The organism is Streptomyces sp. ISL-11 (assembly GCF_018614525.1).
GTDB lineage: Bacteria > Actinomycetota > Actinomycetes > Streptomycetales > Streptomycetaceae > Streptomyces.
On the sequence record NZ_JAGGOL010000119.1, the window covers coordinates 1 to 46663 of the forward strand.

The 46663-nt window shown below is 72.4% G+C and carries 44 protein-coding genes and 1 pseudogene; 26 read left to right on the top strand and 19 right to left on the bottom strand.

Annotated elements, in window-relative coordinates; all coding sequences use genetic code 11:
- Window positions 1-165: 165 nt before the first annotated feature.
- A complete protein-coding gene (locus tag J7E86_RS22705; protein ID WP_215083608.1) occupies window positions 166-309 on the top strand; it encodes a hypothetical protein in 144 nt (47 codons plus the stop codon).
- Between the two features lie 85 nt (window positions 310-394).
- Here J7E86_RS22705 and J7E86_RS22710 read toward each other — a convergent pair whose 3' ends face one another.
- On the bottom strand, window positions 395-1348 hold the full coding sequence (locus J7E86_RS22710; RefSeq protein WP_215083610.1) for a phosphotransferase: 954 nt from the start codon (window positions 1346-1348) through the stop codon (window positions 395-397).
- Window positions 1349-1572: 224 nt separating this feature from the next.
- Here J7E86_RS22710 and J7E86_RS22715 point away from each other — a divergent pair, with 224 nt between their 5' ends.
- The 4 genes from J7E86_RS22715 (at window position 1573) to J7E86_RS31275 (ending at window position 3747) form a co-directional block, all read left to right on the top strand.
- On the top strand, window positions 1573-1725 hold the full coding sequence (locus J7E86_RS22715) for a hypothetical protein (RefSeq protein WP_215083612.1): 153 nt from the start codon (window positions 1573-1575) through the stop codon (window positions 1723-1725).
- 948 nt (window positions 1726-2673) lie between these two features.
- Window positions 2674-3063: a nuclear transport factor 2 family protein gene (locus J7E86_RS22720; RefSeq protein ID WP_215083614.1), complete on the top strand. Its 390-nt coding sequence runs from the start codon at window positions 2674-2676 to the stop codon at window positions 3061-3063.
- A 3-nt stretch (window positions 3064-3066) separates the two neighbouring features.
- On the top strand, window positions 3067-3282 hold the full coding sequence (locus tag J7E86_RS31270) for a transposase (RefSeq protein ID WP_308312683.1): 216 nt from the start codon (window positions 3067-3069) through the stop codon (window positions 3280-3282).
- A 249-nt stretch (window positions 3283-3531) separates the two neighbouring features.
- A complete protein-coding gene (locus tag J7E86_RS31275) occupies window positions 3532-3747 on the top strand; it encodes a hypothetical protein (RefSeq protein ID WP_251019528.1) in 216 nt (71 codons plus the stop codon).
- A gap of 9 nt (window positions 3748-3756) precedes the next feature.
- On the opposite strand, the gene J7E86_RS22730 is transcribed toward J7E86_RS31275, so the two are convergent.
- Entirely contained in the window at window positions 3757-4221 is a 465-nt protein-coding gene (locus J7E86_RS22730; RefSeq protein WP_308312684.1) for a GNAT family N-acetyltransferase, read from the bottom strand.
- Window positions 4222-4477: 256 nt separating this feature from the next.
- Here J7E86_RS22730 and J7E86_RS22735 point away from each other — a divergent pair, with 256 nt between their 5' ends.
- The 8 genes and pseudogenes from J7E86_RS22735 to J7E86_RS22770 all read left to right on the top strand — a co-directional run bounded on the left by J7E86_RS22735 (window position 4478) and on the right by J7E86_RS22770 (window position 11635).
- Window positions 4478-4645: a hypothetical protein gene (locus J7E86_RS22735; RefSeq protein ID WP_215083616.1), complete on the top strand. Its 168-nt coding sequence runs from the start codon at window positions 4478-4480 to the stop codon at window positions 4643-4645.
- Between the two features lie 4 nt (window positions 4646-4649).
- Window positions 4650-5448: pseudogene (locus J7E86_RS22740) on the top strand (hypothetical protein).
- Between the two features lie 140 nt (window positions 5449-5588).
- The gene (locus J7E86_RS22745; protein ID WP_308312686.1) at window positions 5589-5744 is read left to right on the top strand and encodes a DUF6131 family protein; all 156 of its coding nucleotides are present in this window, start codon (window positions 5589-5591) and stop codon (window positions 5742-5744) included.
- Between the two features lie 163 nt (window positions 5745-5907).
- Window positions 5908-6462, top strand: a complete 555-nt coding sequence (locus J7E86_RS22750) for a hypothetical protein (RefSeq protein WP_215083618.1) — start codon at window positions 5908-5910, stop codon at window positions 6460-6462.
- A gap of 73 nt (window positions 6463-6535) precedes the next feature.
- Window positions 6536-7063: a hypothetical protein gene (locus J7E86_RS22755; RefSeq protein ID WP_251019530.1), complete on the top strand. Its 528-nt coding sequence runs from the start codon at window positions 6536-6538 to the stop codon at window positions 7061-7063.
- Window positions 7064-7322: 259 nt separating this feature from the next.
- Window positions 7323-10082, top strand: a complete 2760-nt coding sequence (locus J7E86_RS22760) for a discoidin domain-containing protein (RefSeq protein WP_215083620.1) — start codon at window positions 7323-7325, stop codon at window positions 10080-10082.
- Between the two features lie 169 nt (window positions 10083-10251).
- Window positions 10252-10971: a hypothetical protein gene (locus tag J7E86_RS22765; protein WP_251019531.1), complete on the top strand. Its 720-nt coding sequence runs from the start codon at window positions 10252-10254 to the stop codon at window positions 10969-10971.
- Complete coding sequence (locus J7E86_RS22770; RefSeq protein WP_308312685.1) at window positions 10961-11635, top strand: Fic family protein; 675 nt, start codon at window positions 10961-10963, stop codon at window positions 11633-11635. The genes J7E86_RS22765 and J7E86_RS22770 overlap by 11 nt, the downstream gene beginning before the upstream one ends.
- A gap of 119 nt (window positions 11636-11754) precedes the next feature.
- Here the strand turns inward: J7E86_RS22770 and J7E86_RS22775 are convergent, their stop codons facing one another.
- Window positions 11755-12372 (bottom strand): TetR-like C-terminal domain-containing protein, encoded by a 618-nt coding sequence (locus J7E86_RS22775; protein ID WP_215083624.1) that lies wholly within the window; start codon window positions 12370-12372, stop codon window positions 11755-11757.
- A 67-nt stretch (window positions 12373-12439) separates the two neighbouring features.
- On the opposite strand from J7E86_RS22775, the gene J7E86_RS22780 reads away from it, so the two are divergent.
- Window positions 12440-13774, top strand: coding sequence for an alpha/beta fold hydrolase (locus J7E86_RS22780; protein ID WP_215083626.1), 1335 nt, complete (start codon window positions 12440-12442; stop codon window positions 13772-13774).
- Between the two features lie 40 nt (window positions 13775-13814).
- On the opposite strand, the gene J7E86_RS22785 is transcribed toward J7E86_RS22780, so the two are convergent.
- Entirely contained in the window at window positions 13815-14399 is a 585-nt protein-coding gene (locus tag J7E86_RS22785) for a DUF2867 domain-containing protein (protein ID WP_215083628.1), read from the bottom strand.
- Window positions 14400-14441: 42 nt separating this feature from the next.
- Between J7E86_RS22785 and J7E86_RS22790 the strand changes: the two genes are divergently transcribed.
- Complete coding sequence (locus tag J7E86_RS22790) at window positions 14442-14744, top strand: hypothetical protein (RefSeq protein WP_374223847.1); 303 nt, start codon at window positions 14442-14444, stop codon at window positions 14742-14744.
- 48 nt (window positions 14745-14792) lie between these two features.
- Here J7E86_RS22790 and J7E86_RS22795 read toward each other — a convergent pair whose 3' ends face one another.
- The 4 genes from J7E86_RS22795 to J7E86_RS22815 form a co-directional block, all read right to left on the bottom strand.
- Complete coding sequence (locus J7E86_RS22795) at window positions 14793-15554, bottom strand: DapH/DapD/GlmU-related protein (protein ID WP_215083630.1); 762 nt, start codon at window positions 15552-15554, stop codon at window positions 14793-14795.
- A gap of 87 nt (window positions 15555-15641) precedes the next feature.
- Window positions 15642-23276, bottom strand: a complete 7635-nt coding sequence (locus tag J7E86_RS22800; RefSeq protein ID WP_251019537.1) for a MupA/Atu3671 family FMN-dependent luciferase-like monooxygenase — start codon at window positions 23274-23276, stop codon at window positions 15642-15644.
- Window positions 23277-23323: 47 nt separating this feature from the next.
- Window positions 23324-26728, bottom strand: coding sequence for a type I polyketide synthase (locus tag J7E86_RS22810; RefSeq protein WP_215083632.1), 3405 nt, complete (start codon window positions 26726-26728; stop codon window positions 23324-23326).
- Entirely contained in the window at window positions 26725-27999 is a 1275-nt protein-coding gene (locus J7E86_RS22815) for an MFS transporter (protein ID WP_215083634.1), read from the bottom strand. Before J7E86_RS22815 ends, J7E86_RS22810 begins: the two co-directional genes overlap by 4 nt.
- Before the next feature lie 301 nt (window positions 28000-28300).
- Between J7E86_RS22815 and J7E86_RS22820 the strand changes: the two genes are divergently transcribed.
- The 3 genes from J7E86_RS22820 to J7E86_RS22830 all read left to right on the top strand — a co-directional run bounded on the left by J7E86_RS22820 (window position 28301) and on the right by J7E86_RS22830 (window position 30135).
- On the top strand, window positions 28301-28522 hold the full coding sequence (locus J7E86_RS22820) for a response regulator transcription factor (protein WP_215083636.1): 222 nt from the start codon (window positions 28301-28303) through the stop codon (window positions 28520-28522).
- Window positions 28523-28582: 60 nt separating this feature from the next.
- Entirely contained in the window at window positions 28583-29110 is a 528-nt protein-coding gene (locus tag J7E86_RS22825; protein WP_215083638.1) for a gamma carbonic anhydrase family protein, read from the top strand.
- A gap of 77 nt (window positions 29111-29187) precedes the next feature.
- Complete coding sequence (locus J7E86_RS22830; protein WP_215083640.1) at window positions 29188-30135, top strand: sulfotransferase family 2 domain-containing protein; 948 nt, start codon at window positions 29188-29190, stop codon at window positions 30133-30135.
- Between the two features lie 111 nt (window positions 30136-30246).
- On the opposite strand, the gene J7E86_RS22835 is transcribed toward J7E86_RS22830, so the two are convergent.
- The 3 genes from J7E86_RS22835 to J7E86_RS22845 form a co-directional block, all read right to left on the bottom strand.
- Complete coding sequence (locus tag J7E86_RS22835) at window positions 30247-30654, bottom strand: hypothetical protein (protein WP_215083642.1); 408 nt, start codon at window positions 30652-30654, stop codon at window positions 30247-30249.
- 226 nt (window positions 30655-30880) lie between these two features.
- Window positions 30881-31540 (bottom strand): DedA family protein, encoded by a 660-nt coding sequence (locus J7E86_RS22840; RefSeq protein WP_215083644.1) that lies wholly within the window; start codon window positions 31538-31540, stop codon window positions 30881-30883.
- A 151-nt stretch (window positions 31541-31691) separates the two neighbouring features.
- Complete coding sequence (locus J7E86_RS22845; RefSeq protein WP_215083645.1) at window positions 31692-32144, bottom strand: DUF4442 domain-containing protein; 453 nt, start codon at window positions 32142-32144, stop codon at window positions 31692-31694.
- Between the two features lie 83 nt (window positions 32145-32227).
- On the opposite strand from J7E86_RS22845, the gene J7E86_RS22850 reads away from it, so the two are divergent.
- Window positions 32228-33265: a hypothetical protein gene (locus tag J7E86_RS22850; RefSeq protein WP_215083646.1), complete on the top strand. Its 1038-nt coding sequence runs from the start codon at window positions 32228-32230 to the stop codon at window positions 33263-33265.
- Window positions 33266-33296: 31 nt separating this feature from the next.
- Here the strand turns inward: J7E86_RS22850 and J7E86_RS22855 are convergent, their stop codons facing one another.
- Both J7E86_RS22855 and J7E86_RS22860 read right to left on the bottom strand, forming a co-directional pair.
- Window positions 33297-34142, bottom strand: a complete 846-nt coding sequence (locus J7E86_RS22855) for a spermidine synthase (RefSeq protein ID WP_215083647.1) — start codon at window positions 34140-34142, stop codon at window positions 33297-33299.
- Window positions 34143-34426: 284 nt separating this feature from the next.
- Window positions 34427-34642 carry a hypothetical protein gene (locus J7E86_RS22860; protein ID WP_215083648.1) on the bottom strand — a complete coding sequence of 72 codons (216 nt, stop codon included), beginning with the start codon at window positions 34640-34642 and terminating at the stop codon, window positions 34427-34429.
- Between the two features lie 230 nt (window positions 34643-34872).
- Between J7E86_RS22860 and J7E86_RS22865 the strand changes: the two genes are divergently transcribed.
- The 5 genes from J7E86_RS22865 (at window position 34873) to J7E86_RS22885 (ending at window position 37962) form a co-directional block, all read left to right on the top strand.
- Complete coding sequence (locus J7E86_RS22865; RefSeq protein WP_215083649.1) at window positions 34873-35583, top strand: TVP38/TMEM64 family protein; 711 nt, start codon at window positions 34873-34875, stop codon at window positions 35581-35583.
- A gap of 286 nt (window positions 35584-35869) precedes the next feature.
- On the top strand, window positions 35870-36106 hold the full coding sequence (locus J7E86_RS22870; protein ID WP_215083650.1) for a hypothetical protein: 237 nt from the start codon (window positions 35870-35872) through the stop codon (window positions 36104-36106).
- A 10-nt stretch (window positions 36107-36116) separates the two neighbouring features.
- Window positions 36117-36464, top strand: a complete 348-nt coding sequence (locus J7E86_RS22875) for a DUF1036 domain-containing protein (protein WP_215083652.1) — start codon at window positions 36117-36119, stop codon at window positions 36462-36464.
- Between the two features lie 122 nt (window positions 36465-36586).
- The gene (locus J7E86_RS22880; protein ID WP_215083654.1) at window positions 36587-36907 is read left to right on the top strand and encodes a nuclear transport factor 2 family protein; all 321 of its coding nucleotides are present in this window, start codon (window positions 36587-36589) and stop codon (window positions 36905-36907) included.
- Between the two features lie 179 nt (window positions 36908-37086).
- Window positions 37087-37962 carry an undecaprenyl-diphosphate phosphatase gene (locus tag J7E86_RS22885; protein WP_215083656.1) on the top strand — a complete coding sequence of 292 codons (876 nt, stop codon included), beginning with the start codon at window positions 37087-37089 and terminating at the stop codon, window positions 37960-37962.
- A gap of 36 nt (window positions 37963-37998) precedes the next feature.
- Here J7E86_RS22885 and J7E86_RS22890 read toward each other — a convergent pair whose 3' ends face one another.
- Together J7E86_RS22890 and J7E86_RS22895 are read right to left on the bottom strand one after the other, a co-directional pair.
- A complete protein-coding gene (locus J7E86_RS22890; RefSeq protein WP_215083658.1) occupies window positions 37999-38670 on the bottom strand; it encodes a DUF4232 domain-containing protein in 672 nt (223 codons plus the stop codon).
- Window positions 38671-38706: 36 nt separating this feature from the next.
- A complete protein-coding gene (locus tag J7E86_RS22895) occupies window positions 38707-39534 on the bottom strand; it encodes a glycoside hydrolase family 16 protein (protein WP_215083660.1) in 828 nt (275 codons plus the stop codon).
- 121 nt (window positions 39535-39655) lie between these two features.
- Here J7E86_RS22895 and J7E86_RS22900 point away from each other — a divergent pair, with 121 nt between their 5' ends.
- Both J7E86_RS22900 and J7E86_RS22905 read left to right on the top strand, forming a co-directional pair.
- Window positions 39656-40225, top strand: a complete 570-nt coding sequence (locus tag J7E86_RS22900) for a DUF4352 domain-containing protein (RefSeq protein ID WP_215083662.1) — start codon at window positions 39656-39658, stop codon at window positions 40223-40225.
- 91 nt (window positions 40226-40316) lie between these two features.
- Complete coding sequence (locus tag J7E86_RS22905) at window positions 40317-41357, top strand: enoyl-CoA hydratase/isomerase family protein (protein WP_215083670.1); 1041 nt, start codon at window positions 40317-40319, stop codon at window positions 41355-41357.
- Window positions 41358-41589: 232 nt separating this feature from the next.
- On the opposite strand, the gene J7E86_RS22910 is transcribed toward J7E86_RS22905, so the two are convergent.
- The 4 genes from J7E86_RS22910 to J7E86_RS22925 form a co-directional block, all read right to left on the bottom strand.
- Window positions 41590-42153, bottom strand: a complete 564-nt coding sequence (locus J7E86_RS22910) for a GNAT family N-acetyltransferase (protein ID WP_215083672.1) — start codon at window positions 42151-42153, stop codon at window positions 41590-41592.
- A gap of 8 nt (window positions 42154-42161) precedes the next feature.
- A complete protein-coding gene (gene meaB, locus J7E86_RS22915; RefSeq protein WP_215083674.1) occupies window positions 42162-43160 on the bottom strand; it encodes a methylmalonyl Co-A mutase-associated GTPase MeaB in 999 nt (332 codons plus the stop codon).
- A 4-nt stretch (window positions 43161-43164) separates the two neighbouring features.
- Window positions 43165-45363: a methylmalonyl-CoA mutase gene (scpA, locus tag J7E86_RS22920; protein WP_215083675.1), complete on the bottom strand. Its 2199-nt coding sequence runs from the start codon at window positions 45361-45363 to the stop codon at window positions 43165-43167.
- The coding region (locus tag J7E86_RS22925) for a methylmalonyl-CoA mutase family protein (RefSeq protein ID WP_215083677.1) at window positions 45363-46663 on the bottom strand (1301 nt) is incomplete at its 5' end. The genes scpA and J7E86_RS22925, both read right to left, overlap by 1 nt.

Below are 46663 nucleotides of genomic sequence, written 5' to 3' on the forward strand. Positions count from 1 at the left end.
CGGCTGGCCGGGCTGGCGGCCGCCTGTGATCAGTGCTGGTCCTCGCCTCCGGCACAACGTCGTCCGTAGCCGCGGTGGGACCGTGATGCGGAGGCTAATCAACGAGTGAGTACTGCACGAGGTAGTGACGGTCCGTCCGCCCGCGCAGCACGGAACACCGCCATGATGGACGCCCTGGTAGACCTGCCGCCCATGGTCATCGCCGACCTGCTCGGCATCCACCCCAAGACAGCCGAACGCTGGGCCACCCTCGCCGGCGGAAAATGGTCCGAATATTTGGCAGCGCGACGGGGCACCCCGCAGGGCTAGGCAATGTGCCCGGCGGATTGCCGCGTCTCAGCCGATCTGAGGCACAGGACGCCTTGACAACCTCCGCGTCCCGGCCCGCCTTGACTCAGCCCGGCGCGTCCATCAGTGCGGTGACATAGGCATCCAGCCGCTCCTCCACAGCTCGCATCGTCAGCTCTGTCCTCCCTGCCCCTCGCCATGTCCGCGCCACCACCTGCACTTCTTCTGAGGATGCCAGCCCGTCCCGGACCAGCCAGTACAGCCGCTCGCTCGCGTCCGCAGCCAGCACCCCGCCGGCCTCCTCATACGCCTCGGGGAACCGTAGACCCCACGCCGGGCCGTGTAGCAGCGCGAGATTGACGGAGCAGTGCGCCACATCGAGATCCGCCGGGCCCCAGGAGGTCGCCGCCCAGTCGACGACCCCCGTGATCCGGGCATCTGCTGGCCTTGAAGGCGGCACGTCGAACAGTACGTTGCCCGGCTGGAAGTCCCGGTGCAGGAACCGCCCTTCATAGGGCGGCGGGGGCCTACGGATGACGTCGATGGCGGCGGCCCAAGCCGCCGCGTCGGCGCCCTTCGGCACCACGACCGTGTCGGCGGTCGTCAACGTCACATATTCCCGGGGCCGCTCGGCGGGTCGCAACGCGTGGATCGCCACGAGCTGACGGGCCAACAGGGGGACGCGCCTCTCCAATCCATCGTCATCGAGGACCGTCCGTCCCGCCAGATGTGTCATGAGGAGCGACGGATACTCGCAATGCGCGGCGGTCGGATCAACCGCGACCAGTCCAGGAGCTGGCACGCCGGTCCCCGGGAGCAAGGACAGGGCACAAGCCTCCCGGTCCAACCAGTCCTCGGCGTGTTCCACGTTGACGAAGGTCCGCAGCACCAAGTCACGGGTGCCCCCGCTTCGCGTGCCGATAGTCAGCTTCCGCATCTCGGCAGAGAGGCCGCCGTGCAGCGCCTCGGTTCTGACAATTCGTTCACCGACCTTCAGGTGCCGGCTCACCCAAGCCAGGGTCAACGGTCGGACAGTCGCCGCCTCATCGTGGTTGGTCACCGTGCCACCTCATCATCCGGCCAGCTATCCGCACGAACTTTTTCTGCGGCACCCCGGCGGCAGGCGGCTCCCCTCCCTCATCGCCAGCGAGACGAGGCACCCGTTGCGACAAGAGCCTTACACCTTGTCACCGCTGACGTGATCAGGCCGGGTGCGGAGCTGCTCGCCCTGCGGGCGAATACTGCAACTCTCGAATACCGACACTCCACCAGTGGGTGCGCGTCATGATCGAGGCGGTGGTCGGCGCGGTGACCGGGGCGCCCGGCTCACCCGGCGGCGTGCTGCTCGGACGGTACGACGCCGCCGGGCGCCTGGAGTACGTCGGCCGCAGCACCTCCCTGGGCCGGAGGCGGCTCGCGGCCTGGGGCGGCGGCTGACCGCGCCCTGCGAGGCACACCCGTGGGAGGGCTGGACGTTCTCGGCCGGGTGGGGCAGCCGCGAGACGCTCAATGTCGTGCTGGTGCAGCCGCAGGTGGTGGTGGAGGTCTCGGGAGACGTCGCCCGGGACGGCGCCGGGCGGCGGCGGCACCCGGTACGGGTGCACCGGTCAACAACGTGCGGAACAACGGATCCCACCTGCTCACCCCTCCCCCAGTTCACCTCGGCACCTGAGGTTCTGGTCAGCCCCGTCCCGAACCCACCGCCACTTGGTGCCCCTTCGCGTTCCCGGCGCGCGGCGGGCGGATCAGCCGGATTGAGCTACCGGTGACCGCCGAGAGGCGGCACCGGGAGCGGCAGGTGGCCGCCACTGATCTCCGCCAGGCCGTCGACATACTCGTACACCTCTGGTGCACTCGAGCCCCCGAGCGAGTCCAGCAAGAGCCGGATGAACTGGCCCTCGTACACCGCCCTGCGCTCGCCGCCCGCCAGGTGGACGGCGCTGTGGTCGGCTGGCCGTCGTCGTGGGGAGCGGGCGTCAGCATCCCCTCAGCATGCCCGCCGATCGCCGGAGGCAACAGGGGAGCCTGAACCGTGGTGCCTCTGCGCGGCTACTTCCTCCGCATCCGCGTCGGCTTCTGTGAAGCAGGTCGCGAGTGTCCTGATGGCCGGGGTCCCCAAGCCCCTGCCGGGCACCCGCTTAGCGCCGCTCCCCGTAGCAGCTAGTGCCGTGGCAACGTTTGCCCCGTCGACGACGGCGTGTAGGCGCCGGTCTCGACAGGGCGGTTTCGCCAGATGATGTAGCGCCGGATCACGCTGCCGTGCGGCTGGCGTGGTCGGTGCTGTCGAGGGTGAAGTAGCGCTGACTCGCGGCTCGCGCTCTGCGGCACCAGCATGGAAAGGGAGAAGGCGGACCCGACCCGCTTCGGGAGGACGGGAGAGTGTCGATGGTCACCGATAACCGGAAACTGATCGAGGGAGCGTACGACGCCTTCGGGGCCGGCGACATCCCCGCGGTGCTTCAGGCCTTCGCCGAGGAGATCACCTGGCACGTTCCGGGACGTAGCCCGCTCTCCGGCGACTACCGAGGGCACCAGGAACTCGTCGGATTCTTCGGGCGGGTCATGGAGCTGTCCGGGGGCTCGTTTCGCATCCAGATCGACGACATGCTCACGGACGAATCGCGGGTCGTGGTCCTGTGCACGGTCAGCGCGGACCGCAACGGTCGGGCCTGGTCCTCGCCGGAAGTGCACGTCTGGGAGATCGCCGACGGCAAGGCCGTCGTGTTCCGCGAGTTCCAGGGGGATCAGCAGGCAGAGGACGAGTTCTGGTCGTGACCAGTGGTAGACCAGTGGGCTCGGCGGCAGCTGATCGACGGCATACGGTGGCGGACCCGGACCGGTGCGCCGTGGCGGGACGTACCCGAGCGGTACGGGCCCTGGGACCGGGTCTACGAGCTGTTCCGGCGCTGGCAGCGGAATGGAACCTGGAATCGAAATCCTGGAGCAGTTGCAGGCCGAGGCCGACGCGAAGGGTCTGATCACCTGGGGCGTTAGCGTCGACTCCACGATTGCCCGGGCTCATCAGCACGCCGCTGGCGCGCGTAGAAGAGGGACCTGCAGAGAGAGCCTCCGGGTGGAGTCTTCACCGAGCCCGATGACCACGGCCTCGGCCGGTCGCGCGGCGGGCCGGCCACCAAGCTGCACCTGGCGGTCGGGCAGGGGCAGAAGCCGCTGTCGCTGGTTGTCACCGCAGGGCAGCGTGGTGACTCACTGCAGTTCGAAACCGTCCTCGAGGCCATCCGTGTGCCCCGCCTTGGCCCGGGCCGGCCGCGCAAGAAGCTCGGCTCCCGCGGTGGCCGCCCGTCGAAGTTCGACAAGGCGGACTACCGCGAGCGCCACGCCGTTGAGGGCGGGATCGACCGACTCAAACGACACCGGGCCGTGGCGACGCGGTACGACGAACTCGCCGTCCGCTATGAGGCGACCGTGCTGGTCGCTGCCATCAACGAGTGGTGGTGACCAGCCGGGCTACGGCAGGCTGCAGGACGCTCGCTCGATCAGCGACTTGAACATGTGCACATCCGTGTGCCCGCCAGGGATGCCTGGGGTCCGGCCGGTCTCGACGTAGCCGTGGCGCTGATAGAAGCCAGGCGCTTGGAAGGAAAAGGAGGAGACGACCACCCGGTCACAGCCGCGTCGCTGGGCTTCCTCCTCGGCAGCACGCAAAATTCTGCTGCCCCAGCCGTCCTTCCGGCTGTCCTCGCGCACCCAAAGCAACTCGATGCCGCAAAGACCGCCCCAGGTCCATGCGGCCAACCCGCCGACCAGTTCACCTGCTTGGTCGGCGACCTTGACCGAGAACATGTCGCGATCGGATGCACCTGTCGCGGCCGTGTTGAAGGCGACCAGTTCCTCGGTCAGTCGTTCATTGAGCTCGGCGTCACGTTCACCAGTGGTCAAGGTCGGGCCAGAGATGTGGTCGTCGGTCGTCACGGCGCGGAGTATGCCAGGCAAGCCGGCCCCACAGCACTCGATTACTGCGACCTTGGTCCACTTCACAACAGGCCCTAGTACTGCAGCGGTCTTTGCTGTGACGGTTGTGTAGGTGTGTCGTTGGTGGGGTTGTGGGTGGGGGACTTGTTGACGTGTGGTCGTGGGCTGGTGAGCTGAAGGCTTTGCACGAGCGGATTGTGCACCGTTTCAGCAGGTCGGAGCCGCGGAGTCGTCTCTGGCCTAAATGCAGGGGCTGATGACGCAGGTCGAGAGCGGTGTCGCCGTCGGTGGCCTGGCGAAGAGCGTCGAGGCGACCCTCGTCGAGCCCAATCACTTCACCAAGGCGTGCAAGCAAGGCCGGCGCCCAGTCCAGGTCCAGCACATCCGGTGCCGGCGGATCCCAGTGAGGATCACCGTCCGGTGACGCGCTGGCTGACTGGCGGCAGGCGGCAGGCGGCGGGATACTCCGCCGAGATGCGGGCGAGCTGCTGGGTCACCGTCGCCTGTCCGCCCTGACCGTGGTCGTGGTCTCGCAGCTGCTGGCGGTGGGCGCGCTGGGCGCGATCGTGGTCACCACCGGTGACTGGCCCGAGGCCGGCCCCCAGCTCCGGTACGCGGTGGCGGCCGGCGTGGTGGGCCCGGCGGCGATGCTCGCCTTCTGCAAGATGCTCGCCTTCTACTCGTCCTCGGCAAGTGTCCCGGGATCCCGCAGCTCGCGGGCATCGCGGTGGCCGTCGCCGGCGTCGTCCTCGCCGGCGGCCCGATCCTGGGCGGCGCACCCGTACAACGCCAGACCCTGATGCTCACGCTCGTCGCCGCCTTCGGCTTCGGCTCCGTGATGGCCCTGATCGCCGAGGCCTCGCACAACCTGACCGGGCTGTTCCTGGTCCTGTTCGTCCAGCGCGTGTGCAACGTCGCGGTGGGCGGCGGCGCGCTCTACGCCTCCGCCCGGCGCGGCGGTCCCGTCCTCCCCGAGGGCGGCTGGGCCGGCATCCGCTCGGTGCTTCCCGCGCCCGCCTTCGTCGGACTGGCCGACGTGGCCGCCAACGGCACGCACAGCATCGCCGCCCGCACCGGCCCGGTGACCGTCGCGGCCGTACTCGCCTCGCTCCACTCGTCGTCACCGCGCTCGCCGCCCGCGGCGATCTCAGCGAACGCCTGCGCACGATCCAGGCGGCGGGCGCGGGCCTGGCCCTCGTCGGCACCGTCCTGCCGGCGACGGGCTGACGCCCGGGGACCGCCGGCGGGCGCGAGGGCTCGGGGGCACTGAGCCGTCACCGGGCTTCACCGGCTGACGCTTGCCGGTGGGGCTGGTGAGGAGGACGATGGGGAAGGGGCGAAAATACGTGCGTGATCGGAGGAAGACCGTGATCGTCCTCGGAGTAGTACTGCTGATCTTGGGCTTCGTGACCGGAATCTCCCTGCTGTGGACCATCGGCATCGTCCTGATCGTCGTCGGGGCGGTCCTGTTCCTGCTGGGCAGTGTCGGCCACGCGATCGGCGGGCGGCGGCATTACTGGTAGCAGCAGCTCCCCCTGTGCCGCGTCCACCGGGCGCCGGTCCGTGAGCCTCCGCGCCCACTTCGGGCGAGCGGTGGGAACGCGGGCGCAGCGCGGCGGCCTCCGGCCGGCGCGGTAGCGGGAGCCGCCCTGCTCGGGGCTCACCCGGCTACGAGCGGAGGACGCCATGTCCCTCATCACCATCATCATCATCGCCGCTCTGCTGGTGCTGCTCGTGTGCACGGTGACGGCGTGGACGCTCACCGCGCGCCGCCGGAAGCTGCGGGAGCGCTTCGGGCCGGAGTACGAGCGGACCGTGGAGGCCGAGGACAGCCGCCGGGCGGGCGAGCGCGAGCTGCGCGAGCGCCAGGAACGCCACGACGCGCTGGACATCAAACCGCTGCCGGCACCCGTCCGCGACCGCTATGCCGAGGACTGGTCCCGGGTGCAGGAGCGGTTCGTCGACCGGCCCGACGACGCGGTCCATGAGGCGGACCGGCTCGTGACCACGCTCATGGGCGAGCGCGGGTACCCGACCGAGGGCTACGAGCAGCAGCTGAAGGACCTGTCGGTCGAGCACGGGCGCACCCTTGAGCACTACCGGGCCGCCCACGAGGTCAACGACCGCAGCAGCCACCATCAGGCGACCACGGAGGAGTTGCGGGGCGCGATGGTGCACTACCGCGCGCTGTTCGAGGAACTGCTCCACGACGGCGACCGGCCGAGCGGGAGCCGGGCGTAAGAGTTCGGCCGGCGGCCGCGGGCGGTGAGCCGGCCCCGCCGGTGCGCGGGCGCACCACATGCGGGCGCACCACATGACGGACGGAAGTGACGAGGAAATGCGCAACCACGGCACACCCCAGGACGACGAGAGCGTTCTCTCCACGGAGGACCTGGCCGGTGCCCGGCAGGGCACCGGGGACACCGCAGACGAGGGAGCGGGGCCGGCCGGCGCACCGCCGCAGTTCCCCGGAGAGGCCACCGCCCTCGACCGGGAGGGCCCGGAGGACCGGGAGGAAGGCGGCGAGGCATCCGCCGGTGAGGGCCGGGAACCGGAGCCGGCCGAGGAGAAGGAGAACGAGCCCCTGCTCGGGGAGGAACAGGAGGAATTCCGCGCCAGGTGGCAGAAGATCCAGAGCGACTTCGTCGACGACCCCCGGGACGCCGTCAACGCGGCCGACCAGCTCGTCGCCGAGACCATGCAGGCGCTGGCCACGACCTTCTCCGAGCACAAACGAGGGCTCGAAGATCAGTGGCAGCAAGGCGAGGAGGTGGCGACCGAGGATCTGCGCGTCGCCCTCCAGCGTTACCGCTCCTTCTTCAACCGCTTGCTCAGTACCTGAACCACCCGAAACCCCTTGCTGGACACCTGAGCGGCCATCCGCCGCCGCGCGGGTCATAGGGACGTCATGGGGGACCCATCGGCCACCTGCTCCTGTCCTGACGCCCCGCAACGGCGCCAGCCCATGGGTCGCGGTGCGGCTCGGCGGCCCGTACCGTCGTCACTTCGAGAGTCTTACGGACAACCGCGACTGTTGACGTTATCCATTCACCAATTTAAAGTCGCGGGACTCTTGGAGGAGCTCAAGACGACGGAGAACAATGACGTACTCTCCCGGTGCGCGGCCGCGTCCCGCCCGCCTGCCCGCACTGCTGCTCGCAGGCGTGCTCGTTGCCTCGGTACCACCCGCGGCCGCCGCCCAAGCACCACAACCCCCCACCGCCGACCGTCCCCCCGTCTCCGCCTCCCCGACCGGAAGTTGCCGGACGGGCGAGGGCTGGACACTCGACACCACCCGCTTCAGCACCGAAGACACCCACCACGCCTACGTCGGCAATGGCTACCTGGGGCAACGCGTGCCGCCCAACGGCGCCGGCTACACCGGCAGCGACGCCAAGACCGGCTGGCCGCTCTTCACCCCGAGCTACGACGGCTCGTTCGTCTCCGGGCTCTACGCGCACAACAAGCAGACCGCCGCGGACCGGCAGGCCGTAGCGGCCGTGCCCACCTGGACCACGCTCACCGTCGGCACGGGCGGCGAACACAGCGATACGTTCAACTCTTTGACGAAAGCGGGCCGCATATCCGGCTATCGCCAGGCTCTCTTCCTGCACTGCGGCATCGTCCGGACATCCCTGACCTGGACCGCCGACGACGGACGGAAGACCGACCTGGTCTACGAGGTACTGGCCGACCGCAACGATCCGCACGTGGGCGCGGTACGGCTGAGCATGACGCCGCGCTGGAGCGGTGAGGCCACCGTCACCGACCAGCTCGACGGAAGCGGCGCCCGGCGCATCCGGCAGACCGGCGGTGGCGACCGCACCGGTGGGACCGTCCGGGACGGCGGGACCATGGACGTGGCCTTCCGCACCGACGGCACGGACACGGACGGTGCTGTCGCCTCCACCCTGCGGGCCGGGCACGGCGTGCGGACGTCCGAAACGCGGCGCGCGGACGCCGCCAAGGACTTGAGCGCGCGGCAGACCCTCGCCTTCCCCGTCCGCAAGGGTCACGCGTACGAAATCACCAAGTACGTGGGTGTCGATACCGCGCTGACCTCGCGGTCGCCCCGCCAGGACGCCACCGCCGCTTCCCAGCGCGCCGCCCGGCGCGGATGGGAGGGGCTGCTGCGCGCCCACGCCGCCGCCTGGGCCCGGCTGTGGCGCGCCGACATCGAGGTGCCGGGGCAGCGCGAACTGCAGGCATGGGCGCGCTCCGCGCAGTACGGGTTGCTGTCCAGCACCCGGAAGGACACTGCCAACAGCATCGCCCCGGCCGGGCTGACCAGCGACAACTACGCGGGCCTCGTGTTCTGGGACGCCGAGACGTGGATGTACCCGGCCCTGCTGTCCACCGCACCCGAACTCGCCAAGACGGTCGTCGAGTACCGCTACCGGACCCTCCCGGGAGCCCGCGAGAACGCCCGCAAGCTCGGCTACCAGGGGCTCTTCTACCCTTGGAACAGCGGCAGCAAGGGCGACCTCGCCCAGGAGTGCCACAGTGTGGACCCGCCCCACTGCCGCACCCAGATCCACCTTCAGTCGGACATCTCTCTCGCCACCTGGCAGTACTACCTCGCGACCGGCGACACCGACTGGCTGCGCGAGCGCGGCTGGCCGGTGCTGAAGGGCATAGCCGAGTTCTGGGCCGGGAGGGTCGACCGCAACGCGGACGGCAGCTACTCCATCAAGGACACCGCCGGCCCCGACGAGTACAGCAACGGCGTCGACGACGCGGTCTTCACCAACGCCGGCGCCGTCACCGCACTGCGCCACGCCACCCGTGCCGCGGGGCTGCTCGGCGAGCGCGCCCCGAAGGAGTGGACGGCGATCGCCGACCGGATCAGGATCCCGTACGACGCGCAGCGCAAGGTCTTCCAGCAGTACGACGGTTACCAGGGCAGCAAGATCAAACAGGCCGACACGGTGCTGCTGATGTACCCCTTGGAGTGGCCCATGCCGGAGGGCGCCGCGGCCGGCACCCTCGACTACTACGCCCAGCGGACCGACCCCGACGGCCCCGCCATGACGGACTCGGTCCACGCCATCGCCGCCGCCGGGACAGGCGAGCCGGGCTGCTCGACGTACACCTATCTGCAACGCTCCATCAGGCCCTTCGTCCGCGGTCCCTTCGCCCAGTTCTCGGAGGCACGCGGCGCCAAGGCGGGTGCCGAGGACCCGCTGGCCGGCTCCCCCGCCCTTGACTTCCTCACCGGCAAGGGCGGCTTCCTGCAGATCTTCGCCAACGGTCTGGCCGGCATGCGGATGCGTGAGGACCGGCTCCACCTCGACCCGATGCTGCCCCCGCAGCTCAGCCGCGGCCTCACCCTGCGAGGGCTACGGTGGCAGGGCCGCACGTACGACATCGAGCTCGGCGCTCACGACACCACGGTGCGGCTCACCGACGGGGCGCCCATGATCCTCGACACCCCTCAGGGCGAACAGGTCGTCACCAAGGGCGCCCCGGCCGTTCTCAAGACGCGCCGCCCCGACCTCACCCCCACCGGCAACCTCGCCCGCTGCACCACCGCCACCGCTTCCTCCGAGGAACCCGGCATGTACGCGGACGCCGCTGTCGACGGCAACCCGGCCACGGCCTGGGTCCCGGACGGGGCGAACGGCGAACTGACCACCGACCTCGGCAAGACCGTACGCGTCACCAAGGCCACCCCGGCCTGGAGCGGCCCGGCACCGGCCTCGTACGACGTCCAGCTCTCGCTCGACGGCCGGCAGTGGCACGACGCCGCTGCCGGTGCGGGCAGCGCAGGGCCGGTGTCCGCGCGGTACGTGCGGGTGGTGATACACGGCGATGCCACCGCCAAGTCCCGCGCGGGCATCGCCGAGCTGACGGTCTCGTAGGGCCGACAGGGACAGAATCTGCCAAGCTTCCCGCCCGCCGTCGGCGGCGGGCGGGAAAGCGGGGGCCGGGGGCGCCGCGATGCGTTATGCCAAGGGCGGGCGCGTCGCGGCGTCACGGGTCCTGCGCCGCGTGAACACACATTTGGGATAATTGGTTTTGTAGGGATAATTGGCTGGTCAGCTGTCCAACGCGTCGTTCCAGGGGCACACCACGTCCATCAATTTTGAGCTCATAGCCAGTTCGCTGCCGTGGTCCGCTGCCGACCCGGGCCGCAACGCATTCGCATGGGACGACGAGGAGGAGGCGCGACTCACCGCGCTGATCGCCTCGATGACTCCCGCTGTCGACGCGGATCAGGAGGAGAAGTTCCGCTTCACCCACGAGGTCACCGCGCTCTTGGCCTCCCGCTACGGCCGATGGGCTTGCGGCTGGGACTGGGTGATCTACCACAACGGCCCCATAGCCGGCTGGTCCGGCACGTATTCGGTGCAGGATCCGGAGACGACCGCTGCGCGGGTCGTGGCCTGCCTGCTGGAGTGGCGTGACTGGCTGGAGGAACTGGCCGAGCGCTTCGAGCGGCTCGGCCCACCGCCCGGCGCGGACGCCGAGGACCGCAGCTGGCACCTGGAGCGGGCGGCGACCCGCCTGGTGACGGTGGTCGTGGACCGCACCAGCGCCGAGTCGGGCTGGCACCAGCTCTGCCGCTTGGTGCTGACGTGGTTCCTGTCCTCCGCCGGCCTGGGACCACAGGAGGCGCGGCACGCCGTGGATGCGGCGATCGGCGGGCGCTTCAGGAGCTGGTCGGCGCCTGCCCGGACCGTGGTCGACGCCGTGGGAGAGGACCTGGCGGTCCGTACGACCGGCCGGCGCGCCTACCGTGACTGGTGATGCGCTGGCGGTCTGGTGCCATGTCAGGCAACAGGTCGACTGGGTATCGGCGGTCACCGCGACCCCGGCCCCCGTCCAGCCCGCCGTCGACGGACTCACCGCGTGGTTCGACGGCCCGATCCGGCGCCGGGACCCGGAACGGGCCGACCGGCTGCTCGCCGCCACAGCGGTGACTCGCGCCGCCGCCGCCCGAAAAGAACGGCTCACCCCGGCCATGCTCGACGACTGGCAGCGGGTGGTCCTCGACGTGCCCCGCGCGCACGTCCGGCAAGGCGATGCCTTCGCCAAGGGCGGTCGGGAGCGCTACGGGCTGACGCCACGCACCTGGTACGACTTCGCTGCCTGCCTGCGTCAGAGCGACGACCCGGCGGTTCCCCTCGCTTCCCGGGCAGCCAGGGCCTACCTGGACATCGCTTTCTTCCACCCTTACCCGGACGGCAACGCCCGCCTGGCACTGCTGGCCCTCGCCCACGTCCTGGAGCTGGAGGACGTGCGGCTGGACCAGGTAGGTCCGCTGCAGATCGCTCGCTACGCGGACGACCCTGTCGGCGCCGCGGACCTCGCCGTCCTGGTCGCCGTCCTGATCCGCGCCGCGCACCGCCGGGCAGCCGCAAGCCCCGCATTGACCGAGCCGCCGGTGTCAGCTCCCGGCAGCCAGGGCTGACCGACCAGGACTCGACCGGCGGCCATCGCCGGCCGGCGGACGGTTGCGTACGCGGAGACCCCGCTCGCGATGGCCCGCCACGTCCGGACGGAACCGAGGCGTGGCGGGCCGGACCACCATTACGGAGCGGGCTCCGCGTGTCGAAGGCTCTGGAACACCTCGGGAGTCGTCCAGCCGCGCAGCGTCGCGTGGATCGTCGATCGGAAGGTGGCCTCGGCCGTGGCGGCGTCGAGGGCTCCGGCCAGTTCGAGAGTCACGAGCCCGTGCAGGGTCACCCAGATCGAGAGGGCGATGAACGTCGCTTCGCCGGCGAGGACGGACTCCGCCAAGGCGCGATCGATCGCCGCGAGGAGTGGCCGGATGGGGTCAGTGGTGCCGACCGCGCCCGACGGGTCGAAGGATTGCACACCACCGAACAACACCGTGTAGAGGTGGCGGTGTTCGCGTCCCCATCGACGGTACGCGGCGGCCAGTGCGTAGAGGTCGGCAAGGGGGTCCGCGGAGGTCGGCACGGCCGACACCTCCTGGAACAGGCCGGCGACGGCTCTGTTGCGCACCTCGCCGATCAGCCCGTCCTTGCCGCCGCACAAGGAGTACACCGCCGTCGTCGACGTCCCGGCGGCAGCGGCCAGGGCCCGGACGGTGAGCGACTCCCGCGGACGGGTGGCGAGCATCTCCGTCGCGCACGCCACGAGTCGCTCTTTGACGGTCTCGTCGTTCGTTCTCGGCCTACCCACGGCGACCAGCTTACCTTCTCTGATAACGTCGTTTTGAAACAGCGTTCTGAAACGGCTGGAGACCCTCATGCCCCCGTCCCTGATACGTCCTGTCCGCCTGGCCGGTCGCCTGCTGCTGGCCCTGGCCGCCATCGCGGGGCTGGTCGTCCTCTTCCTGGCGCTCATCGTCCTCACGGACGGGGCGGGCTCGGGGCTCCCCGCGTGGTCGGCGACCCTCGGGATCGCGACCGCCGCCGCACTGTGGTGGGGGCGGCGCCGCACCTGGCCGGCGCGGCTCGTGCCGTTCCTGCCGGTGGTCGTCGCGGCGGCGTTGACGGCGTCGGTGTGCGTCCCGACCGCGCCCACGGCACGGCGCTATCCGCCCGACCTGCCTTTCGTGGCCACGCAGCACTGGAGCCTGGCCACCGGCAGCCGGGTCGCGGTGTACCACTACCCGCCCGCGAACGCCGGCACCCGACACCCCGTTCCGTTCGTGTACCTCAACGGCGGACCGGTTCGCGGCATCTCGGTGCTCGACCACCGGTTCCTGCAGCTCCTGGCACGACAGGGCTACGACGTCTACGCCTATGAGCAGGCCGGCGGGGGACGGAGCGACCTGCTTCCCATGGGCCAGTACACGATTTCCAGGTCGGTCCGCGACCTCGGCGCCTTCGTCGATCGCCTGGGCAAGGGCAGGGTCGACATCCTCGGATTCTCCGCGGGCGGGGGCGTGCTCACGCGAGCCCTGGCCGACCCGCGCGTCGCGGCGCGCCTGCACCGGGCGATCATCGCCGAGCCCGGCCCGATGGACGGCCCCACCGCGCACATCACCGGACACAAGGGCCGGGAGTCCGCGCGCGGCCTCGCGCCGGCCATGACCGGCCCGCGGTCGACGCGCATCCCCCGGTACGCCACCGCATTCGGCCTCATGCGACTCGGGCTCCTCACCCCCGACACCGGGCTGATCGGACAGGCCGAAGGCGACAACGCGTTCACCGCCGCCGATCTCGGCAGCGACACCGCATCCAGTTACTGCGCGCGCGACGCGCACCGCATCCCCGTCGAGGACACGGCACAGAACTTCTCCTTCAGCGCCGCCGCCAGCCTCCACATCCAGCAGACGATCAAGGACTCACCCTCCATCGCCCCGCAGCTGAGGAACTCCCGGACCCCCGCGATGCTGATGATCGCCGAGTGCTCCTCCCAGGTCCGGCAGTGGGCGACCGCCGCCCTTGCCGACGATCCCGCGATCCGGCGCACGCAGTACATGCCCGGCGTCGGACACCACATGTGGAACGGCCTCGACGACAACAACAACCGAGCCGCCGCCGTCGTCACCGCATTCCTTCAGGACAAGCCGGCACCCCTGCCGAACCACCCGACCCGCGGCGAGATCCCCGCCTTCCTGCGCGACCACGAGTGACGACGACACCCCGCCCGGCCCAGCTGCTCGACCGCCACCCTCATGCGCCGTTCTTCGCGGCACTCGCCTGCCACTCGCGTCCGATCGCCCGGAGCATCGCCGGATACACGCCCAGGTACCGGAAGGGCTTGATGCCTGCCATGTAGACGGCACCGAGCAGCCCGTTCGGCTTCACCAGGACGGTCATCCGGCCGTGGTAACCGCCGGCCCCGTCCTGGACCCAGCCGATGTGCAGCACCCCCCGCACGGTCCGGTTGCCCATCTCCGCCGCCCACTCGTCGTGCGTCTGGTAGACGGAGGTGAACACGCCGAAGTCGGGGCCGCGGAGGCCCTCGCGGAGGTCCGCCGACAACCGGTCGCGCAGCGTCGGCACACGGGCGGCGGCGACGCCGGAGTCGGGCTCGTCCCAGCCGAGCAGCGCCCCGAGCCTCCAGCGAACCGCGAAGAGCACGCGCGCCACGGGGGAGAAGGCGGCCGGCCCGTTCGCCATCTGGCGCACCAGTCGCGCCAGGTCGTCGGGACCGCCGGGGGTCGGGAGCGCCCACACGTCCTCGACCCGGAAGTCGCCGGCGATCTCGTGGATCCGCCAGGAGCGGGACGTGTGCGCGGTGATGGGGAGTCTCATGCGCGGGCCCCTGTCTATACGATGCCGTATAGATCAAGGCTAATGGAGCGGCTCTTCGCGATCGCTTCCTCCAGCACCGGACCGGTCACGGGCACCACGGCCGACCTCGCGATCCGCGACTGGGCCCGGCGCGACGAGACCGTCGCGCAGCGGCTCCGGCGCGTCGACAACCGGCGCATGGAGTACCTGCGCTCGCTGTTCGGCGCCTTCTGCCCCGACGACGTCGAGGTCCGCTGCATGCTCGCCTTCTCCCTGCGCATCGGCGACCACTTCGTCGCCGCCGACCACGGCGCACGCAGCCGTGCGGAGGTCATGGAGCTGACCAGGAGATGGCTCCTGAGGTAGCCGCCTGCCGTAGGCGGGAAGGCCCGGTGCTCGCCGCGGGCGTCGTCGTCAGGCGCCCGGCTCTCCCGGCAGGTCGGCGACGGCGAGCAGCTGCTCGTGGGTGACGCCGTCGGGGACCGGCCTCGGCGTCGGCGTCCGCAGCGGCGGCACCCAGCCGGTCGCGGCCTCCCAGCGCCGCACGACCTTGGCCGGCGCGCCGGCGACCACCGCGTGGTCGAGCACCTCGCCGCGTACGACCGCGCCGGCCGCGACGACGACGTTCCGCCCGAGCCGCGCGCCCGGCAGGATCACCGCGCCGGTGCCCAGCCAGCTCCCGGAGCCGATGGTCACGGGAGCGCTGCGCGGCCACTGCCGGCCTATGGGCTGGTCGGGGTCGTCGTAGGAGTGGTTGTCGCTGGTGACGTAGACGTACGGGCCGCAGAAGACGTCGTTGCCGAAGGTCACCGGCGCGGAGGCGACCACATGGCTGCCCCGGCCGAGCACCACGCCGTTGCCCAGGCGCAGCACCGGGTCCGGCCCGAGGTCGAGGTCCGGCATCATCCCGGCGGTGAGGGTGACCTGTTCGCCGATGATGCAGTGCTCGCCGAGCTCGATCCACCGCTCGCCGAAGACCGTGCCCAGCGGGAAGGCGAGCCGGGTGCCGGCACCGATCCGGCCGAAGCGGTACGGGCCGGGGCGGTCGGCGGTCACCGCGCCGGCCCGCTGGATGTACCGCCAGCCGCGGTGGACCGCGCGCGACGCGGCACGACGCCCCCAGGCCGCGAGCGCGGCGGGGGCGTCGGATGAGAACGTGTTCCGGTTCTTCGGCACCCGTTCACGGTACTCAGCGGGATCCGCGCGGGCCGGGGCGAGGACCTGTGATCTTCGCCCCACCCCGGCCGCCCGGACGCCCGTCCCTCAGTCGCGCAGGGCCCGCCGGACCTCCGCCTCCAGCAGCTCGGCGTACTCGCGGACCCAGCCCTCGACGGTGCCGTGGTCCCACAGGTCGGCCGCGTACTCGACGTACCCGGCGAGCGTGTCGCCGGCCGGTACGAGCCCGAAGCTGAGCTCCGTCCGGCTGGCCGCGGGCGCGAGGTCCTCGACGGACGCGGTCACGCCGGGCAGCTCGATCTCCGCCTCCAGGGAGTTCTGATAGGCGAAGCCGAGCGGCAGCGGCGCCGGCATGTCGACGCCCAGCCGCTCGCGCAGGACCGGCGCGAGGTCGCGCGGCGGTACGGCGTGCTCGACGCCGAGGACCGAGGCGCGTGCGACCTGGTCGACGAGGTCGCCGAACGACCCGGCCGCGCCGGCCCGGACACGCAGCACGAACGCCATGGTGGTGCAGGCGACGAGCTGCTCGAACTCCCGCCGCTCACGGTTGGCGTAGGGCACGCTCAGCACGACTTCGGGCTGGCCGGCCTTCCGGGAGAGCAGCAGGCCCAGGGCCGCGGCGGTGACCGCGTACGGTGTCGTGCCGCGCCGCCTGGCCAGCGCCTCCACGGCGTCGCGCACCGGCGCGGGCACCGTGAACATGACGGCTCCCCCGCGTCCGCTCAGGACCTGCGGGCGCGGCCGGTCCAGCGGCAGGGTGTGCCGCAGGGCCGCGCCCTCCAGTTCGCGCACCCAGTGCTCCACCGCGGTGGCGGTGGCCGTCCCCCGCGTCCGCTCCCGCTGCCACCGGGCGAACGCGGTCGGCCGCGGCGGTGCCGGGAGGAGGTCGGGCTCGCCGATGGCGGCGGCGCGGTAGAGCGCGGCGAGCTCCTTGAGCAGCACGCTGACGGCCCACCCGTCGCACATGGAGTGGTGCAGGACGACCAGCAGCACCCAGGCGTCCTCCCCGGTGCGCAGCAGGCGCAGGACCGGCGCGACGCCGGTGGTGAGGTCGAAGGGGGTGTTGGCGGCTTCCGCGCAGATCCGTTCCGCCTCACCGCCGGGCGCCTCCTCGACCGGCAGGTCCACCGGGCGGGCCCGGAGCACTTCCTGCTGCCAGGCACCGTCCTGCTCGGCGTAGCGCGTGCGCAGCGAGTCGTGGCGGGCGACGAGCCCGGTCAGCGCGGTGCGCAGGGCGGGCACGTCCAGGGCGCCGGTGAGCGTGATCCGCAGGGCGACGTTGAGCACTTGGGGCAGGGGGTGCCCGTGGTGGGCGGCGATGAAGCGGGTCTGCTGGGACGTGGCGGGCGCCCGGTCCTCCACGTCGTCCGCGTCCGCGTCGTGCGCGTCCGCGTCGTTCTCGAGGGCGGCGGCCAGACGCGCCGTCATCGCCCGCAGCGTCGGCTCCTGGTAGAAGCTCGTCATCGGGTAGTCCGTGCCGAAGGCGTCCCGGACCCGGTTGATCAGCCGCATCGCGGTGATCGAGTGCCCGCCGAGGTCGAAGAAGGAGGCGTCGGGCCCGATGGCGTCCGCGCCGACGGCCAGCTGGTCGGCCCACAGCTCCCGCAGCAGCCGGTCGGCGGCCGATTCGACGGCGGTGGGCCCGGCGGCGGCCGGCTCGGCCACCCGCTTCGGGGCTCCGCCCGGGTCGGCGGTGACGAGGTCGCAGTCCGGCAGGGCGGAGCGGTCCAGCTTGCCGTTGCCCGTGAGCGGCAGCGCGGTGAGCACCCGCCACGCGCGCGGTACGAGGTAGGACGGCAGCCGGGCGGCCAGCTCGTCCGCCATGAGGTCCGCGAACGCCTGCCGGTCGGCGGCCCGCTCGCCGACCGGGTCGGCGGGTACGACGAAGGCCGCGAGGTACGCGTCGCCCCGGCGGTCGCGGAGTGCCGTCACCACGGCCGCGCGGACACCGTCGAGGGCGTTGAGCGCGCGGGTGACCTCGGCCGGCTCGACGCGGAAGCCGCGGATCTTCACCTGGTCGTCGGCCCGGCCGCGGAACTCCAGCTTCCCGTCCTCGGTCCAGCGCACCAGGTCGCCCGTGCGGTACATCCGCCCGTCCCCGCCGGGGTCCGGTACGAAGCGCTCCTCGGTCGCCCGCGGCCGGCCGAGGTAGCCGCGGGCCACGCCCGGCCCGCCCACGTACAACTCCCCCACCGTGCCGACCGGGACGGCCGCGCCCGCGGTGTCCAGCACGCGGAGGCGGACGTTGTCGACGGGCCGGCCGATGGCGATCTCCCCGGCGGGGCCGGGGGTGACGGTCTCGACGGTGCACAGCACGGTCGTCTCGGTGGGCCCGTATACGTTCACCGTCTCGTACGGCGCCTCGGGGCGCGGCCGGGTGCGCAGGACGTCACCGCCCATGAGCAGGTGGCGCAGGGGCGGCTGGTCGGCCGGCGGGAGTTCCAGCAGTGCCTCGCCGAGAGCCGTGGGCAGGATCGAGAAGGTGACCTCCTCCTTCGCGTACCAGTGGGCCAGGGCCTTGGGGTCGGTGCGCACGGTGTCGTCGGCGACGGTGACGGACGCGCCGGCGGTGAGCGCGGGCCAGATCTCCAGGACCGAGGCGTCGAAGGACTGGCCGCACACGACGGCGCTGCGGTCGGCGGGGGTGAAGGCGAACCGCCGGTGGTGCCAGCGGCACCGGTCGACGACACCGCGGTGCGTGACGGCGACGCCCTTGGGTCCGCCGGTGCTGCCGGAGGTGTGGATCACGTAGCAGAGGGACTCGCCGTCCGTGGCGGCCGGGGCCGCGGCGGCGCTGCCGGCCGGGGTGTCGCCGGGAGCCACGACGGCCAGGCCGGCCGGCAGGGTCAGGACGGCCGCGGCGGAGCGGGTGCTCACCAGCGTCCGGGCGCCGCACTCGGCGATCACCGCCTCGGCGCGCGGCCGGCCGAGGGAGGGGTCCAGCGGCAGGTAGGCGCGGCCGGACTTCAGGGCGGCGAGCATGGCCACGACGAGATCGGCCGAGCGGGGCAGCCACAGGGCGACCGGTTCGTCGGCGGCGGCCGGGCCGCCCCGCTCCGTGAGGACGGCCGCCAACCGCTCGGCGCGGGCGTCCAGTTCGCCGTAGGTCAGGGTCGTGTCGCCGCAGATCACCGCGGTGCGGCCGGGGGCTCGCGCCGCCTGCCGGGCGACGAGTTCGTGCACGGTGGTGGCCTCCGCCGGGACCACCGGTCCGCGCTGCCAGGCGGCGGGGACGGGATCGCCCTGCGCCACCGGCGCGGCGAGCCGGGACAGCGGGGTCGTGGGCGCGTCGGCGGCCGCTTCGAGGAGGTCGCGGAAGGCCGTGAAGAACCCGTCGACGGTCTTGGGGTCGAACAGGTCGGTGTTGTACTCCACATGGCAGCGGATGCCCTGCGGCTGGTCGGTGAAGTAGACGGTGAGATCGGTGAGGGCCTTGTCGGGACCGGCGTCCAGCGGGGTGGCCTCGACGCCGGGCAGATCGAAGCGGAACGGTTCGTCCCGCTGGAACTCCGCGAGCACCTGGAAGACCGGCGTCCGGTCGGTCGCCCGGCGCGGCGCGAGCGCGCGCACCACCGTTTCGAACGGCACGTCGGCGTGGTCGTACGCGTCCAGGGCGACGGTGCGCACGCGCTCCAGGAGGGTGCCGAACCCCGGGTCGCCGGAGAGGTCGACACGCAGGGCGAGGGTGTTGACGAAGAACCCGAGCACGTTCTCGGCCGTCCGCGGCCGGTTCGACATCGGTGTGCCGATGACGATGTCCTCCTGCCCGGTGACCTTGTGCAGCATGGCCGCGTAGCCGGCGAGCAGGGTCATGAACAGCGTCGAGCGGTGGGTGCGGCCGAGCTCGCGCAGCCGCGCGGACAGCCCGGCGTCGAGCGTGTGGAAGACCGCCCGGCCGTTCGACGTCATCACGGCCGGCCGGGGGCGGTCGGTGGGCAGCTCCAGAGGCGGCGGTGGGTCACCGAGCGCGTCCAGCCAGAAGTCCAGGTCCTCGGCGGCCCGGGGGCTCTCCGGGCCGGCGGCCTGCTCGCGTGCGTAGTCCGCGTAGGTGGTCGTCGGCGCGGGGAGGCCGGCCGGGGTTCCGTCGCGCTCGGCGCGGTAGAGGGCGGACAGGTCGCGGGCCAGGATCGTCGCGGAGGCGGCGTCGACGACGATGTGGTGCAGGGAGAGGACGAGCACGTGCCGCTCCGCCGCGAGCCGCACCAGCCGGGTGACGAACAGCGGCCCGTTCTCCAGGTCGAAGCGGCGGGCGCTCTCGGCGTCCATGACCCGCCGCACGGCGTCCTCGTCCGCCCCGGCGTCCACCAGCTCGAAGTCGGCGTCCGCCGCTGCCCGTACGACCTGACGGGGCTCCCCGTCGACCTCCCGGAAGACGGTGCGCAGCCCCTCGTGCCGTGCCACGAGCGCGCGGAGCGCCGCGCGCAGGGCGGGTACGTCGAGCGGGCCGTCGAGGCGGACCGCCTTGGTCTCGTTGTAGGCGGTGCGGCCCGGGAGCATGCGTTCCAGGAACCAGATGCGCTGCTGGCCGGGCGAGAGCGTGGCGGCCGGGCGGGGCCGGTCGCGGTGGGCGCGGCGCAGCGCGTCGACGTGGGTCAGGCCGGCGCGCAGGGCGTCGGGGGCCACCCCGAAGTCGACGAGGGAGACGATCTCGTCGGCGCCCGCCGCGCTCACCGCGTCGACCACGGGGGCGACGCTGTCGACCGATCCGATGAGCGCGCGCTGGTCGCAGTAGCGGTCGTAGGCGCGGCGGAACACCGCGTCCAGGTCGTCCTCGCTGAGACCGGTGAGGTCGACCTTGTGGCCGAGGCTGTTGGCGACGCCGCCGAAGAGGGAGAGGGACGCTCGCATATAGCGGGAGAGCGGCTCGTACGCCTCGGCGCGCGCGGTGGCGTGGTCGGCGGCGAGGTAGGTGTGCAGCAGGACGGCGACCCGGCCGGTGTCGGGGTCCAGGCCGTGCGCGGCGCGGGTGTGGCGGTAGAGCGCGATGTTGTCGCGGAGCTGTTCGACGCTCTGCGTCATCAGGTTGGTGACGATGCCCAGGCCGTGCCGGGCGGCGAGTTCGTACGAGGCGGGGTTGCCGACGACCGCCGTGTACAGCGGCGGCGCGTCCTGCACGGGCCGTGGGAAGAGCCGTACGTCGACCTCGCCGTCGCCGGTCGCCCGCCGCAGGGCGTCACCGCGCCACAGCCTGCGGACGTCCTCCAGCTGCTCGTACATCAGCTCCCGGTGGCGGCCGAACCGCTCGGGGAAGAACGCGAAGTCGTGGGCGTGCCAGCCGCCGGCTACGCCGATGCCGATCCTCCCTCCGGAGAGGTTGTCGACCATGGACCACTCCTCCGCGACGCGGATCGGGTCATGGAGCGGCAGGACGACGGAGCCCGCGTTGAGCCGGATCCGCTCGGTCTCCCGCGACAGCGCGGCGGCGAGCACGGCGGGGTTGGGGAAGAGACCACCGAAGGAGTGGAAGTGCCGCTCGGGCATCCACAACGCGTGAAACCCGTGCCGGTCCGCGAAGCGGGCGGTCTCCATGAGGAGTTCGTACTTGCCGTGACGGTCGGTGTCGTCGTGGGGGTAGTCACCGAAGAAGTAGATGCTGAAGTCGGGTGAGCGGGGGGTGGCTGTCGCCGCGGTTAGGAGGGTGGTACGAGTCGCCGAGACCGGCAACGGCGCTGCCACGGGGGGCGCGGGCGCGACGGGCTGCGCTGCCGTCGCCGTGGTCCGGGCCGTACGGGCCGCCAGCTCGGGCTCGGGTGCTGTCACCGGGCGAGCGGGCTCGTCGGCCCCCGGCGCCATGGTCGGGGGCCACTGCCCGGAAGCGGTGACCGCCGGGGGCGGTGTCACCGAAGCCGGGCGCGCCGCCGTCGCATTGAGGGCCATGGCCGGGACGACGGCGGGCGCGGCACTCGCCGTGGGCGGGGGCGTGGGCGCGACACACGCCCGAGGCTGGAACGTGGAGCCCGCCCCAGACACTGCCGCGGGCGCGGGCGTGGCGCACGCCCCAGGTTGGGACATAGAACCCGCCACAGGCGCAGCCGCGGTGCCCGCCGCAGGCGCAGGCGTGGCACCCGCCCAGGGTTGGGACGCAGAACCCGCCGCAGCCGCAGTCGTCCCGCCCGCCGCAGGCGCAGGCGCAAGCGCGGTCTCCACCGGCCGCGCAGCCGACCGCAGCACCGGGCCGCCACCCGGGAAGAAGCCCGCCCCGCGCAGCTCCCGCAGCGAGTCCTTGACGGCTTCCGCGACGAACTCCAGGTCGCCGTCGGTGTGCGCGGTGGAGAGGAAGAAGTTCCGCCACTCCCACACATGGACGCCGCGCAGCATCAGGTGGTGGTAGAGCAGTTCCATGTCCGCGCGGTGGTCGAAGCGGAACTGGGAGCCGAAGTGGCTCATCCGCAGCGGGTACTCCTCCGCCTCGAAGAACGCGTTGAGCGTGGCCGCCAGTTCGTCGGTACGGGCGTTGAGCCGCTGCTGGAGCGTGGGGCTGTGCTCCTTGAGGTGGGTCAGGACGGCGCGCGCCGCGACCATCGACACCGGGTGCTGGATGTACGTACCACCGAAGAAGGTCGTGTCGGCGGGCGGGTAGCTGTCGTCGCCGTAGTTCCAGTGGCCGCCGTCGACGCCGTCCATGATGTCGGCGCGGCCGGCGATGGCGCCGATCGGGAAGCCGCCGCCGAGGAGCTTGCCGTAGGTGGCCAGGTCGGGGGTGACGCCGTAGAGCTCCTGAGCGCCGCGCGGGGCGGGCCGGAAGCCGGTCAGCATCTCGTCGAACATCAGCACGATGCCGTGGCGGCGCGTCAGTTCGCGCAGTTCGCGTACGAATTCCACCGGCTGGAGGGAGGGGTGCCGGCTCTGCACGGGCTCGATGACGACCACGGCGATCTCGTCCGCGAGCCGTTCGACGGCCTCCAGGCTCTCGCGGCTGCCGTAGTCGAGGACCACCAGGTCGGCGACGGCGCTGTGCGGGATGCCGCTGGAGACGGGAACGGTGGGCCGGCCGGCCGCGGGCCCCGGGGAGCGGCCGAGGACGGTGTCGGCGTGGCCGTGGTACGCGCCGTTGAAGATGACCACCTTGTCGCGGCCGGTGGCGGCGCGGGCGAGGCGGATCGCACCGGAGTTGGCCTCGGTGCCGGAGTTGGCGAAGGCCACCCGCTCCATGCCGGTCATCCCGGCGAGCAGTTCGGCCGCTTCGCCGGTCTCGACCGCGCGGGGGCCGAGCCGGATGCCCCCGGAGAGGTGTTCGCGGACCGCCTCGCTCACGAACGACGGTTCGTGGCCGAAGAGCAGCACGCCGAAGCCCATGGTGATGTCGACATAGCGGTTGCCGTCGATGTCCTCCAGCCACGCGCCGCTCGCCCGGCGGCCGGCGATGGGGTAGAGCATCTCCTTGGTGGCGCTGCGGAAGCCGACGACGGCGCGGCTGTCGGCCAGCACCCGGCGGTGGCGCTGGGCGATCTCCTTGGAGGCCGGGGTCCTGGCCGTGTAGCGGCGTACGAGGTCGTCGAGGTGGGCCTGCTGCGAGCGCGGCGAGGCGTCGCGGACCATGCCGGAGGAGCGGGCGACGCTCACCCGGGGGCCGTGCACGCGCTGCTGGGCGGCGGGGGCGGGAGCCTCCTCCTCCCGGCCGGGGGTCCCGGAGGTCTCCCGCGCCTCCGGGGCCTGCGAACCATCAGGCGCGGCCTCCGGCGTGCCGAGCTGGCGTGCGATGCGCTGCGAGAGTTCGACCATGGCTGCGAGGTCCTGGTCGAGTGCCGCGGACGCGGCGGCGATCCCGGTCACTGGGCCACCTTGCCGTTGCTGGTGTTGCCGGTGTTGTTGCTGTGAGTGAGGGTGCCGTTGAGTCCGGCCGTCGCGGCCGCCGTCTGGAGGGCGAGCAGCTGGGAGAGCTGGGACATCATCTGGAGTTGTATCTGCGATATCTGCTGGAGTTTGTGGGCGAGGTCCTCCAGTTCGCGGCGGGTGGCGTACTCGGGCGCGGCCACAGGCTCGGGCGCGGCCAGGGGCTGGGGCGCGGCCAGGGGCTGGGGCGGGGACACAGGCACAGGCACCAACAGCGGCTGCGGCTGCGGCTGCGAGGCGACCGGCTCGTACACCGCCGGCCTCTCCCCCACCAGTCCGACGGCGACCGGCTCGCCCACCGCCTCGGCCACCGGCTCGGCGGCCACCGGCTCGTACACCGCCTCGGCCGGAGCCGGCGGGGGAACGGATCCCATCCGCCCGACGATGAGCTCCGCGAGCTGGCGCGGCGTGCCCGTCTCCTCGAAGAGTTCCCGCATCGCGACCTTGACCCGGTGCTCCTGCTCCAGTTCGCGCAGCACGCTGATCATCTGCAGCGAGTCGGCGCCGAGGTCGAAGAAGGAGGTGTCCCCGCCGATCGCCCCCGGGTCATGGCCGAGGTGCTGGGCGGTCAGTTCGACGATGGTGCGGACGACCCGCTCGACTGCTGCCTCGTGCGTTGCCACTGCGGCTCCCTTGCTCGCTGGTGTCGTGGTGCTGACGGCCGTGGGTTCCGGCCCCGTCCAGTGGTCCGTGTGCTGGAAGCGGTAGCCGGGCAGCGGGATCCTCCTGCCGCCGCTGCCCGCCACCAGCGCCCGCCAGTCGATGTCCGCCCCCGCGCAGTACAGCTCCGCCACGGCCGACCACAGGGGTTCGAGCCCGGCGCCCCGGCGCAGCGTGGGGACCGCCCGCAGCCCGGGCAGGGCCCGCCGGGCCAGGCCGCTGAGCGTGGTGTGCGGGCCCGCCTCGACGAGCACGGCGAGGCCCTCCAGTCCGGCGAGGCCGCGCAGCGCCTCGTCGAAGCGCACCGGTTCGCGGGTCTGGCGTACGCAGTAGCCGGCGTCCGGAACCCAGCCGGGGGCGCGGACGCGGCCGTCGAGGCCGCTGACGAAGGGCACGGTCACCGGGCGGAACGCGATGCCGTCGAGCAGCGCCCGCAGCGGTTCCAGGACGGGGTCCATCGAGGCGGTGTGGAACGCGCGGTCCACCGGCAGGCGTTCGCCCCGCAGGCCCCGTTCGGCGAGCAGCGCCGGCAGGCGGTCCATGGCGTCGACGGGCCCGGCGAGCACCTGGGAGCCGGCGCCGTTGGTGACGGCGAGCTCCAGGCCGGGTGTCCCGGCGGCCAGGGCGCGCGCGCCGTCGCGGTCGAGCGGGACGGCGGTCATCGCGCCCGGGGCGCAGAGCCGCCGCATCAGCCGGCCGCGCTCGGCGGTGAGGCGCAGGCCGTCCTCCAGCGTCAGTGCCCCGGCGGCGTACAGGGCCGCGTACTCGCCGACGCTGTGCCCGGTGACGGCGGCCGGTGCGACACCGGCGTCGGACCAGAGCCGGACGAGGGCGCACTGGAGGGCGAAGAGGGCGGGCTGGGCGGTGTCGGTGGGCCAGACGGCGTCGTCCCGGGTGCGGGCGCCGGTGCCCAGCAGGCCGGCCAGGAGCGAGCCGCCGTACAGGGTCCGGTAGTGGGTCTCGCAGGTGTCCAGGACCTCCCGGGCGGCGGGGAAGCGCTCGTACAGCGGTGCGGCCATGCCGGGGTACGGGGCCGCCTGCCCGGTGAACATCAGGCCGACGCCGACGGCGCCCTCGCGCGGTGCGGTGCCGGTCGTCACCGTCGTGGGGCGGGTGCCCGTGAGCCAGGCGTCGAGGGCGTCGGCGAGCGCGGTGGGGGTGGCACCGCGCACGGCGAGCCGGTGCCGGCCGTGGGTACGGCCGAGCGCGGCGGTGGTGACGAGGTCGGCGAGGTCGGTGCCGGGGTGCCGGCGCAGGTGGTCGCGGAAGGCGGCGGCGTTGGCGGTGAGGGCTTCCTCGGCGGTGCCGGAGAGCACGAGCGCGCCCGGCGGGGCGGCCCGCCCCCGGCGGGGTGCCGGTGCGGGCGGCTGTTCCAGGACGAGGTGGACGTTGGTGCCGCCGACGCCCAGGGAGGTCAGTCCCGCGCGGCGGGGGTGGCCGTCGTCGGGCCAAGGTCGTGCGGTGCGCGGGATGTAGAAGGGGCTGTCGTCGAGGGCGAGCAGGGGGTTGGGGCGGGTGAAGTTCGCCAGCGGCGGTACGACGCCGTGCTGGAGGACCAGCAGTGTCTTGATGAGGCCGGCCAGCCCGGAGGCGACGTCGAGGTGGCCGATGTTGGCCTTCGTCGATCCGATGGCGCAGTAGCCGACCCGGTCGGTGTCCTCGCGGAACGCGGCCGTGGCGCCGTCGAATTCGATGGGGTCGCCCTTGAGCGTGCCGGTGCCGTGGGTCTCCAGATAGCCGATGGTCTCCGCGCCGACGCCCGCCCGGTCCAGCGCCTGCCGGATCGCGGCCCGCTGCCCCCGGGCGCTGGGCGCGGCGTACGCCTGTTTGCCGGCGCCGTCGTTGGTGACGCCCCAGCCGCGGATGACGCCGTGCACGGTGTCGCCGTCGGCGAGGGCGCGCCCCAGCGGTTTGAGCACGACCGCCGCGACGCCCGTACCGCCGACGGTGCCGTCGGCGGCCGCGTCGAACGCCCGCAGGTGGCCGCTCCTGGAGAGGATCGAGCCCTTCACGTGGCGGTAGCCCAGGACGCGCGGTACGTGCACGGCCGTGGCGCCGGCGAGGGCGATGTCGCAGTCGCCGAGGAGCAGGGACTGCGCGGCCGTCTGTACGGCGACGAGGGAACTGGAGCAGCCGGTCTGGACGCTGACGGCCGGTCCGGTCAGGCCCAGCCGGTAGGAGACGCGGGTGGCGGTGAAGTCGGTGTAGTTGCCGACCATGATCTGCATCCGGGAGAGCCAGTCGTCGGCGGGCGCTCCGGTGAGGACGTTGTTGAGGAGGTAGTGCTGCATGGAGTACAGGTGGTAGCCGGTGGTGGCGTAGACGCCCACCCGGGTGCCGTCGCGCTCCCCGGGATAGCCGGCGTCCTCCAGGGCGTGCTGGGCGCACTCCAGGAACATCCGGTGCTGGGGGTCGGTGAGCTGTGCCTCGCGGGCGCTCATCCCGAAGTGCCGGGCGTCGAACCCGGCGATGTCGTCCAGCACGCCGGCCGCTCCGACGAAGTCGGGCGCGCCGTAGGCCTCCTCCGGGATGCCGGCGGCGGCCAGCTCCTCGTCGGTGAAGCGGGTGACGCGGTCCTCGCCGGCGTGGATCACGTGCCAGAAGTCCTCGGGGGTGTCGGCCCCGGGGAAGCGGAAGGCCATGCCGATGACGGCGACGGCCGGGTCGTGGGTCGGGCTCACGCGCTGTGTCCTTCCGCCGTGGGGAGGTCCCTGCCCGGCGCGGGCGCCCCGTCGGCCCGTTCGCCGCCCCGCCGTGCCGTCGCGGTGCCGCGCCGGAACAGCAGGACGAGGAGGGCCAGGCACAGGGCGATGGCGATGCCGTGGAAGACGGCCACCACCGGCAGGGGGGCGAAGTGGTCGAGCAGGGCCGCGCTGACGATCATGCCCAGGCCGAAGCCGGCGTTCTCGGCGGACGCGGACAACCCGAAGAGGCGGCCGCGCCGCTCGTCGGGGACGGCCTGGAGCCGCGTGACGTACACGATCTCCGTGAAGCCGTCGGCCATCCCGGCGATCAGCGCGACGACGACGGCCGCGGCGGTGGGCAGACCGGCGAAGACGAGGATGAACGCCGCGGACATCACGCAGGAACCGAGCGCGAACGCCCGCTCCCCCGGACTCCGTCCGCCCTTGGCCATGAAGCGGCCGCACACCTGCTGCGCGACGATGTTGCCGAACGCCCAGGTCGTCCAGAACTGGCTGATGAACGTGGCCGGGTGGGCGGGGTCCAGGCCGTCGGAGTAGATGGGCAGGGCGACGTTGTGGGAGGAGGACCCCAGCCCGTCGGCGGCCCGTACGGCGATCATCAGCGCCAGCAGGGGCGCCGTCCGCAGCAGCGCCCGGGTGCCCCACCGGGCGGTGCCGTCGGCCGCCTCCTCCCGCTCCTCCTCCCCCGCCACCGCCCGGGTGCGGACGGGCAGCAGGAAGAGGACCGTCGCCGAGACCACGAAGGACGCGGCGTCGAGGGCGAAGGCCGTGGTGTAGCCGAGCTGTGCCACGACCACTCCGGAGGAGGCGAATCCGGCGATCATCGCCAGGGACCGGCCCGTCACCAGCAGGCCGTTGGCCCGGGCCCGGTGCTCGGGCCCGACGATCTCCGGGACGCTGCTGCGCAGCGCCACCGTGGACAGGGTCGAGCAGGCGCCGGTCACCACGGCCAGCGCGAAGAGCAGCGCGACCCGCCCGCCGGCGGGCACGAGCAGCAGCACCAGCAGTGCCGCGGCCTGGGTGAGGTCGGCGCCCACCATGAGCCGCTTGCGGTCGTAACGCGTGACGAGGCGGCCGCTGACGAACCCCGAGGCGACGCTGGTGATCAGGCGTACGGCCATGAAGAGCCCGGCGGTGAGGGCGCTTCCCGTCACGTGGTAGATGAAGACGTTGAGCGCCACCATGTTGAGGTAGCTGCCGTACGCCGAGATCCCGTTGCCCATGACGAGCAGGCGGAAGTGCCCCACGCGCGTTCCCCTCCAGTCGGCCTCCGGATGCCGCCGCGGTCGGCGGAGGTCGCTCCCACACTCGTCCGGTTCGAAGCCCTCCTGGAGCCACGCGAGTTGGGGACTTGACAACCGGCCGGGCGTTCACCTCCGGGGAGTTGGGCGGGGAAAAGTGGGGGGCACCACTTTTTGCTTGCATTTCACCGCGTTCGTGGTTAGATCCCCTTGTGTGTCACGCGGCGTAGTGCTTCGCGCACGGCTCCACCGGGCCGTCGCCGGAGCGCCGCGTGCCGGCTGACCCGCCATACCACGTGGAGAGAACATGCCCGGCCACAGCGTCCAGAGCGAGCCACCGAGCCTGTCGCCCCGTGAGCGTGAGGTCCTGGCCCACATCGGCGCCGGCCTGACGTACCACCAGATCGCCACGCGCCTGGGCATCAGCGTGCACACCGTGGGCACCTACACCCGCCGCATCCGCGCCAAACGCCCGGCCCCCACGCTCGCCGACCTGGTCCGCCTCAGCCTGACCCTGGACGGCGTCTGAGCCCGCCATCGCCTACGGTGCCGGGAGAAGCGGGGGCGGGAGAACAGTGAGGAGACAGCGGTGACGGGACGGGCGTTGATTTCGGGTGTCGGCGGCAAGGAGCCGGACATCGATCCCTCGGCGTTCACCGCGCCGACGTCGGTCGTGATCGGCGAGGTCACGATGGCCGCGGGCGCCAGTGTCTGGTACCACGCCGTGCTGCGGGCCGACTGCGGGCCGATCAGCCTCGGCGCGGACAGCAACATCCAGGACAACTGCACGGTGCACGTGGACCCGGGATTCCCCGTGACCGTCGGCGAGCGGGTGACCGTCGGCCACAACGCCGTGCTGCACGGCTGCACGGTCGGGGACGACGTACTGATCGGCATGGGCGCGACCGTCCTCAACGGCGCCACGATCGGAGCCGGATCACTGATCGCCGCCCAGGCCCTGGTCCCCCAGGGCATGCGGGTGCCGCCGGGCTCCTTGGTCGCCGGAGTGCCCGCGAAGATCCGCCGGGAACTGACCGCCGAGGAGCGTGAGCACATCAGGCACAACGCCACGATGTACCTGGACCTGGCGAAGGCCCACCGCGAGGTGGGGGCCTGACAACGCGATCTCGCGTGATGGGAGAGCAGCGAGGTGGGACCGAGGTGCATGATGCCGGGGGTGTACGGAGTGGCGGTATGAGTACGGCCGGGACCGGCGAGCCGCCAGGGCAGGAGCACCTTTCCGCGCTGCCCACGACACGCGGGATCATGCTGCCGCGCTGGAAGGTCCTGTACGTGGTCACCCCGAAAGCGGCGTGCACCAGCCTGTTGTCGATGTTCGCCGAGCTGCAGCGGGAACCCCGCGAGGCGTTCCGGGCCTCCCTCGCGCCCGAAGTGACCAGGGCGCTGGCGATCCACGACTTCAGCTGCTGGCAGCACACCCGTACGCTCCGGCAGCTGACCGAACCTGAGTGGCGGCAGATCAGGGACGACCCGGGATGGTTCGTCTTCTGCGTCACCCGGCATCCGCTTGCGCGTCTGTGGTCAGCCTGGCAGTCCAAACTCCTGCTGCGCGAGCCGTACTACGCCCGGCGCTACGCCGCCCGTCCCTGGTTCCCGCGCATACCCCACCGGCTCGACGAAGTCGTGGAGGATTTCGAGTCCTTCGTCGACGCCCTGCAGCACGAGACCGGCCTGCTCGACGGCAACTCGCACTGGCGGCCCCAGACCACCCTCTTGCGGCCCGACGCCTTTCCGTACCGCCATATCGGCAAGGTCGAGGAACTTCAGAACACCGTGGACCTGCTGGGAGACCACCTCAAGCGACAGGGCTGGACGGAACCCTTGACGCCTCCGCGCGAGAACGCCACCCCCATTCCCCTGCCGCTCGCCCAGCTTTCACGGCGCGTGATCCAGACAGTAGAGCGCCTTTACGCACGAGATCTCGCTCTGCTCGCCTATTCTCCAACGCCCCTTCCGGCACTACCTGTTCCTGGCGCACCGTGCCCGGGACAGTGCACCGATCTGCTGCTGCGCGCCGCCCGGATGATCACCGAACGCAACGAGCGCCTGGCGGATGTCCTCGCATTGGCGCGCGGAAGACGTCCGGCTGTCGAAACAAGCGGCCACCAGCACCGAAGGTGATCACCGAAGGGAGCCATTCCCGAACGTGGCACCGGCCCGGATCACGAGCATCGCCATCGTCCCGCGAGCACAGCCGGGACCGCGGCCGCGTCGGCGCCGGCCCGGGGGGCGTCAGCAGGCGATCACCAAGGAGAACGGGCGGTCGTCGTCGACGCTCTGGCTCGACGGTGTCGCCGTGCGGACGAACAAGGTGCTGGAACTCACCGCACCGACCAGGATCGACGAGGTGCCGGGGCCGGGGTCCGAGCCGCCGTTCGTGTTCAGGGTGCCGGTCAGCGCGCAGTTGCTCGCGTTGAAGTTCGTGTACAGGTTGTAGCGGCCGTTGCCGAACTTGTACACGCCGGTGATGCCCGAGCCGGCCACGAGGGATCCGCCGGCGGTGACCTTGGCCCAGTAGGTCGTGGCCGCTGTGGTCCCCGTGCCTGCCGTGGGCGCGGCCGACGCCCCTGAGGTGATGAACGCTCCGCCAGCCACGAGCGCGAGGGCTCCCACCGCCACCGTTCTGCCGCGTCTGTTCATCCGTCTCCCCTTCCGGAAGGTGCCTGGGGCCCGAGGATGGAGGGGTGACCGGCAGATGGGAAGGGCCGGGGAAGGACCCGGACCGCCGAGCGGACCCGAGGAGCCATTTCCGGCCTCCCGGAGGGATCCCCGGCGCGTCGCGGATCCCGGAGGCCCCGGCCCGTACACGGATGAGGGCCCGACGGCGCATCGCCGTCGGGCCCTCATCCGTGCGGGACGTCCGTCGTCACTCCGCGACGGCGGCGGCCTCAGGCTCGGCCGGGGACGCGGCGGAGTTCGCCGCCTCGGCCTTCTTGGCCTTGATCCGCATGACGACGAACGAGCCGAGGCCGAAGAGCACGGCGGCGACGAGGCCGAGGTAGGAGAACTGCTTCAGCCACTTCTCGGCGACCTTGCCGACGCTGTAGATCACCGCGACCGTGCCGCCGGCCCAGACGATGCCACCGAGGACGTTGGCGATGAGGAACTTCCAGTACGGCATCTTCAGCACGCCCGCCAGCGGACCCGCGAAGATCCGCAGCAGGGCGATGAAGCGACCGACGAAGACCGCCCACATGCCCCACTTCTTGAAGGACCGCTCGGCGGTGGCCACGTGGTGCGGCCCGAAATGCTTGGGGAACTTGCGGCCGAGCCACTCCAGGAGCGGCTTGCCGCCCTTGCGGCCGATCAGATAGCCGATCGAGTCACCGATGATCGCGCCGGCCACGGCGCACGCCCCCAGGACGTACGGATTGATGTGGTCCTGTGTGGCGGCCATCAGGGTGGCACTGACAAGGACGATCTCGCCGGGGAGCGGGATGCCCAGGCTCTCCAGCCCGATGACCCCGCCCACCAGGAGGTAGACGGCGATCGCCGGTACGGTTTCGAGCCACTCCTGGATGTGCAACGCCGGTTCCTCCCCGGTTGACGACCTGTGCCCGGCGTGCGCCGTGAGGCGCGCGCACGCCGGGAAGCCTACTGGAGGTAAGGACTCACTCCGGGGGGCGTGGGTTGCGGCCGAGACCCTTTTGTTGTGAGTCCGCCCGGTCGGGGATGCCTCAGCTGTTCGGACGCAGCGTCCAGACCACGGTCATCTCGCCCGTCACGGCGCCGTCCTCGCGCGTGATCGCGATGCGCACCGGGAACTCCGGGCGCTCTCCGGCGTCGAGCTCCGCGACGATCTCGGCGGCGGGGCGGCCCAGCTCGGCGGTGGCGGTGACGGGGCCCTTGGCGAGCTTCTTGTAGCCGATCTCGGCGCGGACGGCCAGCGGCACCGCGCGGGAGAGCTGGTCGCCGAAGGCGGCCAGGACGATCGCCCCGCTCGCGGACTCGGCGAGGGTGAACATCGCGCCGGCGTGCGGGCCCCCGACGTGATTGTGGTAGTCGGGCTGGTCGGGCAGGCTGACGACGGCGCGCTGCGCGGTGACCTCGCCGAAGACGAGGTTGAGCGTACGGGCCATGGGCACGGTGGCCACGAGCATGTCGCCGATCGAGGGCTGGTTCTCAGACATACCAGGAAGTTACCAGCCGGTAGCAAGTGGTGGAAGGGGCCGCCAGTCACCGATGTCATCTACTGCCTCTATGGTTATCGGCCATGTGGCCAGGACAGCAGCCGCCCGGGGGCGAGCAGAACCCGCACGACCAGAACCCGTACCAGACGCCGGGGCCTCAGCCCGGGCCTCAGCCGGGGTTCCAGCAGCCGAACCCGTACCAGCAGCCGGGGTACGCGCCGCCCGGCTACGGGCCGCAGCAGAACCCGTACCAGCAGGCCGGACAGCCCGGCTCGACCGTCCCCCAGTGGCCGGCCGCGGCACCGCCCGGCGCCCCTGAGCCGCCGCGTGACAACCGCAGGCGCACCACGGTGATCGCGATCGGTGCCGCCGTCGCGGTGGTCGCGGCGGCCGTGGTCACCGGGGTCGTCGTGCTGAAGGACGACGACAAGCAGAACGTGGCGAAGACCGACCCGAAGGCGTCGGCCTCCGCGTCGGCTCCCGCTTCGGCCACTCCCTCGGCCGGCGGGTCCCAGGAGCCTCTCGACAATCCGCGCGGCGGCGAGGAGATCAAGCCGGTGATCGCCGGCTGGAAGGTCGTCACCAACAACAAGCGCCACAACGCCTTCGACGTCCCGCCGGAGTGGAAGGTGGCCTCGCCGGGCATGAGCTTCGGCATCACGGAGGAGGGCGACAAGTCCCTCGCGCCCAAGGGCATCAGCATGTCCGGTGTGGCGTTCTTCAACGAGGACCGCTGCGAGAAGGACACCAATCCCGTCGCCGCCGGCACCAAGGGTGCCCAGGGCGCCAAGAGCGAGGCCGACGCCGCCGAGAACGAGGCGCTGAACTGGGTGTTCTACGCCTTCGACCAGAAGAAGACGGGGAAGTTCAACTATTCCAAGGGCAAGCCGTTCAAGAGCGACTACGGCCTGACCGGAACCTCCTCCTCGGCGACGGTCACCGGTATCAGCGCCAAGCGCCGGTGTGCCTCCAGCGGCAAGGCCTTCACCGTGACGTACAAGGACACCCAGGGCGACCTGGCCACGTGGTGTCTCTACAGCGCCACGGGCACCGAGGACGAGGTCTCCGACGACGTCATCAAGAAGATCATGAGCTCGCTCAGGCCGCTCAAGGACTCCTGACCGGCTCCCCCCGGCTGCCCGCCGGGCGGCGTCAGCCCACGCTGAACGCCCCGCCCGGCGGCTCCGGCGACCCCACCGCCTCCGCGTCCCCCACGGGCTCGGCCCCGGCCGCGAACCGCTCCAGCGCCTCCCCGTGCTCCACCCGCGCCGGGAAGGCGTCACCGGCGGCGCGGCGGGCGAGCGCGATCACCGGCAGTTCGCTGTGCGAGGCGACGAGGACGGCGTTGCCGAAGCGACGCCCGCGCAGCATCGACGGTTCGGCGATCAGGCACACGTGCGGGAAGACGCTCGCGAAGTTGGCCACCTGCGAGCGGAGGAAGGCGAAGGGCGCGCCGTCGGCGAGGTTGGCCGCGTAGCGGCCGTCGCGGCGCAGGACGCGCGCACAGTGGCGGGCGTACTCCAGCGAAGTGAGGTGCGCGGGCACGCGCGCGCCGCCGAAGACGTCCGCGACGATCACGTCGGCGGAGGCGTCGGGCGCGGCCTCCAGTTCGGCACGCGCGTCCGCCGCCCGTACCTCGATCCAGGACCCGGCGGGCAGCGGCAGGTGCTCGGCGACCAGGCCGAGCAGCCCGCGGTCCGCCTCGACGACCCGCTGGCGGGACCCGGGGCGGGTGGCCGCCACGTACCGGGGCAGGGTCAGGGCACCGCCGCCCAGGTGCAGCACGTCCAGGGCGCGATGGGGCGGCGCGGCGGCGTCGAGGACGTGGGCGATCCGCCGGGCGTACTCGAATTCGAGGTGGGTGGGGTCGTCCAGGTCGACGTACGACTGGGGTGAGCCGTCGACGGTGAGCAGCCAGGCCCGCGCCCGGTCCACGTCGGGCAGCAGCTTGGCGGTGCCCGAGTCCACGTCCCGCATCACGGGTATCGGTTCTTCCACTCCCCTATTGTGCCGATCCCGGGCGGTGACCGTCCCGTGCCTGCTACGCCGTGTCCGGCGGATCATGTGAGCGGGCGACTGCGGGCCGTTTCGTCCGCACCACCGCTGCGCGGCGCTGTCCTCAAGCGCCGGACGGGCTGAAGGGGGCTGAGCCCGGCCGAATCAAGCCCGTTGGGGGCACCCCCAGCGGTAGCTGGGGGAGATTGAGGACACGCCCGCAGGGCGCTCGCCGCCGCAGGCGGCAAAGACGGCCCGCGGCCGAAGATCCGCCGGGACAACACACCCTAGAGCCGCTCGCCCCCGGCCCGGTGGGCCGTGCCGACCGCGAACCCGTCCAACCACATCTGTGCCATCTGCTGGATCACCATCCTGAGCTGCAGGGCGGTGAGCACCTTCTCCAGCTGACCTTGCCTCAGCGCGAGCCTCGCCCGCCGCTCGGCAGCCACGAACAACGCCAGCTGGTCAGCCCGTTCGAGTGCCCCTTCCCACCGCTCATCCATAGAGGCACCCTAGGTCGCCCCCCGGTCGGTGGCACCTGATTAAGCCCTGCCTGTCCGATGACCGGAACAGACGAGGTCAGCGGGATGGAGGTGCCCTCTGTGTCACCGGTTGGTCACCCGTGGGGAGCCCGGTGTCCGGCGGGCGAACAGGGGACGCCGGAACGTCCTGGTTCCGTATCGGCTCGCGGACTCCACGCTCGCCGTACACCCTCTTCGGTTACGCTCCATCGATGCTCGAATCCGCCGTGCCGTCCCCCGGCCTCGCCGAGCGCCGCTCGCGCTGGCCGCTCTCCCCGTGGTTCCGCCTGGGCCTGCTGGTCGCGCTGCTCGCCGGCGCCGCCGCGACGGTGCTGGCGTTCCGGCCGGAGCGGCTGCTGGCGGGCGGCTGGCCGCCGCAGTTGTCGGGCGGCACGGCGCTGGTGCTGTTCGCGGCCGCTTACGGGCTGTGCACCGCGGCGTTCGTACCGCGCCCGATCCTGAACCTCGCGGCGGGCGCGCTCTTCGGCGCCCCGTTCGGCACCGCGGCGGCCGTGGTGGGCACCGTGCTCGGCTCGGGCATCGCCTTCGGGCTGGGCCGGCTGCTGGGGCAGGACGCGCTGCGGCCGCTGCTGCGCGGGCGGTGGCTCACGGCCGCCGACCGGCAGCTCAGCCGGCACGGGTTCCGCTCGATGATGGCGATCCGGCTGTTTCCCGGGGTGCCCTTCGCGGCCGCGAACTACTGCGCCGCCGTGTCCCGGATGGGCTGGACCCCCTTCCTGCTGGCGACCGGGCTCGGCAGTGCGCCCAACACGGCCGCGTACGTGATCGCGGGCAGTCACGCGTCGACCCCGACGTCGCCGGCGTTCCTCGCCGCCATGGCCTTCATCGGGCTCACGGGACTGGCGGCGGTCGTGGTGGCCTGGCGCAAGCGGGGCCGGACGCTGCCGTCGTCACGCCCGTAGACGAGGAGGCATCGCGGCCTCTTCGCCGCGCGACTCCGACGGCCTGGGCAGGATGATCGGCCCGCCGCGCGCGTGCCGGTCGGCCGAACCGCTCACCCCATTCAGCGCCGCCTGCCCCACGGGACTCACACGCCGGTCGTGAGCGCCGGGGAGTTCGTGGGCGCGGGCTCCGGCGCTCGCGCATCGCGCGAGGGGATGCCACCGCACGCCCTTCACCACACGCGGCCCCGTGGCTACGTTCAGTGTTCACGCACCGCACGTGGGCGACGAGCGAGGAGAGGCTGCCATGGCCGCAGGCCGCATCGAGGACGACGACGAGGGCGCGGACGCCCGCGCCGGCATGGATCCGCAGGTGCTCCGGGCGGCGAGCGTGGCGGACATTCCGCGCGTCACCGCCGGCGAGGCCGAGGAGGCGGAGGAGTCGGAGGGTGTCGTCCGGCACCGGCCGGGCTTCCTGGTGGCCTCCGAGGACCGATCGTCCGCACCCGGCGGCGGTCCCCGCCTCCAGCCCTCCGAGAACTGACGGAGGGCCGATGCTGCGCTTCTGCAACCGGTACCACGCCACCGTCTCCGTAGCGATCATGCGCCACTACCCGAACTGCCCCGACGGCGGCGACTGGCTCAAGTCCGGCTGGTGGAACATCGAACCGGGCGCCTGCAAGGTCCCCTACGGCGGCAACCTCGCGGCCGTCAACCGTTACTGGTACTTCTACGCGGTGGCCGTCGACGGCACGGTGTGGGCCGGCCCGTACTCCACCGCCGTGCCGCCCACCGCCTTCAGCTGGTGCATCAACACCAGCAGCACCAGCGCCCAGCGGGTCGGCTTCCGTGAGCTCGACATCGGCAACCACTCCCACCACCAGGTCAATCTCCTGGTGTGAGCCGGCGGTGTGAGCCGACCGCACGCGCACCCGCCACATGGCCGATGGACGGGCCGGCCCGAGTGGCGGCGGGGACATCATGTGTCTAGCGTGATGTCCCACCCTCCGGAAGGAGCCTCGCGGTGATCCCCGACGACGACCTGTCCGACGCGGCCGTACGCGCCCTGGTCAAGGCCATCAACGCCAACGACCAGGCGGCGTTCCGGGCCGCGCTGGCCGATGGCGCCACGATGAGCGACGACGGATCGGACCGGGAGCTCGGCACCTGGGCCGACAAGGAGATCTTCTCCTCCGGCGGTCACATGGACGTGGAGTCCGAGTCCGACGACGGGCGGACGCTCGTCGCCAGCTACCGCAACGACACCTGGGGCGAGATGCGGACCAGGTGGCGGTTCACCGTCTCCGACGGCAAGGTCAGCCGCTTCGACACCGGCCAGGCGTGAACCCGCGCGGCCGCCAAGGGTAGCGGCGGGCCTCCCCGAACGGCCCTGACTTCAGGCAGCGTTCACCCCACGGACGCCAGGCCGCCGCCCACCCGGTGGATGATCGCTGTCGACCGGCGCCCGGCCTGCCGCACCCGCCGGGACGCGTCCGCGAACGTCACTGGGATGGCACTGGCCTCATGTCTTGGTTCGAATCATTTGTCCTCGGACTCGTCCAGGGGCTGACGGAATTCCTGCCGATCTCCTCCAGCGCCCATCTCCGTCTGACCGCCGCCTTCGCGGACTGGCGGGACCCGGGCGCGGCGTTCACCGCCATCACCCAGATCGGCACCGAGGCCGCCGTCCTCCTCTACTTCCGCAGGGACATCGCGCGCATCGTCTCCGCCTGGTTCCGCTCCCTGTCCGACCGGAGCCGGATCCGCCACGACGCCGACGCCCGTACGGGCTGGCTGGTGATCGTCGGATCGATCCCGATCGGCGTGCTGGGGCTCGTGCTCAAGGACGCCATCGAGGGCCCGTTCCGCGATCTGCGGCTGATCGCCACCACGCTCGTGGTCATGGGCCTCGTCCTCGGTTACGCCGACCGGCGGGCGGCCCGCGACGAGAGCGGCGGCCGGCACCGGGCGGCCGCGCGGCGCAAGGAACTGGAGGACCTGAACGTCAAGGACGGTCTGATCTTCGGCATCTGCCAGGCGATGGCCCTCGTCCCCGGCGTCTCCCGCTCCGGAGCGACCATCAGCGGCGGCCTCCTGCTGGGCTACACCCGCGAATCCGCGGCCCGCTACTCGTTCCTGCTGGCCGTCCCCGCCGTCCTCGCCTCCGGCGTCTTCGAGCTCAAGGACGCGGGCGACGGACACACGGCGTGGGGGCCGACCCTCTTCGCCACGGTCGTCGCCTTCGTCGTCGGCTACGCGGTGATCGCGTGGTTCATGCGCTTCATTTCCCAGCGGAGCTTCATGCCGTTCGTGGTCTACCGGATCCTGCTGGGGCTGCTGCTGTTCGCCCTCGTGGGAGCGGGGACCCTCAGCCCGCACGCCGCCGAGGGCGCGGGCTGAGGACCGGCGAGCCCCTCTCAGCCGCGCCCCGGCCGCTCAGCCGTCGGACGACTGTTCCCAGGCGGTGACGCCGAGCCGCCCGGTGGAACCGAGGTCGAACGGGGCGGGCGAGGTGACGCGCTGTTCGGCGGCGCCGGGGGCCGGTGTGACCGCCGCGGCGACGCCGACCGCCGCAGGACGGCTGGTGTCGTCGTAGGTGTTGCGCCACACCAGGGTGAAGCGGGCCGAGCCGCCCGGCTCGACGGTGACCGGCCTCGGCCCGGGGTCCTTGACCCCGCCGGCGACCGACTGCCCGCCCTCGTCGGTCTCCAGCTCCAGCGGGCGGCCCTCCTTGTCCAGGAGCCGCACGGCCGGGTAGCCGTTGAGCCGCTGGGCACGGCCGCCGCAGTTGACGAGCGTCACTGTCTGGGTGCGCAGGCCCATCGCGCCGTCCCCGTGATCGGTGGTCAGCAGGACACCGGAGGCCGGGCAGGTGGGCGTCAGGGACGCGGACGGCGACGGGGACGGCGACGGGGACGGCGACGGGGACTTGGCGTCGACGCGGTAGGGCCAGTCGGTGGGAACAGTCGCCGGCGCGGAACCGGAACGGGCCGCCGCACCGGCCACCCGCTCCTCACCGGCCTTCTCGGTGCCGCACGCCGAGAGGGACAGCGCGGCGGCCAGGGAGATCCCCGCGGCCAGGACACGAACGGCGCGTACGGCAGTCATACGGGCCATCCTGGCACGCACCGCCGCCCCCCGCGGCTACCAGGCCCCGCCCCGCACGTAGTCGATGTCGAGCTGCGCCCACGAACCGGGCGCTGCCTGTTCGCCGTTGAGGGCGGACTCGTTCTGGATGTCCCAGGTCATGGGCCTGGCCGGAACGCCCTCCGTGGTGTGGCCGACCAGTTCGCCGTCGAGGTGGAAGCGCAGGTCCCCGGGGCGCCACTCGATGACCGTGGTGTGCCAGCGCGTCCAGGGTTCCCCCGTGTCGACCGTGAACTGCCGCCCGCACGTGGAGGGGTGGACGAACCCGGAGACCGTCGAGTCCCATTCGAGCTCGGGGAAGTCGATCTCGCTGCATCCGTCGCGCACGACCGGCCAGAGCAGATGGGCGCTCTTGTAACCGGGGGAGACGTGGGCGACGCGCCAGCGCTCCTCGTACCACCCGTACTGCCGCCCCATCAGCTTCTTCGGTACGAGGGTGGCGCTGTGCACCCCGCCGGTGAGCCCGCGCCACAGGCGGATGTGGAGCTTGCCGTGGGAGACGGACAGCGTGGTGTCCGGGTCGTACCGACCGCCGACCGGCAGGCCGCGCTGCGTCGCCGTGTCCGGCCAGCCCTCGGGGTAGGCCCACCAGTCGTCGCGCATGTCGCCGGTCAGACCGTCGCAGTACGCCTGCGGCGTGTCCGTGTGGTGGTCGCAGTCCGAGAAGGCGCCGCGCGGCACGTCGATGTCGAAGTCGTCGCTGAAGCCCGGCCGCCACTCCGGCACGTCGGCATGCGCGACGGGGACCGCGCACGGGGCGAGCAGGGCGGCCGTGAGGAGGCCGACGGTGAGGCGGTGTCGCGCCGGGCGTCTCGGGGAGCGCATGCATGGACTTGTACGGGGGACGGACCGCCGGAGGACGAGTGCGCACCGGCACGCGGGCCGATGTTCCCCCGATGGGCCCACTCCCCGAGCGTGTCCGTGCCGCCGGGCGCACCCTGTGGGCATGGGCACCCGACGGCACGACAGGGGCGGCACCGCCGTTCCGGCGGCCGCGCTCGCCGTGGCCGCCGTGCTCCTGACCGGGTGCGGTGACACGGACGGGCGGGCCGGCGGCGGGCTGACGGTCTCGCCGTCGAGCGCGCGGTCCTCGGCGCAGGGCTCACACGTGGTGCGCTTCGAGGACACCTACGCCTACGACACCGGGCTGCGGGTGAAGGTGACCAGGCCGAAGCCCTTCACCCCCAGTGACACCTCCCTCGGCCACAAGGCGGGCAACGCCCCCGTCACCTTCACCGTCACGCTGTTCAACGGCACGAAGGAGACCTTCGACCGGGCCGGGGCACTGGTGACGGCGAAGGCGGGGCCGCAGGGGCCCCGGCTGGAGCAGGTCTTCGACAGCGCCCGTGGCGTCGGCAACCCGTTCACCGGCTCCCTGGCGCCCGGCTCGTCCGCGGAGGCCGCGTTCGCCTTCGACGTGCCGAAGGGATCCGCCACGGAGCGGGTGGACGTCGAGGTGCGCCCCGACTTCGGCGCCCGCTACACCAGCGTCCACTGGGTCAACCGGCCCGGCTGACCCGGCCGCGGCGGGGGTGCTCCCGCTCGTTACTGTGGCCACGGCGTCGATCACGCCACCGCGACGGACCGGGCAGCACGGGGAGCGCACGATGACCAGCACCGATGACGTACTCGTACGCCGGGACGGCCGCGCCGGCCGCATCACCCTGAACCGCCCCCGGGCCATCAACGCCCTCACCCACGCCATGGTGCGCCGCGTCGACGCCGCGCTCACCGCGTGGGAGCACGACGACGCCGTGACCACCGTGGTGATCGACGGCGCCGGTGACCGCGGCCTGTGCGCCGGCGGGGACATCCGCGCCATCCACGACGACGCGCGCCTCGGCGGAGCGGCGTCCAGGGACTTCTGGCGGGACGAGTACCGGCTCAACGCCCGGATCGCCGGCTACCCCAAGCCGTACGTGGCCCTCATGGACGGCCTGGTGATGGGCGGCGGCGTCGGGATCTCGGCGCACGGCGGCGTACGGGTGGTCACCGAGCGGTCGGCGATCGCCATGCCGGAGACGGCCATCGGCTTCGTGCCCGACGTCGGCGGCACGTACCTGCTGTCGCGGGCGCCCGGCGAACTGGGCACGCACCTGGCCCTGACCACCGCCCGGCTGGGCGCCGGCGACGCCGTGCGGAGCGGCTTCGCCGACCACTTCGTACCGGCGGACCGGCTGCCGGAGTTCGCCCACGCCCTCGCCGGCACGGACGCCGACGAGGCCGTACGAGCCTTCGCGGCGCCCGCCCCGGACGGTGAACTCGCCGCACAGCGGGCCTGGATCGACCGGTGCTACGCGGCGGGCACCGTCGAGGAGATCCTCGCCCGGCTGACCGACGCGGGTCTCCCGGAGGCGAAGGAGGCCGCCGAGGCGATCACGGCCAAGTCGCCGACCGCGCTGAAGGTGACGCTCGCCGCGGTGCGCCGGGCACGGGGGCTCCGCTCGCTGGGCGAGGTGCTGGACCAGGAGTACCGGGTCTCCTGCGCGGCGCTGAGCGGCGCCGATCTGGTCGAGGGCATCCGCGCCCAGGTCGTCGACAAGGACCGCAGGCCCCGTTGGTCGCCCGCCACCCTCGAAGAGGTGTCGGAGGCGGACGTCGCACGGCACTTCGTCCCGCTGGGCGACCAGGAATTGGGGCTGGCCTAGCCTGTCCGGCGGATCTTCGGCTGCGGGCCGGCTTTGCCGCCTGCGGCTGCGGGCCGGCTTTGCCGCCTGCGGCTGCGGGCCGGCTTTGCCGCCTGCGGCTGCGGGCCGGCTTTGCCGCCTGCGGCTGCGGGCCGGCTTTGCCGCCTGCGGCTGCGGGCCGGCTTGCGGGCGCGTCCTCAAACTCCCCCAGCTACCGCTGGGGGTGCCCCCAACGGGCTTGATTCGGCTGAGCTCAGCCGCTTTCGGTCGGGTCGCCGGGGCCGGCGAACGCCGCCGCGTAACAACGGAGGGTCACGGTCCGGCCCGGACCCCACCGCTGCTCGGCCGTGCCCAGCAATTCCCACCCCAGGCGTTCGTACAGGGCCGCGGCCGCGGTGTCGGTGGCCACGACGTCGAGCACCGGGTGCAGGCCGCGACACCGCGCCTCCCGTACGGCCTCCGCCATCAGCGACGCGCCGATCCCCCGGCCCCGGCCGTCCGGAGCGACGAACAGCCGGCTGATCACCGCTGTCGTCCCGCGGCCCACTCCCTCACGATCGCTCCACAGCCCGGGCGCGACATCCCCCGCACCGGCCCGGCACAGCCCGATGTGACCGACGGACCGGCCGTCCAGTTCGGCCACCCACGCCGTCAGCGAGGAGGGCGGGGACAGCCAGACGTCCGGCCGGGCCGGCCAGTCGACCGGATAGCCGTCGCGCTCGTGGACCGCGGCGAGCGCCCGGACACACGCGCCCAGGTCGCTGTCCTCCCGGCGCCGGACGCGGCAGACCGCACGACCGTCGCGGGTGTCCGTCACCGCGCGCCCTACGGCCGGTCCCGCGGCGTACGGAACGCCGCCAGCAGCCGCTCCGCGGCCACGCTCGCCGGGACCGATCCCTCGCGCACCTCGTGTTCGAGGTCCGGGCCGAGCCGGCGCACCTCGGGGTGGTCCCGCAGCTCGGTGAGGAGCTGCTCGCGGACCATGCTCCATACCCACTCGACCTGCTGCTCCCGGCGCCCGGCGGCCAGCCGGCCCGTCGCGTCCAGGACGCGGCGGTGCTGCTCCAGGCGTTCCCACAGGGTGTCCAGGCCCGTGTTCTCCCGGGCGCTGCAGGTGAGGACGGGCGGGTTCCAGGCGTCGTCCGGCGAGTGCATCAGACGCAGCGCACCCGCGAGTTCACGGGCGGCGGCCTTGGCGTCGCGTTCGTGCGGGCCGTCGGCCTTGTTGACGGCGACGATGTCGGCGAGTTCCAGGACGCCCTTCTTGATGCCCTGGAGCTGGTCGCCGGTGCGGGCCAGGGTGAGCATGAGGAAGGTGTCGACCATGTTGGCGACGGTGGTCTCCGACTGGCCCACGCCGACGGTCTCGACCAGCACCACGTCGTAGCCGGCGGCCTCCATGACCACGATGGTCTCGCGGGTGGCCCGGGCCACGCCGCCGAGCGTGCCGGCGGTGGGCGAGGGCCGCACGAAGGCCGCGGGGTCGACGGCGAGCCGCTCCATACGGGTCTTGTCGCCGAGGATGCTGCCGCCGGTCCGGCTGGAGGACGGGTCGACGGCGAGCACCGCCACCTTGTGCCCGAGGCCGGTGAGCATGGTGCCGAGGGCGTCGATGAAGGTGGACTTGCCTACGCCGGGCACGCCCGTGATGCCGATCCGCCGGGCGCCGCCGGTGTGCGGCAGCAGCTCGGTGAGCATCCGCTGGGCGTGCTCGCGGTGGTCGGCCCGGGTCGATTCCACGAGAGTGATCGCCCGGGCGACCGTCGCCCGCCTGCCGTCGAGTACGCCCTTGACGTAGGCGTCCACGTCTATCGTCCGGGCCATGGGCTCACAGCTCGTGGCCGAGGACCCCGGCGAGGGTCTTCAGCAGGTCGTGTGCCGCGTCCGGGATGACGGTGCCGGGCGGGAAGACGGCGGCGGCGCCCATGTCCAGGAGGGTCTGGACGTCCTGCGGCGGGATGACTCCGCCGACGACGACCATGATGTCCTCCCGACCCTGCTCGGCCAGCTGTTCGCGCAGGGCCGGCATGAGCGTGAGGTGGCCGGCGGCGAGCGAGGAGACGCCGACGATGTGCACGTCGGCCTCCACGGCCTGCCGGGCGACCTCCTCGGGCGTCTGGAACAGCGGGCCGACGTCGACGTCGAAGCCGAGGTCGGCGAAGGCGGTGGCGATCACCTTCTGGCCGCGGTCGTGGCCGTCCTGGCCCATCTTGGCAACCAGGATGCGCGGCCGCCGGCCGTCCTCCCGCTCGAACGCCTCGACCAGCGCGCGGGTGCGCTCCACTCCGGACGACGGTCCGGCCTCCTCGCGATACACACCGGAGATCGTACGGATCTGTCCGGCGTGCCGCCCGTACACCTTCTCCAGGGCGTCCGAGATCTCGCCCACGGTCGCCATGGCGCGGGCGGCGTTCACCGCGAGGGCCAGGAGGTTGCCCTCCAGGCCGGCGCCGGGGCCGCTCGCGGCGGCGGCGGTGAGGGCGCGCAGCGCGTCCTGGCAGGCGGCCTCGTCGCGCTCGGCGCGCAGCCGGCGCAGCTTCTCGATCTGCTGGGTGCGCACGGAGGAGTTGTCGACCTTGAGCACGTCGATCTGCTCGTCGCTGTCGACGCGGTACTTGTTGACGCCGATGACCGGCTGCCGCCCGGAGTCGATGCGGGCCTGGGTGCGGGCCGCGGCCTCCTCGACGCGGAGCTTGGGGATGCCCGCGTCGATGGCCTTGGCCATGCCGCCGGCGGCCTCGACCTCCTCGATGTGCTGCCAGGCGCGGCGCGCGAGGTCGTGGGTGAGCTTCTCGACGTACGCGCTGCCGCCCCAGGGGTCGATGACCCGGCAGGTGCCGGACTCCTGCTGGAGGAGCAGCTGGGTGTTGCGGGCGATGCGCGCGGAGAAGTCGGTGGGCAGGGCGAGTGCCTCGTCGAGGGCGTTGGTGTGCAGCGACTGGGTGTGGCCCTGGGTCGCGGCCATGGCCTCCACGCACGTACGGGCCACGTTGTTGAAGACGTCCTGCGCGGTCAGGGACCAGCCGGAGGTCTGTGAATGGGTGCGCAGCGACAGGGACTTGGCGTTCTGCGGGTCGAAGCGCTTGACGAGCCTGGCCCACAGCAGGCGGGCCGCGCGCAGCTTGGCGATCTCCATGAAGAAGTTCATGCCGATCGCCCAGAAGAAGGACAGGCGCGGGGCGAAGGCGTCGACGTCGAGCCCGGCCTCGATGCCCGCCTTGAGGTACTCCACCCCGTCGGCGAGGGTGTAGGCCAGCTCCAGGTCGGCCGTCGCGCCGGCTTCCTGGATGTGGTAGCCCGAGATGGAGATGGAGTTGTAGCGCGGCATCTTCCGCGAGGTGTACGAGAAGATGTCCGAGATGATCCGCATCGACGGCGTCGGCGGATAGATGTAGGTGTTGCGGACCATGAACTCCTTGAGGATGTCGTTCTGGATGGTCCCGGCCAGCTTCTCGGGCGGTACGCCCTGTTCCTCGGCGGCGACGATGTAGAGGGCGAGTACGGGCAGTACGGCCCCGTTCATCGTCATCGACACGCTCATCTTGTCCAGCGGGATGCCGTCGAAGAGCTGGCGCATGTCGTAGATGGAGTCGATGGCGACGCCGGCCATGCCCACGTCGCCGGTGACGCGCGGGTGGTCGCTGTCGTAGCCGCGGTGGGTGGGCAGGTCGAAGGCGACGGACAGGCCCTTCTGACCGGCCGCCAGGTTGCGGCGGTAGAAGGCGTTGGACTCCTCGGCGGTGGAGAACCCGGCGTACTGCCGGATGGTCCAGGGCTGGTTGACGTACATCGTCGGGTAGGGGCCGCGCAGGTAGGGCGCGACGCCCGGGTAGGTCGCGAGGAAGTCCAGGCCGTGCAGGTCGTCCGCGGTGTAGAGGGGCTTGACGGCGATGCCCTCGGGGGTCTCCCACAGGAGGTCCTCGGCGCTCTTGCCGGTGGTCTCCTTCAGGGCGGAGCGCCAGGGTCCGGAGTCGGCCGGGGCACCGGCCGGCGGGCCGAGTTCGATGCCGGTGAAGTCGGGGACCATCACGCCACTCCCATGCGGTCGAGGACGGAGGAGAGGACGGCGACCGCGTCGCCGCCCGCGAAGACGAACGCGTCGACTCCCGCCCGTAGGTACGCTTCGCGCTGCTCGCCGTCCGGCCGGCCGGCGAGGAAGATCTGCCGTGCTCCCGCTTCCTTGAGGGCGGTCGCGACGGCCTCGGCCTGTTCGGCGTAGAGCTTGTCGCTGGAGACGACGCAGGCCACGCCGGCGCCGCTGCGGGTGAACGCCTCGGCCACCGAGGCCGCGTCGACGGTCGCCGGGTCGTGCACGGGCTCGATGCCGCCGGCCTGGAAGAGGTTGGCGGCGAAGGTCGCGCGGCCGGTGTGGGCGGCGGCGGGGCCGAGCGCGGCGAGGAAGACGCGCGGGCGGGTGCCGGTGGCGGCCAGGTGCGCGTCGGAACGGGCGCGCAGGGCCTCGTACGCCTCGTCGCGGCGGACCCGGGGCAGGCCGCCGCCCGCCGGTGCGGGCGCGCTCTCGCGCGTCACGGGCTGCTCGCCCAGGTTCGGGAACTCGCTGACGCCGGTGATGGGTTCGCGGCGGGTGGCGAGTGCGGCGGAGCGGCGGCGCCAGGTGTCGGCGAGCCGCTCGGCGACCATCCCGGAGCGCAGTGCGGCGGCCTGGCCGCCGGCCCGCTCGATCTCCTGGAACCACGCCCAGGCGGCGTGCGCGAGCTCGTCGGTCAGCCGCTCCACGTACCAGGAGCCGCCCGCCGGATCGATGACCCGGGCCAGGTGCGACTCCTCCAGCAGGATGGAGGAGGTGTTGCGGGCGATGCGGCGGGCGAAGGCGTCCGGCAGGCCGAGGGCGTCGTCGAAGGGCAGCACGGTGACGGCGTCGGCGCCGCCGACGCCCGCGCCCAGGCAGGCGACCGTGGTGCGGAGCATGTTCACCCACGGGTCCCGGCGGGACATCATCACCGAGGAGGTCACGGCGTGCTGGCGCTGGGCGCCGGCGGCGGGGGTCGCTCCGCTGACCTCGGTGACGCGGGCCCACAGCCGTCGCGCGGCGCGGAGCGTGGCGATGGTCAGGAACTGGTCGGCGGTGGCGGCGTAGCGGAACTCCAGCTGGGCGCAGGCCGCGTCGACGTCCATGCCCGCGCCGGTGAGGGCCCGGAGGTAGGCGACGCCGGTGGCGAGGGAGCAGCCCAGCTCCTGGGCGGCCGAGCCGCCGGCCTCGTGGTACGGCAGCGCGTCGACGGTGAGGGCGCGTACGCCGGGGCGCTCGTGGGCGCACCGTTCGGCGAGGCGGGCGGCGGCCGCGAGGGGCTCCGCCGGGTCGCCGT

Excerpts from the sequence above, each read along its gene's own strand:
- J7E86_RS22790 (WP_374223847.1), top strand. The coding sequence starts at position 14,442 with ATGGAGCGGCTCTTCGCGATCGCTTCCTCCAGCACCGGACCGGTCACG.
- J7E86_RS22905 (WP_215083670.1), top strand. The coding sequence starts at position 40,317 with ATGACCAGCACCGATGACGTACTCGTACGCCGGGACGGCCGCGCCGGC.
- J7E86_RS22900 (WP_215083662.1), top strand. The coding sequence starts at position 39,656 with ATGGGCACCCGACGGCACGACAGGGGCGGCACCGCCGTTCCGGCGGCC.
- J7E86_RS22755 (WP_251019530.1), top strand. The coding sequence starts at position 6,536 with ATGACGGACGGAAGTGACGAGGAAATGCGCAACCACGGCACACCCCAG.
- J7E86_RS22895 (WP_215083660.1), bottom strand. The coding sequence starts at position 39,534 with ATGCGCTCCCCGAGACGCCCGGCGCGACACCGCCTCACCGTCGGCCTC.
- J7E86_RS22715 (WP_215083612.1), top strand. The coding sequence starts at position 1,573 with ATGATCGAGGCGGTGGTCGGCGCGGTGACCGGGGCGCCCGGCTCACCC.
- J7E86_RS22845 (WP_215083645.1), bottom strand. The coding sequence starts at position 32,144 with ATGTCTGAGAACCAGCCCTCGATCGGCGACATGCTCGTGGCCACCGTG.
- J7E86_RS22870 (WP_215083650.1), top strand. The coding sequence starts at position 35,870 with ATGGCCGCAGGCCGCATCGAGGACGACGACGAGGGCGCGGACGCCCGC.
- meaB (WP_215083674.1), bottom strand. The coding sequence starts at position 43,160 with ATGGCCCGGACGATAGACGTGGACGCCTACGTCAAGGGCGTACTCGAC.
- J7E86_RS22785 (WP_215083628.1), bottom strand. The coding sequence starts at position 14,399 with ATGAGACTCCCCATCACCGCGCACACGTCCCGCTCCTGGCGGATCCAC.
- J7E86_RS22835 (WP_215083642.1), bottom strand. The coding sequence starts at position 30,654 with ATGAACAGACGCGGCAGAACGGTGGCGGTGGGAGCCCTCGCGCTCGTG.
- J7E86_RS22890 (WP_215083658.1), bottom strand. The coding sequence starts at position 38,670 with ATGACTGCCGTACGCGCCGTTCGTGTCCTGGCCGCGGGGATCTCCCTG.
- scpA (WP_215083675.1), bottom strand. The coding sequence starts at position 45,363 with ATGGTCCCCGACTTCACCGGCATCGAACTCGGCCCGCCGGCCGGTGCC.
- J7E86_RS22865 (WP_215083649.1), top strand. The coding sequence starts at position 34,873 with ATGCTCGAATCCGCCGTGCCGTCCCCCGGCCTCGCCGAGCGCCGCTCG.
- J7E86_RS22750 (WP_215083618.1), top strand. The coding sequence starts at position 5,908 with ATGTCCCTCATCACCATCATCATCATCGCCGCTCTGCTGGTGCTGCTC.
- J7E86_RS22800 (WP_251019537.1), bottom strand. The coding sequence starts at position 23,276 with ATGGTCGAACTCTCGCAGCGCATCGCACGCCAGCTCGGCACGCCGGAG.
- J7E86_RS22850 (WP_215083646.1), top strand. The coding sequence starts at position 32,228 with ATGTGGCCAGGACAGCAGCCGCCCGGGGGCGAGCAGAACCCGCACGAC.
- J7E86_RS22780 (WP_215083626.1), top strand. The coding sequence starts at position 12,440 with ATGCCCCCGTCCCTGATACGTCCTGTCCGCCTGGCCGGTCGCCTGCTG.
- J7E86_RS22860 (WP_215083648.1), bottom strand. The coding sequence starts at position 34,642 with ATGGATGAGCGGTGGGAAGGGGCACTCGAACGGGCTGACCAGCTGGCG.
- J7E86_RS22830 (WP_215083640.1), top strand. The coding sequence starts at position 29,188 with ATGAGTACGGCCGGGACCGGCGAGCCGCCAGGGCAGGAGCACCTTTCC.
- J7E86_RS22720 (WP_215083614.1), top strand. The coding sequence starts at position 2,674 with ATGGTCACCGATAACCGGAAACTGATCGAGGGAGCGTACGACGCCTTC.
- J7E86_RS22760 (WP_215083620.1), top strand. The coding sequence starts at position 7,323 with ATGACGTACTCTCCCGGTGCGCGGCCGCGTCCCGCCCGCCTGCCCGCA.
- J7E86_RS22875 (WP_215083652.1), top strand. The coding sequence starts at position 36,117 with ATGCTGCGCTTCTGCAACCGGTACCACGCCACCGTCTCCGTAGCGATC.
- J7E86_RS22820 (WP_215083636.1), top strand. The coding sequence starts at position 28,301 with ATGCCCGGCCACAGCGTCCAGAGCGAGCCACCGAGCCTGTCGCCCCGT.
- J7E86_RS22885 (WP_215083656.1), top strand. The coding sequence starts at position 37,087 with ATGTCTTGGTTCGAATCATTTGTCCTCGGACTCGTCCAGGGGCTGACG.
- J7E86_RS22735 (WP_215083616.1), top strand. The coding sequence starts at position 4,478 with ATGACGCAGGTCGAGAGCGGTGTCGCCGTCGGTGGCCTGGCGAAGAGC.
- J7E86_RS22705 (WP_215083608.1), top strand. The coding sequence starts at position 166 with ATGGACGCCCTGGTAGACCTGCCGCCCATGGTCATCGCCGACCTGCTC.